Source organism: Chromobacterium rhizoryzae, assembly GCF_020544465.1.
In the GTDB taxonomy this organism is placed as follows: domain Bacteria; phylum Pseudomonadota; class Gammaproteobacteria; order Burkholderiales; family Chromobacteriaceae; genus Chromobacterium.
Genome location: NZ_CP066126.1, coordinates 5,210,959 through 5,266,111, shown reverse-complemented (window position 1 = coordinate 5,266,111; position 55,153 = coordinate 5,210,959). Strand labels below are relative to the sequence as shown.

The following is a 55,153-nucleotide window of genomic DNA, read 5'->3' as shown; positions in this document are numbered from 1 at the left end:
CAATTGTGGATAAAGCGCTGTGGACAACTGAGCGCGAATTTATCCACAATTTGCAATGCCGCAGCGCACCTAAACTATCCAAAGCCCATCAACAGGACAAGTAGCTGAACCCTTTGAAGTTTTTGTCGCTTATCCACAGCAATGGCCGACTATATCAGTTTCATCAATATAAAATTGCGTTAAAGAGTTATCGGTGGCTGTAGCAGCTAGGCAGGCAAATTCACGCCATGCACAAGCAGGTGGGAACAAAGAGGATCGGAGCTGTGGACAAACAGGGACTTCACGGTTCTCTCAGATTTATCCACAAGTCTTCCGTCTGCAAAACGCAGGGTGAACAACAAGATTCCATCTTGCCTAACATGATGAAAATAATGGGAAAAACATGGTTATCCACAGAAATGGGACGCCTTCTACCAGTTTCTTCAAATTACATATGGGAAAACATATAACAAGATGCGTGCGCGAATTAGCGTGGTGCTAATCACCAAGAATGCGGAAACCTCGCTGGAAAAATGTCTGGACAGCGTGGGCTTCGCCGATGAAATCGTGCTTGTGGATTCAGGCAGCACCGACAGGACATTGGCGATAGCTTCCGCCTATAAGGCAAAAGTTATCCACCAAGACTGGCTGGGATTCGGTCCTCAGAAACAATTGGCGGTAAGGGCGGCCAGCCACGACTGGGTGCTGTGCCTGGATGCCGACGAGTGTTTGTCGGAAAATTTAGTCAATGAAATCAAAGAACTGCTGGACAATCCACAGGCCACGGCCTTCCAGTTCCCGCGTTGCAACCGTTTCATGGGTCGTTTTCTGAAACACGGAGAAGGCTATCCGGACTGGTCTTTGCGCTTGTTCCATCGCGCTCACGCGCGTTGGTCCGACGATCTGGTTCACGAGTATGTGATCGCCGACGGCCCTGTGCATAAGCTGCGTCACGAGCTGATGCACGAATCCGGCGAAGACATCGCGCTGTATCTGAGCAAGCAGAACCGCTATACCAGCTTGCAGGCGGAACAACTGTTGCAAAGGGGAAAACGTGTGGGTATTGCCAAACTTATCCTCAGCCCGCTGCTGCGCTTCGTGAAGTTCTATTTTTTTCGCCGCGGTTTTCTCGACGGCGTCCCCGGTTTGGTCCACATCAGCATCGGTTGCTTCAACAGCTACATCAAATACGCCAAATTGATCGAACTGCGACGGCTGAAGAACAAATAACCGGCTTGCCGGCTATCCCTCCTTATGCTGACAATGTCATTTCCTTGAGCAACTAGGCGAAGACAGATGGTGGAGATCAGGACAATGCGGGCGGCGGACGCCGCCGCCGCGGCGCGGCTATGCCTGGATCTGGGCTATGAAGCGACGGAAGCGGACATCAGCGAGCGTTTCGCCAGGTTGACGACACTGCCGGACAACCAGGTTTGGGTGGCGTTATGGGAAGGCGCCGTGGTTGGTTGGATCCATGGGCATGGTGTTCACCTGTTGGAAGCCTCCCCGGCAATGGAAATTGGTGGGCTGGTCGTATCGCCATCCCACCAAGGACGAGGTCTGGGCAAGCAGTTGTTACGTGCTTGCGAAGACTGGGCACGACGGCTGGGCTATCCACGAATGCGACTTCGTTCCGGCGTGCATCGGGACGCTGCTCACGCTTTCTATCGTCATCTTGGTTATGTACAACAAAAAACCAGCCACGGCTTCGTCTTGGATCTGACTGACGGGCAATGATCGACTGCCTTGATGTTTATCCACAGGAGCAATCGCCGATGACGGCTTTTCCCGCGCCCTTGAAGCCAGGCGACCGCATCGCCGTCACCGCTTTTTCCTCCGGCGTGCCTCCGGTCTTGCACGGACAACTGGATCGCGCGCTGCAATGTCTGCGCGATCAGGGCTGGCAAGTGGTGGAGGGGGCTTGCCTGCGCGGCGAATCCCAGGACGCCAGCGCGCCGGCCGCCCAACGTCTGGCGGAGCTCAACCATTTTCTTTTCGATCCGGAGATTCGCGCCATCTTGCCGCCCTGGGGCGGCGAAAGGGCGATGGAATTGCTGGCCGGCATCGATTTCGCCGCCTTGGCGCGTTTGCCGCCCAAATGGCTGGCCGGGTTTTCCGATATTTCCACCGTGCTGACGCCGCTGACCCTGTTGGCGGGGTGGGCGACCTTGCACGGGCCGAACCTCTTCGATCTGGGCAATCCGCAGCGGATGGAAGAGAATTCGGCGCTGCTGCACGCCTTGCGCCACGGTTTGCCGCCTCAGCAAGGCCATTACAAGGCGTTTTGGCGCTGGGACGCTCCGGGAGAGTCTTATTCGTCCACGCTGCGCGTGTTGGGCGCGCAAAGGGCCCGCATGGCCGGCCGGCTGATAGGCGGCTGCCTGGATACGCTGAGCCGGCTGCAGGGCAGCCCTTATTTCGATTTGCGCGCGTTCAAACGGGAACCCGCGCTGCTTTACCTGGAAAACTGCGAGCTGAGGCCTTGCGAGTTGCTGCGCGCGCTGCTGGGCCTGCGCCTGTCCGGCGCGCTGGACGGCTTGAGCGGGCTGGTGTTGGGCCGCAGCAGCGGACCGGACGCCGCGGACGCGAACGCCTTGAGCTACAGCCAGGCTGTGGAAACGGCTTTGGACGGACTGCCGTATCCGGTGGCGGTGGACGCCGATATCGGCCATGTGCCGCCGCAATGGACATTGATGAACGGCGCCTGGGCCGAACTGGAAGTGGACGCGGGCCAGGCTACGCTGCGTTTTGCGAAAGGATGCGCATGAGTTGGCAATATCGTTTGGCCGGGGCGGGGGATGTGGACGCGTTGCGGACGCTGATCACGGAACACGGACCCAATCCGTGGAACTGGCTGCCGGCGGACGGGGTGGAGCGGAGTTTGCGCCAGGTGGCTGCCGGCGAAGCCTGGGCGGCCTTGTTCGAGCGAGACGGCCTGCTGGGGGCCGCCATCCTGTATCGGCTGCACGATGCTTTTCCCCAACACCGGCCGGCCGAGGTGGCGGCGGACGCCGCCGGCTACATCATGGAGGCGGTGGTGCGGCGCGATCAGGCCGGACAGGGCCTGGGCAGCTTGTTGTTGCGGCAGGCTTGCGAGGATCTGGCCGCGCGCGGCGCGCGCTGGGTGACGGCGGACCGCCACGAGGAAAACGCCGCGTCCGGCGGCATGATGCGCAAGGCGGGTTTCGTCGAACTGGCCAGCTTCGACGATTGGGAACGCCGCGCCGGCGGCAGCCGTCGCAGCACGGTGTGCGGACGCATGCTGGGCTGAGCGCTTAAGAACCCGTTGACGGTCTGCGGCGCTGCGGCGGGACTTTAAGCAGGAAGCGTTGAAAACCGCTTAAGAATGCTCGCCTACCGCCTGTGCATTCCGCTTTCTCAGCGCTATTCGTCTTGTCTCGCTCCGGCTCGCGAGATCGTAAACAGGTTCTAAATGCCGTCGTCGGCCGGCAGCGCCGCCGGCGGCGTCGGCAGTCGGGTGAGCAGAATCTTGTCTACCCGGGTCTTGTCCATGTCCACCACTTCGAAGCCGAAGCCGTTCCAGTCGAAACGGTCGGTGACGCTGGGCACCCGGCCCAGCTGGAACATCACCATGCCGCCCAGGGTGTGGATATTGCCGCCGGCTTCGCCCGGCAGCGCCTCGTCTATGTCGAAAAACTCCTTGAAGCGGTCCAGCGACAGCATGCCGTCTATCAGCCAGCTGCCGTCCTCGCGCTGGGCGATATCGTCGTTTTCGGCGCTGATGGCGGGCATGTCGCCGACGATGGCTTCCAGCACGTCGTTCATCGTCACCAGGCCTTCCAGCTCGCCGTACTCGTCCACCACCAGCGCCATGTGATGGCGGGTCTGCTTGAACTGCTCCAGCAGCTGCATCAAGGTGATCTTGGCGGGCACGTAGAGCGGCTGGGACAGTTCGGCGGCGACGTCGGCTTGTTGCCCGGCCAGCATGCGGTCCAGCACGCGTTTGGCGTGCAGCACGCCGACGATCTGCTCGATGCTGCCGCGGCAGACCGGGAAATGGTTGAAATGGTGGTTTTGCAGCAGGCGGTGGTTCAGTTCGGGCGCGTCGTCCAGATCCAGCGCCACGATGTCCTTGCGCGGCGTCATCGCCGCGGCCACCTTGCGGTTGTCCAGCCGGAAGATATTGGTCACCAGCTCCTGTTCGGCGCGGTCGAACACCCCCTCGTCCGCGCCTTGTTCCATCAGCACCCGGATTTCCTCCTCGGTGATGGACGGATCGCTGCTCTTCTTGGCGCCCAAGAGCCGCAACAGGCCGTCGGTGCAGCGGCTCAGGGCCTGGACCAGCGGCGCGCTGAGCCGCGACAGCAGCAGCATAGGCCGCGCCAGCGCGGTGGCCACCGCCTCAGGGTTGAGCAACGCCAGCCGCTTGGGCACCAGCTCGCCGAAGATCAGCGACAGCAAGGTGATGATGAACACCATCAGCGCCACCGACAGCGGCTTGCTGTAGGGCTCCAGCAAGGGATAGTCCTGCATCGCCCGGCGTAGTTGTTCTGACAGCGCGGCCTCGCCGTAAACGCCGGACAGAATGCTGATCGAGGTGATGCCTATCTGCACCGTGGACAGGAAGCGGCTGGGGTCGTTGGCCAGTTTCAGCGCGGCTTGCGCGCCGCGTTGGCCGTCGTCCGCGCGTTGCAGCAGGCGGACTTTGCGGGAAGAGACGATGGCGATTTCCGCCATGGCGAACAGGCCATTGAGCAGAATCAGGAACAGCAGAACGAGAATTTCCACGGCGAGGACTGGGGCTGAGGAGAGGGAGCCCTAGCTTAGGCCATGACGGCGCGCTGGAAAAGAGTCTAAGAGCCAGTTCAAAGTCTGGCGAGCAAGAGCGAGACAAGAAGGGCGGGCAGGGGAGGCCTGCCCGCCATCCTGCTCAGAACAGGCTGTTCTGCGGCGCCGGCGCGCCCCACTGGACGGCGCCGCGGCCGCGCGACAGCAGCCAGGCGTTGACTTGTGAAAAATGGCGGCAGCCGTGGAAGCCGCGGCTGGCGGACAGCGGCGAGGGATGGGCGGCGTCCAGCACCAGGTGGCGGCTGGCGTCGATGCGTTCGGCCTTGGTCTTGGCCCAATTGCCCCACAGCAGAAACACGCAGCCGGCGCTTTGCGCGTTGACGGCGTCGATCAGCGCGTCGCTGACCATTTGCCAGCCCAGCTTGGCGTGGCTGCCGGCCTTGTCCCGCTCCACGGTGAACACGCTGTTGAGCAGCAGCACGCCTTGTTGCGCCCAGTGGGTCAGGTCGCCGCTATTGGGCACGCCGCAGCCCAGATCCGCGGCCAGCTCCTTGTACAGATTGCGCAGGCTGGGCGGCACCCGCACGCCGGGCGGCACGGAAAACGACAAGCCCATCGCCTCGCCGTCGCCGTGGTAGGGATCTTGCCCCAGGATCACCACGCGCACATCGGCCGGCGCGGTGAAGGTCAGCGCGTTGAAAGTCAGCGGCGCAGGGGGAAAGAGGATTTTGCCCTGCGCTTGCTGAGTTTGCAGTTCCCGGTCTATGCCGGCCAATTGCTGTTGAATGACCGGCGTTGACAGCACTTTCTCCCAGTCGGGATGAACGCGGGCCAGGGCGGGAGACAGGTAAGACAATGCTTGCATGGAAAATTACGGCTCTTGCTATCGTGTGGGGGATTGGAATCCGGCAGACCGGTTTCGTTCCATGAAAAAGCCGTTCCCACGGGAACGGCTGGCGACGACGGCGCGCGGCGGCTAAGTCAGTAGCGCGCCATTTGCGGGTCCACTTCCGCGGCCCAGGCTTCCACGCCGCCGGCCAGGCTCAGCACCTGTTCGAAGCCGGCGTCCAGCAGGAAACGCGCCACGTGCGCGCTGCGCACGCCGTGGTGGCAGATCACCACGATGGGCGCGTCCGGCAGCTCGCTCATGCGCAGCGGAATCAGATTCATCGGGATGTGCCGCGAGCCGGGAATCATGCACAGCTGCACTTCCCACGCTTCGCGCACGTCCAGCAGCACCGGCGGCTCCGCGGTGGTGTCGGCCAGCGCCGCCGCCAGATCGCGGGCGCGGATTTCCTGAACCATCAAAACGCGAAGCGTTCCGGCTCTACCGCTTCCGCCTTGGCCAGGCGGGCGATACAGGTTTCGAACAGGCCGGTTTCGCTGAAGCTGGCTTCGGTTTCGCGCTTGATCAGCTTGCAGGTCATCACCGGCAGATCGCCCGCCACCATGATCAGACGGCCGCCCACGGCCAGCTGGTCTTTCAGTTCCTGCGGCACCACCGGCAGCGAGCCGCCGACCACGATCACGTCGAAGGGCGCTTGTTGCGGCAGGCCCAGTACGCCGTCGCCTTCCACCAGGGTCACGTTGGCGATGCCGGCCTGTTTCAGGTTGGCGGCCGCGGCTTCGCGCTGGGCGGGGTCGATTTCCACGCTGTAGACATGCTGGCCCTGCTTGGCCAGCAGCGCGGTCAGGTAGCCGCTGCCGGTGCCGATTTCCAGGATCTTGTCCTTGGCTTGGATGGCGGCGTCCTGAACCAGGCGCGCTTCCATTTTGGGCTGCAGCATGAAGCTGCCGTTGGGCAGCGGCAGTTCGGTGTCGACAAAGGCCAGGCTGCGTTTGTCGGCGGCGACGAACTGCTCGCGTTTCACGTGAAACAGCAGGTCCAGCACGTTCGTGTCAAGTACGTCCCACGGACGAATCTGCTGCTCGACCATGTTGAAACGGGCATTCTCAAAATCCATCAGCTCACTCCGGAGGGGCTTGCCGCCGAGTGAAAAAAGCGGCGGCGTGTCATGACGATAACTTGCGATTATCCCACATTTGCCGTACCTTCACAGCATCGCTAGGGGTCCTGTGCGACGGTCGGCAAGATGATCCATATCCTTGAAAGGATAGGATAATCGTTAAAGATTGTTGCGCGGGTGAGAAACACCCTTGGAACCTGACCCGGATAATACCGGCGTAGGGAAGCGTCAGCTGCCTTCGGCCCGGCATTGTCTTGTCGGACCGGCCCGCAGCCCGCCCAAGCGGCGGTCCGCTCCTTGCGCCATTCATCGACCAGGAGAATCGCCCGATGAACGCGCCCGCAACACCCAATCAAGCCATGGTGGTGGACACCGCCGCCATCCAGCCCTTGCCCAATTCCCGCAAGATCCACGTCGCCGGCAGCCGGCCGGACATCCGCGTGCCCATGCGCGAGATCAGTCAAAGCGACACGCCCACCCAGTTCGGCGGCGAGGCCAACCCGCCCATCACCGTTTACGACACCAGCGGCCCGTATACCGATCCAGACGCCCGCATCGACATCCAGAGTGGCCTGCCGCCGCTGCGCGCCGGCTGGATCGCCGAGCGCGGCGACTGTGAGCAGCTGGCCGGCCTGTCCAGCGAATACGGCCGCGCCCGCGAGGCCGACCCCAAGCTGGCCGAGCTGCGTTTCAACCTGACGCGCCAGCCGCGGCGGGCGCTGCCGGGCCGCAATGTCAGCCAGATGCATTACGCGCGCCGCGGCGTCGTCACGCCGGAAATGGAGTTCGTCGCCATCCGCGAGAACCTGCGTCGCCGCGAATACCTGGACGCGCTGCGCGAAGCCGGCGGCAAGAACAGCCGGCTGGCGGAACTGATGACGCGCCAGCATCCCGGCCAGGCTTACGGCGCGGCGCTGCCGGAGGAGATCACGCCGGAATTCGTGCGCGCCGAGATCGCCGCCGGCCGCGCCATCCTGCCGGCCAACATCAATCACCCCGAATCCGAGCCCATGATTATTGGCCGCAATTTCCTGGTCAAAATCAACGGCAATATCGGCAATAGCGCGGTAACGTCTTCGATCAGCGAAGAAGTCGACAAGATGACTTGGGGCATACGCTGGGGCGCGGACACCATCATGGACTTGTCCACCGGCAAGAACATCCATGAAACCCGCGAATGGATCATCCGCAATTCGCCGGTGCCCATCGGCACCGTGCCCATTTATCAGGCGCTGGAAAAAGTGGGCGGCAAGGCCGAGGACCTGAACTGGGAAATCTTCCGCGATACGCTGATTGAACAGGCCGAGCAGGGCGTCGATTACTTCACCATCCACGCCGGCGTATTGCTGCGCTATGTGCCGATGACCGCCGGCCGCATGACCGGCATCGTGTCGCGCGGTGGCTCCATCATGGCCAAATGGTGTCTGGCCCATCACCGCGAAAACTTCCTCTACACCCATTTCGAGGACATCTGCGAAATCATGAAGGCCTACGACGTGGCCTTCAGCCTGGGCGACGGCCTGCGGCCGGGCAGCGTCTGGGACGCCAACGACGAGGCGCAGCTGTCGGAATTAAAGACTCTGGGCGAGCTGACCGCCATCGCCTGGAAACACGATGTGCAGGTGATGATAGAGGGCCCCGGCCACGTGCCCATGCAGCTGATCAAGGAGAATATGGACAAGGAGCTGGAGTGGTGTCACGAGGCGCCGTTCTACACCCTGGGGCCGCTGACCACCGACATCGCGCCCGGCTACGACCACATCACCTCGGCGATAGGCGCGGCGCAGATAGGCTGGTACGGCACCGCAATGCTGTGCTACGTCACCCAGAAGGAACACCTGGGCCTGCCGGACAAGAACGACGTCAAGGAAGGCATCATCACCTACAAGCTGGCCGCGCACGCGGCCGACCTGGCCAAGGGGCACCCCGGCGCGCAGATCCGCGACAACGCGCTGTCCAAGGCGCGTTTCGAGTTCCGCTGGGAAGACCAGTTCAACCTGGGGCTGGATCCGGACAAGGCGCGCGCCTTCCACGACGAGACCCTGCCCAAGGACAGCGCCAAGGTCGCGCATTTCTGCAGCATGTGCGGTCCGCACTTCTGCAGCATGAAGATCACCCAGGACGTGCGCGAATACGCGGCCAAGCAGGGCATCAGCGATCAGGACGCGCTGGCGCGGGGGATGGAGGTCAAGTCGGTGGAGTTTCTGAAGGGCGGCTCCAAGCTTTACGACAAGGTGTGAGCCCGGAGTCAGGAGAAAACGGCGGCCGCGGCCGCCGTTTTTCATGGCGCAAGGGCCGGCGGCGGCGGCGGCGATTCGGGTCTATCATCAGACATCCCCTCATAGGAGAAGCGTCATGGACACCAGCGAACATTCCCTGTCCGGGCTGTTCCGCCAGTTGGGCCTGGCGGACGAGCCCGCCGCCATCCGCGCCTTCATCGCCAGCCATCCCTTGCCGCGAAACGCGGTGCTGGCCGACGCGCCGTTCTGGACGCCGGCGCAGGCGGATTTTCTGCGCCAGGCTTTGGCCGAGGACGCGGACTGGAGCGAGGAGGTGGATGAGCTGGCGGTGTTGTTGCAGCTGGGCTAGGGTTTCAACGCGCGCAGCAGCCCCCGCACCGTATTGGCGGCATTGTCGGCGGCGATCTGCATGAAGGTGTCCATTTCATTGGCGTGTTCGCTGCCGCCGGCCAGATCGGACAGGCTGCGGAAGGCGATGAAGGGCACGCGGTTGGCGTGCGCCACCTGGGCCACCGCCGCGGTTTCCATATCCACCACTTGGGCCTGATAAGTCTTGGCCAGGTAATCGCGGTAGCCGGCGTTGTCCATGAAGATGGGGCCGGACAGGCCGTTGCCGCCGGCGACGATGCGCGGCGGCGCGGACAGGCAGCGCTGAGCGGCGTCGCAGCCGCGCAGGGTGTCCGCCGGCAAGTTCTTGGCCAGCCGCAGCAGTTCCGGGTCCACCTCGAACCAGAAGCGGGTTTCGCTGCCGCCGTCGGCGGTGGCCAGCTTGACGTCGCGCGGGTGGATCATGCCGTAGTGGGCGCGCGCGGCCGGGTCCGCGTACGGCGGCGGCGCGTAGCGGCCGGGCGCGGTTTCTCGCGCGTAGATGGCTTCGGCGTAATTGCCCCAGCGCCGCGGCACCGCCACGTCGCCGATGCGCAAGCGGTCGTCCACGCCGCCGGCGATGCCGCTGAACACGATGCGGCTCACATTGAAGCGGTCCAGCGCCAGCTGGGCGTTCATCGCCGCATTGCTCATGCTGACCCCGCTCATGAACAGCAGCACCGGCCGGCCTTCCAGTTGCGCGGTGGTGAAACGCACGCCGTTGACGCGGTATTCGCGTTTATCGACGGCCTGGTTCAGCAGCAGGGTTTCCTCCGGACCGAAAGCCGAAACCACGGCGGTGCGCGGCGCCGCGTCCAGAACGGGGGCGCCGTGGACGGCGGCGCTCAGCGCCAGCAGCGCGCCAACTAACTGAACCTTGAATGCTTTCATGACGAAAATCCGGATGGAAATGGAATCGCGCCATGATAAACGGTTTTCGCGTCGAAACCGCGCATCAAGTCAGCAAGAATCGGAATGCCAAACGGGTTGATCGGCCTGAAACTGAAGCTGTCGCCGCGCCGAAGACCGGCGCGGGCCTCATTCACTTTCAGGAGGAAACTCAATGGGCGCATTGATCAATAAAACCGCCATCGTCACCGGCGCCAGTTCCGGCATCGGCATGGCGGCGGCCAGGCTGTTCGCGAGCGAAGGCGCGCGCGTGGTGCTGGTGGCGCGGCGCGCGGCCAAGCTGGATCGGCTGGTGTCGGAAATCGTGGCCGGCGGCGGTCAGGCGGCGGCTCTGGCCGGCGATCTCACGGAGGAAGATTGCGCGCGGGAGGCGGTGGAACTGGCGCTGGATAGATTCGGCGGCCTGGACGTCGCCTTCAACAACGCCGGCAGCCTGGGCGCGCTGGGCAGCCTGGACCAGGTGTCGCTGGACGGCTGGCGCGCGACGCTGGACAGCAATCTGAGCAGCGCCTTTCTGTGCGCCAAGCACCAACTGCCGGCCTTGTTGCGCGGCGGCGGCGGATCGATGATCTTCACCTCGTCCTTTGTCGGCCACGCCATCGGTTTCCCCGGCATGGCCGCTTACGCGGCCAGCAAGGCGGGGCTGGTGGGGCTGGCGCGCACGCTGGCGGCGGAATACGGCGCCCGGGGCCTGCGCGTCAACGCCTTGTTGCCGGGCGGCACCGACACCGAGATGGGCCGCGCCGCGGCGGCGACGCCGGAGCAGCGCGAGGCGGTGGCCGGCCTGCACGCGCTCAAGCGCATGGCCGCGCCGGAGGAGATCGCGCGGGCGGCCTTGTTCCTGGCGTCGGACGCGTCCAGCTTCGTCACCGGGACCACCTTGTTCGTCGACGGCGGCGTGTCCATCGGCAAGCTGTGATCAGAAGCGGGCCACCATCTTGCGCTTCACCGTGTAATCCGGCCGCAGGCTGGCTTCGCTGTCCATGAAGTAACGGTTGCTGTCCAGCAGGAAGTGCGGGTCGTTCAGTTCTTCCGGATCGGCCCAGTCGCACAGCAGGTGATAGAGCGCCTGCGCGCTGTGGCAGCGTTCCAGCGCCTGGCGGAACGGCCGTTCCGCGAACATGCGCGCGCAGCTGGCCAAAATATGCAGATGGGCCTCGCGGCTTTGCCGCGGCAGGAGCAGCACCAGCGCGGTATGCACCGCTTGTTGGTCCGGGGCGTCGAAGGCGATGGGGGTTTGCAGCCGCAGCAGCAGCGCGCGGGCTTCCGTCAGGCCCTCGATGCGGGCGTGCGGCAGCGCGAGGCCGTGGCCGAGCGCGGTGCTGCCGGCCTGTTCGCGCTCATGCAGCGCGGCGGCCAGCGTCGGGCGGTGCAGGGCGTGGCGCTGGGCCAGCTGGGAGGCGGCGTGTTCCAGCAGCGCAGCCTTGTCGGCCAGGGTTTGATTGAGCAGGATGTCTTGCGGGCCGCAGAGGTCGGGCAGGGTCAGCATGGCGGATTTCTCCTTTGGCTAGGGGTGCGACCTCATCCTAGTCAGCAGGGGCTAAAGATCCGCTAAAGAAAACGCGCGGCGGCATAAAAATGCCGCCAACGCGGCCGGGCTTATTTTTGCTCGGATTGCGGCTGCTCGGCCTTTTTCTCCTGGGCCTGCAGCGCGCCCTTCACGGCGGAAGCCTGTTCTTTCAGCTTGTTCACCTGCTCTTTCAGTTCCGGGCTCAGCGCGGCGGCCGCGGCGCCTGCCTGTTTGGCGACGCCGATGGCGGCGCTGGCCTGTTCCTTGAGCTGGCCCAGCGGCGCGCTGCTGTCCTGCAGCGTGTTGTGCACCGTGCCGATGGCGCTGGAGGCGGACTCTTGCAATTGGTTGGTTTGCTTCTCGCTGCAAGCGGCCAGAGCCAGGGCGGAAGCGGCGGCGATCAAAAGCGTGGCGCGCATGTAAACGTCCTCGTTGGGGAAAATGCTGTATTGAGCGCCGGCGAAGGCCGAAGTTCCGGGGTGGCTCCTGGCTGCAAGGCCAAGTGGTTCTTATGACTCCGTCTTGCTTGGGCCACAATGCGCGCATTGGGCGCGTTTGCGCCGCCACTGGAGATCGGCATGAGCGATACGCTTTCCATCCGCCCGTTGCGGGCCGAAGACTACGAGGCCTGGTTGCCGCTATGGCGCGGTTATCAGCGTTTTTACCAAGTGACGATGGACGAGGCCACGGTCATGGGAACCTGGCGGCGCTATCTGCTGCCGGATCACGCGATGCGCGGCTGGCTGGCCTGGGACGGCGAGCGGGCGGTGGGGCTGGTGCACATCGTATTGCACCCCAGCAGCTGGACCTTGGGCGATTATTGCTATTTGCAGGATTTGTTCGTGGCCGAGGATTGCCGCGGCCTGGGCGCCGGGCGGCAACTGATCGAATGGGTGTACCGGTGGGCGCGCGAGCGCGAGTGTTCGCGGGTGTATTGGCTGACCCATGAGACCAACGCCACCGCGCGGCGGCTTTACGATCAATTGGCGGAGAACCTGGGTTATATCCAGTACCGCAAGCAATTGACGCCTCTTTAGGAGCGCCTCCGCTCAGGCGTTCAGAGCGGCCGCCAGCGTCCCCGGCGCGCGTTCCACATGCAGCCGCGGCGCGCCGTGCCAGTCGGCCAGCTTTTGCAGCGCGGTCTTGAGATCGGCGCTCAGCCGCGCGCTGTGGCGAACGCCGGGCTCCAGGTAGAGCGCCTTGACCTCGAACACGCCTTGGGCGCGATGGGCCTTGGCGTCCAGCCGGCCCACCAGCTTGCCGCGGTTGAGTATGGGCAGCACGAAATAGCCGTACTGGCGTTTGGGCGCCGGGGTATAGCATTCGATGCGGTAGTCGAAGTCGAACAGCTCCGACGCGCGCTTGCGGTCCCAGACCAGCGGGTCGAACGGCGACAGGATGGCGGTGGCGGTGGCCTTGAGCTCGCCGGAGACGGCTTGGGGCAGGCGTTCCGCCAGATCGGCGTCGACGAAGACGTCGTGCTGCCAGCCGTCGATGCGGGCCGGAATCAGTTCGCCGGCATCGGCCATCTGGTGCAGCATGGCGTCGTAGCGGCCGCGCTTGAGCCGGTAGTAATCGGCCACCCAGCCGGCCTTGACCACGCCCAGCGCGCGGCAGCTGTTGCGCAGCATCCGCCATTGCGCCTGTTCTTCGGTGGGCAGGTCGCGCGCGTCGTCCCAGCCGGGCTTCACCCGTTCCGCCAGATCGTAGACGCGCTGGAAATTGCGCCTCTCCCTGACCATCAGCCGGCCCAGCGTGAACAACACTTCCAGATGTCGTTTCTCCGGCTTCCAGTCCCACCAGCCGTTGCCCTTGCCGTCCTTGCGTTCGAAGTCCGCCGAACGCGCCGGGCCGTTGACGCGGATGCCGTCTATCAGCGCGTCGATGTCGGCGCGGTGCTGCTCCAGCCAGCGCAGCGAGAATTTCCAGCCCATCGCCTCGGGTTTGAGCATGCGGTGGCGCAGCAGGCCGTAGTCCTCGGCGGGAACGAAGCAGGCTTCGTGCGCCCAGTATTCGAACAACCGGCCTTCGGCCAGCAATTGGTCCAGCCAGGCCGGATCGTAGGATCCCAGCCGGCTGTGCAGCACCAGATAGGGGCTGCGCGCCACCACGTGTATGGTGTCGATCTGCAATAAGGCCATGCGGCGGATGGCAGCCAGCACGTCGGCCTTGCCGGCTTTGCGGCGCGGCGGGCTCAGCAGGCCTTGGGCGGCCAGTTGCAGATGACGGGCTTGCTGCGGCGACAGGTGCAAAATGGACATGGCATGGTCATCGGTAGGACAAGTGGATGACTATAGCAAAAACCGTTTTGCTCAGGGGGGCGCTAAGTCCGGCTTAGGGTTTGGAGGGGGGGCGACCGGAGAAGAACTGCTTCACCAATTGTTGATAACTGCCATCCTGGCGCATTTTCTCCAGCGCCTGGTTGAAGCGCTGCAACAGCGGCAGCTGCGGCGAGGTTTTGTTGATGGCCAGATAAGTGGCTTTGCTGGCCAGGATGGCCGGCGCCACCGCGAGATTGGCGTAGGCGCCGTTTTGCATTCTGGCGTCCATCGCCTCCTGTATCGCCAGCACCGCGTCCAGATTGCCGCGCTGCAGGAGTTGCAGGTTCTGGCGGTCGGAGTCGCCGTCGTAGGCGCTGAACCGCTTGTCGGCGCGGGCGCGGTCGAATTCGTCGCCGTAGCTCCAGCCCGCCATCACGCCGACGCGCTTATTGTCCAGATCCGCCAGGCTGCGAAAATCGATGGGGCGTTGGCGGAGGTAGACCACCACGATGCGTTCCTGATACAGCGGCAGGCTGAAGTCGTAACGCTGTTCGCGGTTGACGGTTTTGTAGATGCCGGCCGCCGCCATGGCGCTGCGGTCCAGTTCGAAGATCGCGCGGCGCCACGTCAGGGCCCGGAACGCATGGGGAATGCCGGCTTTATCGCAGACGGCGCTGACCAGGCGCGGGTAGAGACCGCCGACCCGTTCGTTCTCCTCGTACATGAAGGGCGGCGCGTTGGCGTCCACCGCCACGGTCAGGATGTCCGCGTCTTGCCCGCGGCAGGGCGCGGTCAGGCAGGCGCCGAGCAGCAGCAGGGTCAGGCCGAGGCGGCGGATGCTAGCGATCATCGAGAGGAATCCGGAACGTGCTGATCAGCTAAGCATAGCCGCTGCCGCGGCCGACGACGGGCAAACGAAAACGGAACCCTAAGGTTCCGTTTGCTGTGACGCTCAGCCGGCGTTCAAGGGTAGACGATGCGCAGCAAATTGGTGGTGCCCGGCGTGCCGAAGGGCACCCCGGCGATGATCACCATGGGCTTGCCTTGTTCCGCCAGGCCCAGCTTGGTGGCGGCGAAGGTGGTTTTCACCACCATGTCTTCCAGGTTTTCCGCGTCCGGGCCGTTATAGGCCACCACGCCCCAGACCAGGGTCAGCCGGCGCGCGGTGTTCAGCCGCGGCGAGATGCCGAGTATGGGGGTGTGCGGGCGCTCGCGCGCCAGCCGCAGGCAGGTGGAGCCGCTGGTGGTGAAGGCGGCGGACACGGTGACCGGCAGCAGCGAACCCACTTTGCGCACACAGGCGGCGATGGCGTCGGCGCGGTCCGGCGCGTCGGCGGCGCTGTAATCCAGCGCCATCACCCGGCGGTAGTCCGGCGCGCTTTCCACGCGGCGGATCACCCGGTCCATGATGCGCACCGCTTCCAGCGGGAATTGGCCGGCGGCGGTTTCCGCCGACAGCATCACCGCGTCGGCGCCTTCGTAAACCGCGGTGGCCACGTCGTTGGCCTCGGCGCGGGTGGGCGTGGGCGCGGTGATCATCGATTCCAGCATCTGGGTGGCGACGATGACCGGGCGGCCCAGATGACGGCACTGATGGACGATGCGGCGTTGCACCACCGGCACGTCTTCCGGCGGCAGCTCCACGCCCAGATCGCCGCGCGCCACCATCACCGCGTCGGCCAGTTCGGTGATGGCGTCCAGCTCGTCCACCGCCGACGGTTTTTCGATCTTGACCATGATGCCCAGCTTCTGTCCCACCAGTTCGCGCAGCTCGCGCACGTCGTTGGCGGTTTGCACGAAGGACAGCGCCAGCCAGTCCGCGCCTTCCTTCAGCGCGAATTCGGCGTCCAGCCGGTCTTTGTCGGTGATGGCGGACAGGGGCAGGATGGTTTGCGGCAGATTGAAGCCTTTGCGGCTGGACAACTCCCCGCCCACCTCCACCCGGGTGGCGATGCGGCGCGCTTCCACTTGTTCCACGTGAAACGCCAGCTTGCCGTCGTTGACCAGGATGCGATGGCCGGGCTTGAGCGCGGCGAAGGCTTCCGGATGCGGCAGGCTGGCGCGTTGCGCGTCGCCGTCCACCTCGTCCAGCACGAAGTCGAAGGCGTCGCCGGTGTTCACCATCGTCGGCACGGCGAACTGGCCGATGCGCAGCTTGGGTCCTTGCAGGTCCACCAGCACGCCCAGCGGGCGGCCGAGCGCGGCTTCGGCGGCGCGGATGGAGGCCAGGCGCGCGCGATGATCGTCGTGGCTGCCGTGGCTCATATTGAGGCGGAACACGTTCACGCCGGAGCGCGCCAGTTCCAGGATGATTTCGGGCGTGCTGGAAGCCGGGCCCAGCGTGGCTAGGATTTTGGTATTGCGAAGCATGACAGTCCTTTATGCCCGGTCCGGCCGCGAGGCGTTGCGCGGCCTGGCGTGGGCGGTGTTGTTTTGCCAATCACATCCGTGCGTCTTTCCATCTAGGCTGCGCCGCGTTTGATGGAACTGTCTGTCATGCTGCCACAGTCGGACTGTAGCGGCTTGACTACGTAAGGCCGGCGGCGTTTAAGGCCGGAAAACGCGCGGCCTGTGTGCGAATCCCGCCACTGGATCAGGGTGAATGTTCGTTTTTTGCGCGTTTTACCCTTTTCAGCGGCAAGCGAGAGAAGCCGCCGAAAAGCTGGCCCTAGGGGGATCTTGGGACCAGAGCAGGGTTATTTTATCTCCAGATAAAGACAAAAACTTTGTTGCAACACAGAGTCAGTGGAGAATCATGGCGGCCAATGCGCTGCAACATAGGGCTTTTACTCGATAACTTGCTGAAACGGCACCCTTTGTAGTGGAGCGCTACAGGGAGCAAACCCTTGCTGTTATTGCTTTGCAGCATGAATTGGAGCGGCGCGGAAAGTCGCGATATTAAGATTTTTTTACGAAGAACGATTGACAAGCTTTGGCCGGGGCCTAGAATGGCTCGAAAATAAAACGAACGTCATAAGTACAAAAAGAAACATTATCAATAACTTGAGCGATGGAGCACGGTCCGCAACCGGCATCCGCCGCCGCATGCAACGAACGAACAGACACCAGGCCGCCCACCGGCTGAACAGGAGAAACCCTATGCAGGATCAATTCGTGTTGGCCTTGGATCAAGGCACCACCAGTTCTCGCGCCATTTTGTTTAATCGCAGCGGCGACATCGTGTCGCTGGCGCAAAAGGAATTCCGTCAGATCTACCCGCAGCCGGGCTGGGTGGAGCACGATCCGCAGGAAATCTGGGGCGGCCAGGTGGGCGTGGCGGCCGAGGCCGTGGCCAAGGCCGGCATCGACGGCCGCAGCATCGCCGCCATCGGCATCACCAATCAGCGTGAAACCACGATTGTATGGGACCGCGAAACCGGCCACCCGGTGTACAACGCCATCGTATGGCAGGACCGCCGCACCGCGGAATTCTGCGATGAGCTGAAGGGGCGCGGCCTGGGCGAGTTGATCCGCTCCAAGACCGGCCTGCTGGTGGACGCCTATTTCTCCGGCAGCAAGATCAAGTGGATTCTGGACAATGTGCCGGGCGCGCGGGAACGCGCCCGCGACGGCAAGCTGGCCTTCGGCACCGTGGACAGCTGGCTGATCTGGAATTTCACCCACGGCAAGGTGCACGTCACCGATGTGTCCAACGCCTCGCGCACCATGCTGTACAACATCCATACCCTGGAATGGGACGCCGAGCTGCTGGACATCATGGGCATTCCGGCCAGCATGCTGCCGGAGGTGAAAAGCTCCAGCGAAGTCTACGGCCACACCCACGCCGCCCATCTTGGCGTGGCCATCCCCATCGCCGGCGTGGCCGGCGACCAGCAGGCGGCGCTGTTCGGCCAGCAATGCACCCGCCCCGGCATGGTGAAGAACACCTACGGCACCGGCTGCTTCATGATGCTGAACACCGGCGACGCGCCGATCGAATCCAAGAACAATCTGCTGACCACCATCGCCTGGAAGGTGGACGGCAAGGTGCAGTACGCGCTGGAAGGCTCCATCTTCATCGGCGGCGCGGTGGTCAAGTGGCTGCGCGACGGCCTGGGCATCATCCGCCATTCCGCCGACGTGGGCCCGCTGGCCCAGGAAGTGGCCGACAGCGACGGCGTCTACCTGGTGCCGGCCTTCGCCGGCCTGGGCGCGCCGCATTGGAATCCGAACGCGCGCGGCACCATCGTCGGCGCCACCCTGGGCACCAAGGCCGCCCACATCGCCCGCGCGGCGCTGGACAGCATCGCCTATCAGACCATGGACGTGCTCAAGGCGATGGAGGCCGACGCCGGCTTCGACATCGCCGAATTGCGCGTGGACGGCGGCGCCACCGTCAACGAACTGCTGATGCAGTTCCAGTCCGACATCCTGAGCGTGGACGTGGTGCGCCCCAAGATCACCGAAACCACCGCGCTGGGCGCCGCCTATCTGGCCGGCCTCGCCGTGGGCTACTGGAAGAACGTCGACGACGTCCAGGGCCAATGGCAGCTGGACCACCGCTTCAAGCCGCGGCTGGAAGCCGCGCACGTGGCCGGCAAGGTCAAGGGCTGGCGGCGCGCGGTGAACGCCGCCAAGGTCTGGGCCGACGACGAACAGGCTTGATGAACGCGGCCTGTCTCGGACGCGACGACTGATAGGTTCCGCCGCCCGGGCGCGGCGGACGCACTCCTTATCCGGAAGAAACAATCATGAATCCTTTAATGGGCGAATTCATCGGCACCGCCTTGCTGGTGTTGCTGGGCAACGGCGTGGTGGCCAATGTGCTGTTGAAAAACACCAAGGGCCACAATAGCGGCCTCATCGTCATCGCCTTCGGCTGGGCGATGGCGGTCTTCGTCGGCGTGTTCAGCGTGGCGGCGATCAGCGGCGCCCACCTGAACCCGGCGGTGTCCGTGGCGTTGGCGGTGGCCGGCAAGTTTGCCTGGGCCAAGGTGCCCGGCTACGTGCTGGCGCAGATGCTGGGCGGCATGAGCGGCGCCGGCCTGATGTGGCTGATCTACCGCAAGCATTTTGACAGCACCGATTGCGCCGACACCAAGCTGGCCACCTTCTGCACCGGCCCGGCCATCCGCAGCCTGCCGGGCAATCTGGTGTCCGAAATCGTCGCCACCTTCGTGCTGGTGTTCGCCATCCTCAGCATGGTGGCGCCCAAGATGTCGCTGGGCGCCATCGACGCGCTGCCGGTGGCGCTGCTGGTGTTGGGCATCGGGGTGTCGCTGGGCGGCACCACCGGCTATGCGATGAGCCCGGCCCGCGATCTGGCGCCGCGCATCATGCACGCCATCCTGCCGATTCCCGGCAAGCGCGACAGCGACTGGGGCTATGCCTGGGTGCCGGTGGTCGGCTCCCTGATCGGCGGCGCGCTGGCGGCCTTGGCCTATACCCTGTGATGCCTGGCCGGTTCCTTGGAACCGGCCGCAGTTTTCGCGCGGCGGCGTTTTAGCCGCCGCGCTTGTAATCCGGAGCCGGCGCAGATCGGACCGTAGTTGCCACACTAAAAAATGAGGTGTTCCCATGATCAGCATGTTCCGTCCGGCGGCGCATCAGCCGCTATTGCCCTCCTCTGAGCAAGACAGCTTGTACCGGAGACTGCGCTGGCAGATCTTCCTCGGCATCTTCATCGGCTACGCCGGTTATTACCTGGTGCGCAAGAATTTCTCGCTAGCCATGCCCTACCTGGTGGAGCAAGGCTATTCGCGCGGCGACCTGGGCTTCGCCATGTCCGGCGTCGCCATCGCCTACGGCATTTCCAAATTCCTGATGGGCGCGGTGTCCGACCGCTCCAACCCCCGCGTCTTCCTCAGCGTCGGCCTGATTTTGTCCGCCGCCATCTTCCTGCTGATGGGCTTCGCCCCCTGGGCCACGTCCAGCGTGGGCATCATGTTCGTGCTGCTCTTCCTCAACGGCTGGTTCCAGGGCATGGGTTGGCCGGCCAGCGGCCGCACCATGGTGCACTGGTGGTCGCAGAAGGAGCGCGGCGGCATCGTGTCGATCTGGAACTGCGCGCATAACGTGGGCGGCGGCCTGATCGGCCCGCTGTTCATCCTGGGCATGGGCTGGTTCAACGACTGGCGCGCCGCCTTCTACGTGCCGGCCGCCGCCGCCATCGGCGTGGCCATCTTCGCCTATCTGACCATGCGCGACACCCCGCAGTCTTGCGGCCTGCCGCCGGTGGAAGCCTATAAGAACGACTACCCGGAAGACTACGACGCCAGCCACGAGCAAGAGCTGAGCGCGCGCGACATCTTCAAGAAATACATCCTGCCCAACAAATTGTTGTGGTACATCGCCTTCGCCAACGTGTTCATCTACCTGCTGCGCTACGGCGTGCTGGACTGGGCGCCCACCTATCTGAAAGAGGTCAAGCACTTCTCGGTGGACAAATCGTCGTGGGCCTACTTCTTGTACGAATGGGCCGGCATTCCCGGCACCCTGCTGTGCGGCTGGATGTCCGACAAGCTGTTCAAGGGCAACCGCGGCGCCACCGGCATGCTGTTCATGGCCCTGGTGACCGTGGCCACCGTGGTGTACTGGCTGAACCCGGCTGGCAATCCCACCGTGGACATGCTGGCGCTGATCGCCATCGGCTTCCTGATTTACGGCCCGGTGATGCTGGTGGGCCTGCACGCGCTGGAGTTGGCGCCGAAGAAAGCCGCCGGCACCGCCGCCGGCTTCACCGGCCTGTTCGGCTATCTGGGCGGCTCGGTGGCCGCCAATGCGGTGGTCGGCTACACCGTCGACCACTTTGGCTGGGACGGCGGCTTCATGCTGATGGTGGGCTCTTGCGTCGCCGCCATCGTGCTGCTGGCTTTGACCACCTGGCATGGGCGCGATCAGGACGCCGCCTTGAACCGGGTGTAGATCCCGCAGGGCCCGGCGCTGCCGGGCGCTTTACGAGGCGGCGACTCAGGTTGCCGCCTGTTTTTTTGCGTATTTCCGCGTTTAGTCGGTTAAAAAGACAAAACCGCGTGCTAACAACGTATAAACGAAAGCAAAATGTTGTATTTTTGTTCGTTTATAATTATTCTGGGTAGGATGGCATTGCTGGGGCGTTGACGCGCGCCGGCGAGGGAATAACGGCGCTAAGAAGCTGTTCAAAGTCTCGCGAGCAAGAGCGAGACAAGGCCTTGCGGCTGAGAAAGCGGAATGCACACGTGGTACAAGCTGTACTCACCGTGTGATGCTCCACGACGCGCAGCAGACTTTGAACAGCCTCTAAGCAGGCCCCTGGAAAGAAAGAGGTAGGGAAGATGGCAGTGGAGATTTACGACCTGATGGTGATCGGCGGCGGCATCAACGGCGCCGGCATCGCGCGCGACGCGGCCGGACGCGGCTTGTCGGTGATGCTGTGCGAAAAGGACGATCTGGCCGCGCACACCTCCTCCGCCAGCACCAAGCTGATTCACGGCGGCCTGCGCTATCTCGAATACTATGAATTCGGCCTGGTGCGCAAGGCGCTGCAAGAGCGCGAAGTGCTGCTCAAGGCCGCGCCGCACATCATCTGGCCGCTGCGCTTCGTGATGCCGCACGACAAGAACCAGCGCCCGGAATGGATGATACGCTGCGGCCTGTTCCTCTACGATCACCTGGCGCGCCGCGAAGTGCTGCCCGGCTCCGAAACCGTCAGCTTCGCCAGCCACCCGGCCGGCCAGCCGATCAAGCCGGCGTTCAAGCGCGGCTTCGTCTACTCCGACGGCTGGGTGCAGGACGCGCGCCTGGTGGTGCTCAACGCCAAGGACGCAGCCGAGCGCGGCGCGCGGGTGCAGACCCGCACCGCCTGCGTCGGCGCCCGCCGCGACGGCGAACACTGGCTGTGCGAACTGCAGGCCGAAGACGGCAGCCGCAGCCAGGCGCGCGCTCGCGCGCTGGTCAACGCCGCCGGCCCGTGGGTGGAAAGCCTGATCAAGGACACGCTGGCCTTGCCGTCCGGCAAGTCCATCCGTCTGGTCAAGGGCAGCCACATCGTGGTCAAGAAGCTGTTCGACCACCCTTATGCCTACATCTTCCAGAACCCGGACAAGCGCATCATTTTCGCGATTCCCTACGAGCAGGATTTCACCCTGATCGGCACCACCGACGTGGAATACCGCGGCGATCCGGCCAAGGTGGCGATAGACGATCAGGAAGTGGCGTATCTGTGCCAGATGAGCAACCGCTACTTCCAGACCCAGATCAGCCCGGCCGACGTGCTGTCCACTTATTCCGGCGTGCGCCCGCTGTTGGACGACGAAGCCAGCAACGCCGCCAGCGTCACCCGCGATTACTCGCTGGAAATGGATCTGGACGGCGCGCCGCTGCTGTCGGTGTTCGGCGGCAAGATCACCACCTTCCGCAAACTGGCGGAAGAGGCGGTGGACAAGCTGGCGCCGTTGCTGGGCAACAACAAGACCACCTGGACCGCCGACGCGCCGCTGCCGGGCGGCGATATGCCGGGCGCGGATTTCGAGCGCTTCCTGCAAAGCCTGCGCCAGCAATATCCGTGGCTGCCGGAAGCGTTGGCGCGACGCTGGGCGCGCGCCTACGGCACCCGTGTGGCTAGATTGATAGGCGAGGCCGCCGGCCTGGAGCAATTGGGCGTGGAACTCCTGCCCGGCCTGTACGAAGCCGAGTTGCGTTATCTGGTGAACGAGGAATGGGCGACGCGCAGCGAGGACATTCTGTGGCGCCGTTCCAAGCTCAAGCTGCACCTGCCGGCGCACGCCGCCCAGGTGATCGACGCCTGGTTATTGGGCCAGGCCGCCGCGCGTGAGCAGCGGCTGACTGCCTGATTCAAGGCGGTTTCAAGCCAGAACAGCCCGGCCTTGCGCCGGGCTTTTTCTTTGCCGGTTCTTTGGCGGGCGGCGCGATGCGGGCTTTAGCGGATTTATCCACAGGCAAGCCTGAAACCCGGATTCATCCACAGCGCAGGCAAGCGGCCGGTTTGATCGCTCGCCGCCCGCCTTCGGCGGGGCTGGGACGGCATGCGCGGGCCTTGGCGCGCCAAAGCTGCTACTCTTTGTTTTCCTAGCCTGAAGCCAGGCATGCAGTGGGAGCCTGATCTATTTGAGCGAGGCAAGGCGCCGCGGCTGAAGAATACGGTAGTGGGCGTTCTGAAGCGGCGTTCGCCGCGAAAAGCTTCGCGCAGCGCAGGCATTGAACAGGTTCTACGACCAATGGGAGGCTTTATGTCCGTAAAACGTCCATTTCGTCATGATGAGCATTCCGTCGTCCAGACGGAGTCCTTGCAGGAGCCCTCTTTCGCCGTGTGTCTGCCGGCGCGTTTGCGTTTGTACTGCCAGTTGGTGCCAGCCACGGCAAGCAATCAAGAGGCTTACCGGATGGGCCGCGCGTTTGCCGGCCATTACATGGCCTACGTGGCGGAGCACCCCTGCCATGCGGAAGATTCGCTGTTGGCGCGCATGGCGGAGCACGCCGATTTCACTGCGGAAGGGCTGGAAGGCGAATATTGGGCCGGCTTTTTTTCGCTGATAGAAGAGGCGGTGCTCAACGCGGTTGAACTCCTGGACGCGGATGGCAAGATGGGCGGCTCTATCCACTGAGCTCGCGCCAATGCGGTTTCTGCCCGGCCATGGCGCCGGGCTTGCTATTTGTGCCCGGCTTGCTTGGTTTGCAGCATGCTGCTTTAGAAGCTGACGCCGCTTAGCTGCGGGCTGTTCTTATCCACAGCATCCAAGCCCGCATGTCTAGCGGTGGGCATCGACCACTCGGTTCATTCCACAATACCGAATACTTCATTCCATTTCTTCAATTCAGCTACGACTTCAGGGTTTGCTTTGTATTTTATTAGTAATCGTTTTTGTTGTTTCATTGCTCGATTACAGTATTTATTTAAATCACGGATAACTTCGCGTTGACGAGCATCATTATCGCCGGATATTTCACCTGACAAATGTTCACAGGTTTCAGCATTATCTATAAAGTTTTTTACATCCTTATTGCTGAGGTTGCTGGCATAGAGGTTGCTGGAGAGTAGTGCCAAAATAGTGAGAAACTTTTTCATATTAATAAATAAAAATACTTTTCTCCCATTTAAATTTTACAATATCGTAGATGATAACGGCGATATGCTGTTCTTTATTCGCAACTTGCCATTGTTTGATGGTCATGATATCAGTGTTTGTTAATTGTCGTTAAAACAATCGCAATTATCAATCCTTATAATCCAATACTTCATCAAACTGTCTTATGGCTTTAATGACCTTATGATCATTTTTGTATTTCACTAACAATTGCCTTCTCAATTTATCTGCCCTTTCGCAATGCTTGTTAGCATCCTTAATAACGTCCATCTGGCGGGCATCACCATCCCCTGATACTTCACCTAACAGATGCTCACAAATCTCTGCATTATCCATAAAGCTTTTTACATCCTTATTGCTGAGGTTGCCGGCATAGAGATTGCTGGAGAGCATTACCAAAATAGTGAGTAAATTTTTCATATTGTTAAATAAGATAGAAATTACATTGTGGCTAAAGATTTTTAATTACTCATAAACGGATATTTTTATTATTCTTCAATATTTTGGGTCAAGTGTTTCATCAAACTCCCTAATTGCTTTTATTACTTCTTCATCATTTTTATATTTTTCCAACAATTTTTTCCTTTGCCGCTTGGCTGTTCCACAATATTTATTAGCATTTTTGATATCAATAGCTTTTGCCTTATACCCTCCACTGACCTCCCCGGATAAATGTTCACAAATCTGAGCATTTTTAAAAAATACCTGTATCTCTTTTTTTTCGAGATTACTGGCGTAACTATTGTTTAAAGTTAGCATTAATATTAATATCGTGACTGATTGTTTCATATTATCTTCCATCTACGGACCAATGAGGCTTGTCTTTTGAGCCAAGTTTGAATTTTACGACATTATAAGTGGCCCCGACCGCGTGTAACTCCTTGTTCATGCCAGTACGAGGTGTTGCCTTGATTGTTATGATCGAGCTATCGTTATTGGTGATTATCAAATCGCCTGACCAAGTGATACTCATATCAATAGCTTGGCGCATAGTATGTCGTGTTCTAAGTGCTGGAATAGTGCCTAAGTGAAGAATTTCAAAGTACTGAGCCATGGCTCTTGCAGCAGAAATGGATTTCTCATCATTACCATGATCCCATAGGATATGGATATCAGGGCGTAGAACAGCTTTATTTGGTTTCACTTTTTTCTTAGCAATTAGATAGCTCCAATGAAAAAGGTAAGCCCGTTTTTCCGGTCTATAAGTTGACGCTACTCGCACAGTTGCTCCTGCCGCTTTCAATGCCTCAACAAAAGCCCGGACATTGGCCTGGAAAGTCGGCTCCAGTTCAGAAATGCTAGCACTTGCTGGATAGCGCTCCACCCAGGCCATGCCGCTGAGTTCGGGTTCAGGAATCGTCACTACAACAGGCGTCGCTTCCGATCTCGCCATCAAAGGTCTGTGTATTGTCGTCATGGTAGGGGGCCGTCAAGGTTGAGTTCATGCACAGGGTGCTGACGATGAGTTGGGTCATGCCCAGCGAATCCGTCAGTCCGGTTCTGAAGGTCTTGTCTTGCAGGTCTATGCGATAAGGCATGCCCACATGCGGTTTGCCTGTTGTCTCGCTGACCAGTTGGTACTGGATTTCGAAGCGGTAGGGCGAGACATAGTCCTGTGTTGCCGCATGTCCAGGCGGCGGAGGCGGAGGTTCGCCTTCATCGGTCGAATTGCTTTTCAGCTTTTGATTGGCGATCAGTTTGGGCGGCGGTTCGCACTGGCAGATGCACAGATCGCCCTCCAGCGCGGCTTGTTTGCCATGCCAGATTTCCGATGTCCGCGGCGGCACGCAGAGGATGCGGCCTAGGCGGTTGCAGGCCGGACAATGAATGGGGTCGCCTTCAACGGCCAGTTCCCTGCCCTCGATGCGTCCTTGCCCGCTGGCGGCTACGATGACGCCGCCGGCGGTGGTGCTTGCTCCAAGGCAGCAGTTATATCTCTTTGACAAGGTCCGGGCTCCAGTCAGGGTCCAAGAAGCCGGGGATGGGTTTCCCTTCGTATTCATCAAGGAAGCGCAAGCCACTGGGCGGGCCCGAATGGATCTTGTCGCCGTTGCTGAGCGGGCTGCCTATCAGCGCCAGCGATTTACCGGTTTCCCTGTTATAGAAAGCGTGGCCGCAGCCAGCGCTGACGATGGCGGTGCTGCCGTCCGGATATTCGACAATATCGCCGGTCTGACCCACTTTTATATTGTCGCAGGTGATTTTGCTGGTGGCTTTCAATACTCCGCCTTTTTGGCTCACACTCCCATCCAGTGCAACTTGATGCCAAGTTCCCATGATTGCACCCCTGATTATTTAAAAATAATGATGATTTATTTAATGGTAGGTGCCGGCAACTGGCTTAAAGACTAGTATTTCTATTTGCATTCCATTGCGTTTATATAAAAAAATAAATACATTAAAAATGATTGATGCTTTGCTTGTTTTTAATGATGGGTTATTTGTTGGCAGTAATGGTTTTTATTGAATGGGCAGCCAGAAATCATAATGGATTCAGTTTCACTAATACCCCAGCAAAAAAACGCGTTTCCCCTTTGTCCGCGGCGGGCCTATGCTGAGGCGGATTCAACCGTGGAAAGTCCGAGATGCAGATTGCCCTGAGCCCCGCCTTATTGTCCCGTCTACCGCAGATCCAGGTCAGCGGCCTGATCGCGCTGGAGATAGACGCCGCCGCCTTGCCCGCGCGCTTGCCGACGCTGCCGGAGCCGGAGCGCGATCTGGATGCGTTGCTGCAAGCCTGGAAGCAGTTGTACAAGGACTTGCCTGGCGACAAGAAGGCGCGCTGTTCGCTGGAATACCTGGTCAAGGCGGCGCAAAAGGACAAGCTGCGCAGCATTCTGCCGCTGGTGGACTTGTACAATCAGGCGTCCTTGTCGAGCCTGAGCCCGTTTGGCGGCGAGGACATCGCCAAGCTGGGCGGCGTATTGCAATTGGATCTGGCGGCGGGCGACGAGTCCTTCCTGCCGCTGGGACGGGATCAGGCGGAAACGCCGCAGCCGGGCGAGGCGGTGTGGCTGAACGGCGAGCGGCGGGTGGTGTGCCGCTGTCTGAACTGGTTGGAGTCGGACCTGTTCAAGCTGGACGCCGGCAGCCGCGACGTGGTCTTCGTCAGCGAGCGCCCAGATCAGGGGTTTCCTTCCGGCGCGGCGGGCATGGACTGGCTGGCCGAGCAACTGCGGCCGCATGCCGGAAGGCTGCTGCGTTTCGAACTGGACGCGGCGCGGGCGAGCTTTGAACTGGCCGCTGTGGATAAAGCGGCGTGAAGACGCCGGCTTGTGGGTAAGTGGCGCAGGCCTGCTTTGAGCCGAGCATCGTCGCGCGGCGATGGCGGCTTGTGGATAAAACGGCAGGATAAGGTTTTCTGTGGATAAATGAAAAAGGACGCGATCGCGTCCTTTTTGCGTATGCGCTGCCGTTGTTCACACCGTCTCGGTCTGGGCCTGCGCTTGAGTCGTCAGCCGGGGCAAGGCCTGGTCCCGGGCGTCGAACAGATGACAGTGCTCGGCGTCCAGCGCCAGGCGGCAGGCGCTGCCGGCCGGTGGGGCGGCGTCCTGGCCGCCCAGCTTGACCGCGATGGGCTCGGCCACGCCGTCGGCCTGGACGTAGACGATCTGCACATCGCCCAGGTGTTCGACCAGTTGCACCGTCGCCGGCACGCCGGCGTCGGCGAAGCGCAGGTGTTCGGCGCGCACGCCCAGGGTGGCGGCGTCGCCGGCGCGGCCCTGGAAGGGCAGGCTCAGCCGGTGGCCGCCGGGCAGTTCCAGCGCCAGGCCGGCCGGGCCGTCTGCGGCGATGGCCGCCGGCAGGAAGTTCATCTTGGGCGAGCCGATGAAGCCGGCGACGAAGCGGTTGGCCGGGCGCTGGTAGAGTTCCAGCGGCGTGCCCACTTGTTCGATGCGGCCGGTGTTGAACACGGCGATGCGGTCGCCCATGGTCATCGCTTCCACCTGGTCGTGGGTGACGTAAATCATGGTGCTGCCCAGTTCCTTGTGCAGACGCGCCAGTTCGATGCGCATCTGCACCCTGAGCGCGGCGTCCAGATTGGACAGCGGCTCGTCGAACAGGAACACCTCCGGCTTGCGCACGATGGCGCGGCCTATGGCCACGCGCTGGCGCTGGCCGCCGGACAGGGCCTTGGGTTTGCGGTCCAGCAGGTGTTCGATCTGCAGGGTCAGCGCCGCGCGGTGCACGGCGGCGGCGATTTCCTGCTTGCTTTTGCCGGCCAGCTTGAGGCCGAAGGCCATGTTTTCCCGCACCGTCATGTGCGGATAGAGCGCGTAGCTCTGGAACACCATGGCCACGCCGCGCTTGGACGGCTGGATGTCGTTGGCGAGCTGGCCGCCTATCCACAGTTCGCCGGCGCTGATGTCTTCCAGGCCGGCGATCATGCGCATCATCGTGGATTTGCCGCAGCCGGACGGGCCGACGAAGACCATGAATTCGCCGTCGCGGACGGCGAGATCGACGCCGTGGATGACCGCGTTGCCGTCGTCGTAGACTTTTCTAATATTGCTGAGCTTGAGGTGGGCCATATCGAATCCTTTTAGTGCAGGCGCGCCGGCAGCGCGCCCGCGGCGTCTATCTCGCCGGCCAGCCATTGGGCGACGGCGTCCAGCGCCGCGTCGGCGAAACCGTAGCTGATCAGCGCCGGCGCGTCGAGATCGGCGGCGGCGTAGGGGTTCCACAAGGCCAGGTGCAGGTCCGGCCGCCATTCGGCGCGCTCGCGCGCGCCGTAGCGTTCGCGGGTGGTGGAGGCGACCACGGTGTAGCGGCCGTCCTGAGGCAGCCGGCGCCAGTCCAGTTCCTCGCGCCGCTGGTAGCGGATCACTTCCAGGCTGAAGCGGCGCGACAGCTGGGCGATCAGCCGAGCGATCAGCGCGTCGGCGGACAGGCCGGCCTCGGACACGCCGTCGGACGGCGCCTGGTCCTGCACCACCAGGCGCAGCGTGGCGCCGGCCGGCGGCCGTTGCGGCTGGCCGTGGGCGGTCAACGCGCGGCGCCAGGCGTCGGCGAACAATTCGGCGTCGGCGGCGCGCTGCGCCGCGTCGTAATCGCGCTGACGGCTGGGGTAGCGCCGGATCAGCGCGTCCACGCGCGCGGCCGCTTCTTGCAGCCGCGCCTCGCTCAGCCGGCCGGCGGAGACGGCGGCTATCAAGGCCTGCTTGCTCTCCTCCATTTCGTCCGGGAATTGCAGCACCAGGCTGAGGTCGGCGCCGGCGGCCAGCGCCTGCGCGCTGCCCTGGGCCTGGCCCCAGCGTTCGCGGATGGCCTTCATATTCATGCCGTCGGTGATCACCACGCCCTGGTAGCCCAGCTGCTCGCGCAGCAGTTGCTGCAAGATGGCCGGCGACAGCGTGGCCGGCCAGTCCGCGTCCAGCGTGGGAAAGCGGATGTGGGCGCTCATCATGCCGGGGGCGAGGTCGGCCAGCGCGGCGAACGGCGACAGTTCGTAATCGCGCAGCTCGGCCTTGGGCTTGTCCACCACCGGCAGGTCCAGGTGGGAGTCGGTATGGGTGTCGCCGTGGCCGGGGAAGTGCTTGACGCAGCAGGCCACGCCTTCGGACAGATGGCCGTTGATCCAGGCGCGCGCCAGCCGCGTCGCCTTGAGCGGGTCCTCGCCGAAGGAGCGTTCCGAGATCACCGGATTGGCCGGGTTGTTGTTGAGGTCCAGCACCGGGGCGAAGTTCCAGTTCACGCCCAGGCTGGCCAGGCCGCGCGCCACCGCGGCGCCCACTTTCTCGGCCAGCTCGGCGTCGTCCACCGCGCCCAGCGCCATCGCCGACGGCGCCGCCGGCAGGAACAGGGTGCGCATCACCGCGCCGCCTTCCTGGTCCATGCCGATCAGGATGTCCTCGCCCAGCGCGCATTGCAGATCGGCGATCAGCCGGCGGATGCTGGCCTCGTCCGGCACATTGCGGCGGAACAGGCAGATGGCGCGCGCGCCCAGCTGTTGCAGGAAGGCGGCTTCCTCATCGCCCAGGCGCGGGCCGGCCACGTCCACCATCAGCGCCTGGCCGGCCAGTTGTTGCAGGGTATCGCTCATTTGACGGCTCCATCGAATCCGCGCAGAAAGTAGCGCTGGGTGAACAGGAAGACCAGCAGGATGGGCAGCACGGTCAGCACCGCGCCGGCGGCCACCACCCGGGTCTTGAAGCTGAAGGCGCCGGACAGGTAGAGCACGCCCACCGACAGCGGGAATTTGTCCGGGCTGGACATCACGATGGACGGCCAGATGTATTGGTTCCACGCCGACACCATGGTGAGTATGGTCAGCGCCGCCAAGGCCGGGCGCGACAGCGGCAGCATGATTTTCCAGAAGATCTGCCAGTCGCCGGCGCCGTCGACGCGGGCGGCGTCGATCAGATCCTGCGGCACGGCTTCGAAGGCCTGCTTCATCAGGAAGATGCCCACCGCGCCCGCCAGCGTGGGCAGCACCACGCCGCTGTAGCTGTCTGTGAGCTGCAGCTTGGACACGGTGATGAAGTTGACCAGGAAATTGACTTCGCTGGGCAGGATCATGGTGGCGAGGATGGCGCCGAACACCAGCTTGCGGCCGGGAAAACGCATCCGCGCCAGCGGGTAGGCGGCCAGCGCGCTGACCAGCAGGGTGCCGGCCACGGTGGCCAGCGCGATGACGACGGAGTTCTTGTAGAAGGCCAGCAGATCGATGCTGGACACCGCTTCCTTGAAGTTGTCCAGGCCGGGGGCGCTGGGCAGCAAGGGCGGCGGGAAGGCGAACACGTCGCCCTCGGTGGACAGCGCGGTGACCAGCGTCCACCAGAACGGATAGACGGTGACGACGGCGATCAGGCTCAGCACCAGATAGTGCAGGCCGCGGCCGGCCAGCTTGCTCAGCCGGGCGCTGTGGCGGCGGGCGGCGGGCGCGGCGAGGGTGGCGGTGTTGTGCATGGCGTTTCCTTAAGCGTCGCGCGGCTGCAGATAGCGGAAGTTCAACCAGGCCAGCGCCACGCAGAACACCGACATCACCAGGCTGGCGGCCAGCGCGCGGCCGAAGTTCAGCGATTTGATGCCGAACTCGTAGGCGTAGAACAGCGCGGTGTAGGTGGATTGCATCGGTCCGCCCTTGGTCATGATCTGCACCTCTTCGAAGGCTTTGACCGCGGCCAGCACCGACATCACCGAGCACAGCAGGATGGTGGGCGCCAGCAGGGGCACGGTGATGCGCCAGAAGCGCTGCCAGGCGTTGGCGCCGTCCAGCTGCGCGGCTTCGTAGATGTCGGCCGGCACCGCTTGCAGGCCGGCCAGGTAGAGCACCATATACCAGCCCAGGCCGCGCCAGACGGTGATGAACATCACCGCGAACAGCGCGATGCGGTCGTCGTTGAGCCAGCCCACCGGTTCGTTGATCACCCGCAGCCAGTGCAGCGCGGCGTTGAGCACGCCGTCCTCGGTGTACATGAAGTTCCAGATGATGCCGATCACCGATACCGAGGTGACCACGGGCAGGTAGTAGGCGGCGCGGAACCACTTGATCGCCGGCAGTTGGTTGTTGACCAGTACTGCCAGCAGCATGGCGACGATCTGGATCACCGGCACCACCAGCAGGTAGACGGCGGAATTTTTCAGCGAGGCCAGGAACAGTTCGTCGCCGAACAAATCGCGGAAATTGTCCAGGCCCACCCAGCGCGGACTGTCGATCAGATTGTACTGGGTGAAGGCGATGAAGCTGCCGAAGCCCACCGGCCAGAAGGAGAACGCCAGCATCAGCAGCAGCGCCGGGGCCAGGAACAGATAGGCTTGCAGCGTGGTCTTGGTGCGCATGGGCAGAACCTTGTGACGTAGCGGCAGGCCGGCGCCGGGATGCGGCGTCGGCCTGCGGGTTGCGGGGGGGCGGGGTCTGGGACGCCGCCGCGTTCAAGCGCGTATCAGAACCTGTTTACGATCTGCTGCGCGTCGTGAGACGTCACACGGTGAGTACCGCTTCGAAATGCTGATGTAGCACGCGTACATCCCGTTTTCTCAGCCGCAACGCCTTGTCTCGTCTTCGCTCGCGAGATCGTAAACACGTTCTCAGAGCTTGCCGCTCCAGAACGCCGCCGCCTCGTCCAGCGCGGCCTTGGGGTCCTGGCGGCCGGTGACGGCTTTTTCCACCGCGGCGGCCAGGCGGGCGGACAGCACGTCCGGATCCTTGACGCCGGCCAGGTAGATGGTGCGGGTCTTGTCCAGACTGGCGGCGGCCACGCCTACGGCTTTTTCCGCCGCGCCGGCGTCATTGGCCACTTTCTGGAAGTAGGGGTCCTGCGCCGCCTTGCGCGCGGTGGGCAGGGTGCCGGCCAGTTTGGCGAAGGCGAGCTGGTTGTCGGCGTTGGTCAGGTAGTTGCCGAACTTGCCTATTTCCGGCAGCAGCGCCTTGTTGACGTTGCGCGCCACGCCGAAGTTGAACATCCAGCCGCCGGCGGCGATGCCGGTGGGGCCTATGGGCGCCGGAGCCACCTGGGTGGACTGGTAGAGCTTGGGCGCTTCGTCGCGCACCCGGGTCAGCGAGGCCGGGGTGGTGACCAGCATGGCCATGCGGCCGCTGTTGTAGGCGGCGATGGACACCTGGAAGTTGTCCTGGGCGAACAGATTGTCCTTCAGCAGCGCGCCGGACTTGTAGGCGTCGCCCAGTTTTTTCAGCATGGCCACGTGGGCCGGGCTGTTGAACACCGGTTTGCCGTCCTTGAGCAAGGGCAGGCCGTTCTGGATCAGAAAGCCTTCGATCTTGGTGGGGCCCAGCGCCGGCGCGAAGCCGGCGACGCCGGTCTTGGCCTTGATGGTTTTGGCGTAAGCCAGCTGCTCGTCCAGCGATTTGGGCGGCTTGGCCGGGTTGAGGCCGGCTTTCTTGAACAGTTCGGCGTTATAGGCGATGACGTTGGCGCCGTTGTAGTGCGGGAAGGCGTAGACCTTGCCGTCGAAGGTCACGTCCTTGATCGCGCCGTCCACGTACTGGCCCTTGTTGATTACGCCGTCCAGCGGCTGCAGCAGGCCGCTTTGCTTGTAGTCGTAAGCCCAGGGCACGTTCAGGTTGACCAGGGCCGGCGGTTTGCCGGCGCCGACGGCGGCGGTGAACTTGGACTGGATCACGTCCCAGGGGTAGTCGGTCCATTTGATTTCGACATTGGGGTTCTGGGCGTTGTATTTGCCGACCAGGTCCTTGAAGTAGCCGTCGAATTTGGGCGACAGGCTCATGGTCCACACTTCCAGCACCGGTTTGTCGGCGGCCAGCGCGGGCAGGGCGACGGCGCAGCCGGCGATGAGCAGGGCGGCGCGAGCGAAGGCGTTGAGTTTCATGATGGTTTCTCCTTGGAGGCCGGCGCTGGCGGGCGGCCAGTCTGACGGCGGACTTGCTGTGTTGTTATGCCATTTGATTGGCGTTTTTCCGCATTGTGGCATTGAAGTGGTGTCAATGAAAGCGAGACCAGTTCAATGCCAGTGAGCCGACGGCCGGACGGGGGAGGAAGGGCCCCGGCCGGCCGCGCGGATCAGAAGGTCTTGCTGTAGGAAGCGATCACCTTGACGTCGTTGCGGTCGGATTTGCCGTAGAAGCCGTCGGTGCGCAGCCAGGCCGGGTAGACGCCGATGCTGGCGCCCTTGAACATGCCGCTTTGCACGCTGTAGCCGATGCTGAAGTCCACCTCGTGCGCCTTGGTATCCGCCTTGCCCGGGTTTTTCATTCCGGTGGCGTAGTTGCCGGACAGGCCCACGGTCAGGCCAGGCACGCCCACCTTGGCCAGGTCGTAGTTGACGCCCAGCTTGTAGACGGTGGTGCCGTCCCAGACGAAGTCGTCCAGCTGGCCCCAGGTCTGGATGAAGTTGCGGTTGTCGCTATTGCCCCACGGCGTCATGCGGAAGTTCAGTTCGCCGGAGTCCGGGGCCTTGGTGTAGCCCAGGCCGCCCATCAGCGTCCAGCCGTTGGTGGCGTAGCTGACGCTGCCGCTGGCGTGGTATTCGTTCTTGGGGTTCTGGATGCCGGAGAGCTGGGTCTGGTACTTGCCGGTGAAGTAGTAGCCGGTGGCGGTCAGCTTGTCGTCGCCGTTGAGCTGCCAGGAGTAGGAGCCGGCGATCTGGGCGTTGCGGCGGTAGTCCTTGCCTTCGCCTACGCCGACGTCGACGAAGCCGTTCTTGGGCGCGTAGCGGAAGCCCAGGCTGTTGACGTAGTCGACGCGCTTGGCGGCGCTGCCGTTGCTGCGGCCCTGTTCCCAGGAGTTGCTCATGTCGCGGAAGCGGGTGTCCCATTCGTTGCGGAACTGGTCGGCCCAGCCGTAGCCCACTTCGAAGTCGCCGAACTTGTATTTCATTTCCACGCCGCGGTAGGCGTGGGATTGCAGGCCGCCGGAGGTGCCCAGGGTGCCGATGCCTATCGGGGTGTAGCCGGCGCGGGCGGAGAAGCCCTGGCCGTCCTCGTGCTGGCGGAATTTCAGCGCCGCCTGGCTCAAGACCGCGGCGCTCTTGTCCACGCCGCCGGGCTGGGAGCTGTCGTTGACGTCGTGATTCAGCACTTCCGACCAGCCTTTGCCGCTGTCCAGGCGGATGGCGGCGTGGGCGGCGGCGTCGAAGCCCAGCTTGTTCCAGGCGTAGCCGGAACGGAAGTTCAGGCCCAGGTTGAGCGCGTTGACGGTGATGTCGTCGCGGTTCTTGCCATTGGGCGGGGCCGGCCAGTCCGCCTGGCGGTTGCGGCCGTAATAGATGGCGCTGACGGTGGTTTCGGACTTGGTGATCAAGTCGTAGACGTCCACCGGTTCGAAGGTGGACGGCGCGCCCTGGGTGGGCGAGGTGTCGTTGGTCGGAATCGAGTCTTCCGCCGCCATGACGACACAGGGCAAGGCGGTCAACAGCAGTAGGGCAAGCTTGGTCGGCTTAGGCATTTCAGTCACTCCAATCACGTGGCGACACCTCTGGCGGATGTCCTGCGCTAAAACTATCTGGTCTTTTACTGGTTCTCAATTGGTATCTCATTGGTATTGCAAAATAATTCGTCATATTGTTGCAATGCTGCCATGCACATGGGTTTGCTGGAAGTAGCCGTTATTTGACGTCAGATGGACGCTGAATGCGAATGAAAGGCATCTGCTTTTTGTTTTTACGAACGAAATTTGGAGCGCCAACGAATGATTGGCCGTGGAGACTATGCGTTTTCAGTCGCGATAGCGTGTGTGGGCGCGGAGAATGTTCGCTTGTCGACATTGCTGCTATGCAGCATGACCTTGAGGCCAAGTCCGGCTCCGGCTGACCCATAGGCCACCGGCCATTGCCAGACTAAAAAAAAGCCTGGCAAGCGCCAGGCCAAGTGCGGAGAGGAGGTAAGCGGCGCTTCAGCCGGCGGCCGCCAGCGAATGGCCGGTCTGCAGCGGCGTTTCGCCGCCCTGGCTTTGACCGGCCTGAGGCAGGGTGAAGTAGTTGATGCTGGATTGCAGCTCGTGCGACATCTGTTCCATCTGGCTGGCGGAGTCCGCGGTCTGGCTGGCGGCGGCGCTGGTTTCCTCGGACATCTGCGCCACTTTCTCCACATTGGCGGCGATGCCGGTGCCGGCGGCCTGCTGTTCGTGCAGGGACACCGAGATCGCGCTCAGCGATTGCTTGACCCTGGCCACCTTGTCGTTGATGCCGGTGATGGCGGCGCGCGCGTCGCTGGCCTGTTGCAGCCCCACTTCCATATGGTCCACGGTGTGGTGGATGTTCTGCACCACGTGGGCGCTGCTATCCAGCATTTCGCGGATGCTGGCGCCGATTTCGGAGGTGGATTGGGCGGTGCGCTCGGACAGTTTGCGCACTTCGTCGGCCACCACGGCGAAGCCGCGGCCCTGTTCGCCGGCGCGCGCGGCCTCAATGGCGGCGTTCAGCGCCAGCAGATTGGTCTGGTCCGCCACGTCGCGTATCACCTGGATCACGTTGGCGATCTGCTGCGAGCGGCTGCTCATCAGGTCGGCCTGGTCTTGCGAGGCGCGCGCCATGTCGGCCACCGATTCTATGGTGTGCAGGGTCTGGTCGATGATGGATTCGCCGCGGGTGGCCAGTTCGCCGGTGGAGACGGATTCGGTGGCCACGTCCGTGGTGTTGTCGTCCACCGAGCAGATGCTGACCGACAACTGTTCCACCGACGCCGACATCGACGAGGCGGCGCGAGTCTGTTCCTCCGCGCTGGCGGCCACCTGCTCCGCCGCCGCCGCCAGCTCGGTGGCGTTGGCGCTCAGCTGGCTGATGATCTGCTGCATGGCGCGCACCATGCGGATCAAGCCGCTCTGCATCCGCGCCATGGAGGCGATCACGCTGTGCTGATCGCCCGCCTTGACCTGCAGTCTTTGGCTGAGGTCGCCGTTGGCGATGCGTTCGGTCAGCGCCACCACGTCGCGCGGCTCGCCGCCCAGCTCGGCCATCAGCGAGCGGATGATGATCAGCGACAGCACGGCGCCCAGCGCCACGCCGCAGATCAAGAGCGCGATGGCGACGGCGCGGCTGGCGGCGGCGCGTTCCTGCGCCTTGGCGAACTCTTCCGCCGCCACCCGCAGCTGCAAGTCGATCAGCGCGGCGATGCGGTTGGCGATGGGATCGATGGCCGGGTACATTTCCTTGTCCAGGAAGAGTTGCATCGCGGCGCGGTCCCCGGACTGGGCCAGGCTTTTGAGCCGCGCCACGCTGGCGTCGGCCTGACGCATCGCCGCCTCGGCCTGGTCGGCCAGGGTTTTTTCCTCGGCGGTCAGATAGGTGGCGCGGTAATCGCCCCATTGTTTTTTCAGCGCCGCCTGCGCGGCGTCGATGCCGCCTAGAAAACCGGCGGCGTCGATGGCGCCGGCATGCAGCTTGTGCGCGCCGTCCACAATGCCCACCGCGTAGCTGTCGGCCACGGTTTTCAGCTGCTTCAGGCAGACCACCCGGTCGTTGTAGGTGGTGGCGAAGTCGTCGAGTATGCCTTTTTGCGCATGTTGGCCAAACAGGCTGATCAGGATGGTGATGGCCAGCAGGGCCGCGACGAGCGCGCTTAGGCGCTGGGCGATGGTCAGGCGGTTGAACATGACGCTCTCCGAATTGGTTTTTACATGCATAAAACCGATTTTGACTATTTGGAGGTGTAGTCGCGGCATGTGACGGCGGCATGGCAAGGCCGTGAACCTGGGGGTTTAACTTAAAAGCCGCTGCTGCAAAATTCTACCTATAACTCCATGATTCCGTTATAATTCCGCCCCTTTGCGGCCGCCATCGCCCGACGCGGCCACCTATACTAAATGTCAGGAAACGCCATGAGCCTGTTGTCGCACCAGATCGAGTTGCTATCGCCCGCCAAGACCGCCGAAATCGGCCGCGAGGCCATCTTGCACGGCGCCGACGCGGTGTACATCGGCGGGCCCAGCTTCGGCGCGCGCCACAACGCCTGTAATAGCGTGGAGGACATCGCCGGCCTGACCGCGTTTGCCCACCGCTACCACGCGCGCATCTTCGCCACGCTCAACACCATCTTGCACGACGCCGAGCTGGAGCCGGCGCGCAAGCTGATCTGGCAGTTGTACGACGCCGGCGTGGACGCGCTGATCATCCAGGATATGGGCATCCTGGAACTGGATCTGCCGCCTATCCAGCTGCACGCGTCCACCCAATGCGACATCCGCACGCCGGAAAAAGCGCGTTTCCTGTCCGACGCCGGCTTCTCCCAGGTGGTGCTGGCCCGCGAGCTGACCATTCCGCAAATCCGCAAGGCGGCGGATGCGGTGGGCGAAGACGCCACCATCGAATACTTCATCCACGGCGCGCTGTGCGTGGCCTTCTCCGGCCAGTGCTATATCAGCCACGCCGACAACGGCCGCAGCGCCAACCGCGGCGACTGTTCGCAAGCCTGTAGGCTGCCGTACACGCTGACCGACAAGGACGGCGGCGTGGTGGCTTTCGACAAGCATTTGCTGTCGATGAAGGACAACAACCAGAGCGCCAATCTGGAGGCCTTGCTGGACGCCGGCGTGCGTTCCTTGAAGATCGAGGGCCGCTACAAGGACGTGTCCTATGTGAAGAACATCACCGCCCATTACCGGCTGCTGCTGGACGAGATCATCGAGCGGCGGCCGGAGCTGGCGCGCGCCTCCAGCGGCGACAGCGAGATCTTCTTTGCGCCGGACCCGGACAAGACCTTCCACCGCGGCGGCACCGACTACTTCGCCACCGGCCGCAAGATCGACATCGGCGCCTTCGATTCGCCCAAATTCGTCGGCGTCGGCCTGGGCGTGGTCAGCAAGGTGGGCCCGGACTGGCTGGAGATCGCCACCGGCGAAACCATGAGCAACGGCGACGGCATCAACTTCATGAAGAAGCGCGAAGTGGTGGGCGTGCAGGCCAACACCGTGCAGCAAGTGGGCAAGACCGCGGACGGCGAGCTGTTGTGGCGGGTGTTTCCCAACGACGTTTCGGTGCTGGCCGGCCTCAAGCCGGGCGTGGACATCAGCCGCAACCGCGACCACGCCTGGGAACTGGCGCTGCTGAAGAAGTCCGCCGAACGCAAGGTGGGCGTGTGGATGACGCTGAGCGAAAACGCCGAGGGCCTGGAACTGAGCGTTACCGACGAGGACGGCGTCAGCACCTCCGCCTGTAGCCCGCTGGCGCTGGAGCCGGCCAAGGACGCCGACAAGGCGCTGGCCGGCCTGCGTGACAATCTGGGCAAGCTGGGCAACACCATGTTCATCGTCCACGAGGTGACGCTGCAGCTGTCCCAGCCGTGGTTCGCGCCGGCCTCGGCGATCAACGCGCTGCGCCGCGACGCCATCGCCCGGCTGGAGGCCGCGCGCTTGCAGGCCTGGCCGCGCCAGCCGCGCAAGGCGGCGCTGGAGCCGCCGGCGCCGTATCCGGAAAAGACGCTGAGCTATCTGGCCAATGTCTACAACAACCTGGCCTGGCAGTTCTACCGCAAGCACGGGGTGGAGCTCATCGACGCCGCCTACGAAGCGCACGAGGAAGAGGGCGAGGTCAGCCTGATGATCACCAAGCACTGCCTGCGCTTCTCCTTCAATCTGTGTCCGAAGCAGGCCAAGGGCGTGAAGGGCGTGATGGGCCAGGTGCGCGCCGATCCGATGACGCTGAAGTCCGGCAACGAGACCTATACGCTGAAGTTCGAATGCCGGCCCTGCGAGATGCATGTGATGGGCAAGATGAAAAAGCACATCCTGAAGGCGGCGCCGCCGAGCGAGGTGCCCTACACCGCGCCCCTGACCTTCTTCAAGCAGCGACCACAGTCTTGAGCGCTGGATTGCCGGTCTGAAACGGCCGGCGCGCCGATTGCGGCGGCGGCGGGGAGGCGCGTAAAATGCGCCTCTTTCCTTTTTTCCTATTTGGAACAATCCTTTAATAAACGATCGCCGGCCACGCCGGCAGCACGGGGAATCAAACGTGGCCGACATCGAGCGCCTGGACACCTGGGTCAAATACAAGAACGGTTTATGCGAGGACTGCATGGGCAGCTGCTGTTCCATGCCGGTGGAAGTGCGGCTGCCCGATCTGGTGCGCATGGGGGTGGTGGACGAGTTCGAGTTGGAAGAGCCGATCAAGAACATCGCCAAGCGCCTGGAAAAGCAGCGGCTGATCCAGCATTTCAATTTCAAGCGCGAGCTGTTCACGCTGGCGCGGCGCGCCAACGGCGATTGCATGCACCTGGATCAGAAGACCCGTTTGTGCACTATCTACGAGCGGCGGCCCAATACCTGCCGCAACCATCCCAAGGTGGGCCCCAAGCCGGGCTTTTGCGCGTATACCCACAATCCGCAGAAGATCGCCTTCCATCGCAACACCGCGGCGTGAACGCTGTTTCACGTGAAACCCTCCGTTGATTCGACTGGATCGTCATGAACCCCATTTATCCTTTATTCGCTTTCCTCATCGGCGTCGTGGTGCCGCTGCAGGCCGCCATCAACAACCAGCTCAAGGGCGTGCTGGGCAATAGCACGCTGCTGGCGGCGCTGGTGTCGTTCTCCGTGGGCAGCCTGTGTCTGGCCGGCCTGGCCGTCGCCACCGGTCAGAAATGGCAGGATCTGGCGCAGTTGGGCCGGGTAGAGTGGTGGATGCTGCTGGGCGGCGCGATGGGGGCGATGTTCGTGTTCGGCACCACCTTGCTGGCGCCGCGGCTGGGCGTGGCGGCCATGCTGTCCCTGGTGATTGCCGGCCAGGTGTGCGTATCCCTGATGTTCGACCGTTTCGGTTGGCTGGCGATGCCGCTGCGCGAGGTGAACGCGCCTCGGCTGCTGGGCGCGGCGCTGGTGGTGGGCGGGGTGTTGTTGGTTAACTTCGGCGACAAGTGGTTTGGACGCGCTTGAGTGATGGGCGCGGAGTCAACATGCTAAAAACGGCAGCCGGAGGCTGCCGTTTTTCTTGGCCGGCGCGCGGCGCTTACTTGGGTTGCGGCTTGGCCATCGGACTCATGCGGCGGCCCATCTGGCCGTGCCATTGGTCCATCACCTTCTGTTGCTCCGGCGTCAGTTGGGCGTAGAAGGTTTTCAGCGCGTCCAGGCGCTTCTGCATCGCGTCCTGATGTTGTTTCATCATGTCCAGCATGCGCTCCATGCGCTGCGGCGCGGTGTCGCCGGCCTGGGGCTTGGGCGGCATCGTCCGTTCGCCCGGCTTCATCGAGGCGGCGAAGGTTTTCCAGGCGGCTTCCTGGTTCGCCTGCAGCTTCAGTTGATCGTGCAGCCCTTGCAGGTGGCGCGCGGCCATGGCTTCGCGCTGGGCCGGGTCCATGTGGCGGCCTTTTTCCATCATCGGCATCGGGCTTTGCGTCGGGGCCTCGCCGGCGGCCAGCGCGGAACCGGCAACGCCGGCGGCCAGCAGCGTGGCGATCAGCATGGGCTTGAACAGCTTGGTCATGATTGAAGACTCCTACCGAGGTTGATCATGCAGCCAGTATTGACCACGGATGTCTGGCAAGTGTTGCGGCTAGGGCGGTGCTTGTTATCGAGTGTTAACCGGGCCGGCCGGCTTAGCAGTTTGCAACAATGCGCGGAGGGATGTCGTCGGGGGCCGGCTGCTTAAGGTTCTGTCCTGCCGGCGAGGCGATTAAGCGATGCTTAGAGTCTGTTCAAAGCCTGCTGTGCTTGGTGAGACGCGACCTGCCCATCTGCCGTGGGTGCCTTCCGCTTTCTCAGCCGCAAGGTCTTGCCCCGATCTTGCTCGCGAGGCTTTGAACCGCTTCTTAGTTGTGGGGCTCGTTGCCTTGGCCGGCCTGCAGTTTGCGCATCGGCCCCTGGCCTCGGCCGCCCATCAGCGGCGGGCTGTCCTGGTCCATGATTTTTTGCTGCTCGGGCGTGAGCTGGCCGTAGAAGGATTTGAGCGCTTCCAGCCGTTTTTGCAGGTTCAGCAGGTGGCGCTGCGCCATCAGCACGCGCTGCTCCATGCGCTCGGGCGCGGTGGACGCGTTTTCGCAAGGCGGCGGCGGGCCGGGGCGGGTGGCGCTGGCGAAGGCCAGCCAGGCGGCTTCCTGCGCCGGCTGTATCTTGAGCTTGTCGTGCAGCGCTTTCTGGTGCTGGGCGATGAAGGCGTCGCGCTTGGCCGGGTCTATCTTCCACGACCGGCCGGCGAAGTTGCCCATCGGCGGGCATGCGGGCTCCGGCGGCGCGGCCAGAGCGGCGCCGGCGACGAGGCTGGCGAGTATAAAGGGTATCTGCGGTTTCATAGGCGGGCCATTCCATTGATGGCTGCGACGCGGGCGGACGGCATCGGCAGGATCACTCCATTATTCTGGATGGCGACTGTCAATTAAGTATGAGTTGGCCGGGGTCAATTGTTACCAAATGTAAAGCCCGTCCGCAAGCGTTTTGCCTACGGGCTTTTTCCCGACCGGCGCGGGGATTTGAACTAGAGTGAATTGCGGCATTCCCTTATCGTCGCCGGAGCGTTTTCGCATGAGCCTGCCTGACTCTTCATTTCCTTGGTTCTCCGCGCTGGGCGCGGGCGGTTTGAACGGCGCCTTGGTGGAATATTGGATCGATGCCTGGCAGCGTTCCGTGCTGTATTGCGATATTTTGCGCCAGCGCGGCGACACCTATCTGGAGCATGCCGCCTCCGGCCACCCGCCGGTGCTGGTGTTCGACTACGACATCATCGTCGACGGCCGCGAACTGGAACAGCCGGTCAATTACGCCTTGTCGGCCATCCGTCCGCCGGACGGCTGCCCGAAACCGGACCCGGCCAAACGGCCTTTCGTGGTGATAGACCCGCGCGCCGGCCACGGGCCCGGCATAGGCGGTTTCAAGATGGACAGCGAGATCGGCATCGCGTTGCGCCAAGGCCATCCTTGTTATTTCGTGATGTTCTTCCCGGTGCCGGAGCCCAAGCAGACGATTGAATGCGTGTGGCGGGCCGAGAAGATCTTTCTGCAAAAGGTCAATCAACTGCATCCGCACAGTTCCGGCAAGCCCTTCGTCATCGGCAATTGCCAGGGCGGCTGGGCCTTGGCGATGCTGGCGGCCACCGCGCCGGAGCTGGTGGGCCCCATCCTGCTGGCCGGTTCGCCCTTGTCCTACTGGGCCGGCGTGGCCGGCAAGAATCCGATGCGTTATTCCGGCGGCCTCTACGGCGGCACCTGGATGGCCTCCCTGGCCGGAGACCTGGGCCACGGCCAGTTCGACGGCGCCCACCTGGTCAGCAATTTCGAGCAGCTGGACCCGGCCAACACCTACTGGAAAAAGCCTTACACCCTGTACGCCAAGGTGGACAGCGAGCGCGAACGCTTTCTGGAGTTCGAACGCTGGTGGGGCGGCCACTATCTGCTGAACAAGGCGGAAATGGAGTGGATTGTGCAGAACCTGTTCGTCGGCAACCGGCTGAGCCACGGCGAGGTGACGCTGGAGCAGGGGCGGCAGGCGGTGGATTTGCGCAATATCCGTTCGCCCATCGTGGTGTTCGCCTCCTGGGGCGACAATATCACGCCGCCGCAACAGGCCTTGTTCTGGATCGCGGATCTGTACCACAGCGTGGAGGACATCCGCGTCAATGAGCAGACCATCGTCTATTGCCTGCACGAGCAGGTGGGCCATCTGGGCATTTTCGTGTCCGCCGGCGTGGCCAACAAGGAGCACAGCGAACTGGCCAGCGCGCTGGACCTGATCGACGTGCTGCCGCCCGGCCTGTACGAGGCCATCATCACCGATACCCACCCGGAAATGGCCGGGCTGGAATATCTGCAAGGGCGCTATGTGATCCGCTTCGAGCCGCGCGACATCGACGACATCCTGGCCTTGGGCGACGGCCGCCAGGGCGAGGCCGCCTTCGAAGTGGTGCGTCGGGTGGGCGAGGTCAACCAGCAGTTGTACGACACCTTCGTCTCGCCCTGGCTGCGTTTGTACGGCAATGAGCACACCGCGCGCTGGTGGCGCGAAATGCATCCGTCGCGCCTGGAGCGGCGCTGGTTCTCCAGCCGCAACCCCTGGCTGGCCGGGCTGAGGCAATGGGCGGAGCAAGTGCGCGACGAGCGGCGGCCGGCGGCGGAGGACAATCCCTTCTGGCAATGGCAGCAAAGCTACGCGCGCTTGATGGAGACCGCGCTGGACGGCTGGCGCGACGGCCGCGACGCTTGGCAGGAACTGAGTTTCCGTAGCCTGTTCGAATCGCCGTGGAGCGCGGCGCTGACCGGCTTGAAGCCGCAGCGCGAATACGGAGTGCGCAAGGCGGACGGCAGCTGGGAGCGCAGCGAGATGCTGCGGCTCAAGCGCCAGGAGCTGGAGGCCCATTACGCCGAGGGCGGGCCGGTGGACGGCTTTTTGCGGCTGCTGATCTATGTCGCCATCGGCAACGGCGTGGTGGACGTGAGGCCGTTCAACGCCATCCGCCGGGTGATGCAGGAAACCGCCCTGGGCGAGGATTTGACGCTGGAGCAGTTCAAGCAGGCGGTGCGGCGGCAAACCTGGCTGGTGCGCAACGACGAGAAACGCGCGCTGGCGACGCTGGAGCATTTGCTGCCCACTGAGGAGCAGCGCCAGTTCTCGTTGGAATTGGCCATCCTGTTGTTGCAGGCGGCCGGGCCCATCAGCGGCGAAAAACAACAGCGGCTGGGCCGGCTGGCGCTGGCGATGGGCTTGGCGCAGCGGCACGCCGCTCCCGCCGCGGCCCCGGCGCCCGTCAAGCCCGCGCCCCAGCGCGCGCCGCGGCAACGCAAGCCCAAGCCGGCCGCGTGAGGGTGGCTTTGCGGCGCGGCGGGCGCAAGGTACACTGCGCCCGCCCAAGCCAGAAAACACGATCATGAACGCATCGCAAGCCAAGAACCCCACCCACGGCGTCACGCTGGAACAGATGCTGAACCAGCTGGTCGGCCACTACGGCTGGCCGGAGCTGGGCCGGCGCATCCAGATCCGCTGCTTCAATCACGATCCCAGCGTCAAATCCAGCCTGGCTTTCTTGCGCCGCACCCCGTGGGCGCGCCAGCAGGTGGAAGACTTGTTCGTGGCGCTGAAGACCCGGCCGCAGGCGGCCGCCGGTTCTGGAACGGACTCCCGTCCGCGGCTGTTTTCCAAAAAATCGTCCTGACGATCCATTGTCCCTGTCCACGGTTTGACGCTGTATTGCGTTATGGCGATGGGAACCCCCTATCGTCAGCCGGGAGCGTGAGATGGAACTGGAAATCAGCGTGGAAGCGGAGAAGAAGTACTTGAACAGCCTGGTGGCGCTGACCGTGGTGCTGCTGTCGGTGTTCATGGGACTGGGCAAGCTGAAGGACGACAATATCGTGCAGGCGCGCCAGCTCTTGAAGGCGGACGCCGTGGACGGCTGGTCCGAATACCAATCCAAGAAGATCAAACAGCATCTGGCGGAAAGCAGCCTGCGCCAGGCGCGTTTGCTGGCGCTGGCCAATCCGGCGGCGGCGGCGGCCTTGCGGCCGGAGCAAGCGGCGATTCAAGGCGATATCGCCCGCTACGCGGCGGAGGCGCAGGCTTTGCAGCAGAAAGCCAAGGCCAAGGAGCAGGGCTTCGAGGAGTTGAACGCTCGCCATGAGCTGTTCGACGTCAGCGACGCCGGCCTGTCCATCGCCGTGGCCTGCGCCGCGGTGGCGGCGCTGGCCGCCAATTTCATCCCGCTCTTGTGCGCCTGGGCTTTTGGCGCGCTGGGCGTGTTTTTCTGGCTGGCGGGCTTTGCCGGCTGGAACATCCATCCGGGCTGGATCGTTTCCTTGCTGGGCTGAGCCGCCGAGGCTGCGGCCCTATCGGCGGCAGGGTTGCAACTGTCATCGATTTGGCTCAGGCTGTCCGGGTTTTCCGCAATCCTGCGTTTTGTCCCGAGACATTCTGAACTGGAGAAAAGCGATGAAACTGTATTTTTCCCCCGGCGCCTGCTCGCTGTCCCCGCATATCGTGTTGTTCGCCAGCGGCCTGCCCTTCGATACCGAGAAGGTCAATCTCAAGGTTCAGCCGCATCTGACCGAGGGCGGGGTGGACTTCTCCACCATCAATCCGCGCGGCTATGTGCCGGCCTTGCAGCTGGACAACGGCGAACTGCTGGCCGAGGGCGTGGCCATCGTGCAATACCTGGCGGATCAGGTGCCGGCCAAGCAGTTGGCGCCGGCCAACGGCACGCTGGAGCGCTACCGGCTGCAAGAGTGGCTGAACTATATCTCCACCGAGGTGCACAAGGGCTTCTCGCCGCTGTTCTATCCCAATAGCGACGAACTCAAGCAGCAGGCCTGGGACAAGCTGACCCGCCGCCTGGGACTGGTGGAACAGCAGCTGGCGAAAACGCCCTATCTGCTGGGCGAACGTTTCAGCGTGGCCGACGCCTATCTGTTCACCTGCCTGAACTGGGCGCAGTTCGTCCAGCGCTCGCTGGGCGATTTCCCGGCGCTGATCGATTTCCAGAAACGCGTGGCGGCGCTGCCCTTCGTGCAGCAGGCCTTGAAGGCGGAAGGCTTGCTGGAATAATTCCAACTGGAACGGGAATAAGTTCGCTGTTCCAGACAAGATCATGCCCGGCTCCGGCCGGGCATTTTTCATGGCGAGTGGATTTATACCGCCTCGGCCTGCAGGTGCTGCAGATACGCGTCCGCGCTGGCCTCGATCTCGGCGTCGCTCAGATCGTGCTCGGCGCCGTGCAGCGTGAAGCCGGGCAGCCATTCGGCGCGGAGGTAGCGGCAGGTCAGCTCGAACGGCCGCAGCACTTCCTCCATCCGGTACAGATAGCGGCCGTCGGGCGCGAAGTCCCGCTCGCGTATGCCGGTGGACACCGCCACGCTGATGCGCTTGTCCCGCATGCGCCAGTCTTCCGGCCATGCGCCGATGGCGAAGCCCTCGTCCAGCACCTGGTCCTGCCAGGTTTTCAACAGCGGCGGCGAACTGAACCAGTACAGCGGGAATTGCAGCACGATGCGTTGGTGGCGGTTCAGCAGCGCCTGTTCGCGCGCCACGTCGATATTGCCGTCCGGATAAGCCTGATATAACGAGTGCACGGTGTAGCGCTCCGGGTGCCGGCATAACGCGGCCATCCAGCGGCGGTTGATTCGGGATTGTTCCAGATCGGGGTGGGCAACGATGATCAGGGTTTTCATGGCGCTTCCTGTAAAATGGGAAAGGGCATGCTAACAACGGATCAAATTGTTGATAAGTATGCACTTTTTTGTTTCATAAGCACCAAGAGGTAACTGTGCCCGCATGAGCGAACTGAATTTCCCCATCGATGCCACCGTGCGGTTGGTGGGCGGCAAATGGAAATGCGCGATCCTCTGCCATTTGTCCGAAGACAGCCGGCGCACCGGCGAACTGCGCCGCTTGCTGGGCGGGGTGTCGCAGAAAGTGTTGACCGAGCAACTGCGCGAACTGGAGCGCGACGGCCTGATCGCGCGCACGGTTTACGCGGAAGTGCCGCCGCGGGTGGATTACCGGCTGACCGAGCTGGGCGACACGCTGCGGCCGGTGATAGACGCGATGTGCGCCTGGGGCGCTTTCTATCTGGAGCGGCCGACGGCGGGCGTATAATGCGGGCGCGATAAAACCAGAAAAAGGCTGTCCCGTGAAACTTGCGCCTCTCCTCCTCACCTCCCTGTTGGCCGCGACGGCCGTGAACGCTTGGGCCGCCCCGCTGAAGCTGCGGGTGCTGGAAACCTCCGACGTGCACATGAACCTGCTGGATTACGATTACTACCAGGACAAGCCGACGCAGGACTTCGGCCTGGCGCGCGCGGCGACGCTGATCCGCGCGGCGCGGCAAGAGGCGCGCAACAGCCTGCTGATAGACAACGGCGATCTGTTGCAGGGCAATCCCTTGGGCGATCTGGTGGCCAAGGTTCAGCCGCTGCGCGCCGGCGAGGTTCATCCCGCCTACAAAGTGCTCAACTGGCTGGGTTACGACGCCGGCAATATCGGCAACCACGAGTTCAATTACGGCTTGCCCTTTCTGGGTCAGGCGCTGAAGACGGCGGCCTTTCCCTACGTCAACGCCAATGTGGTGGACGCCAAGACCGGCCGGCCGTATTTCCAGCCCTATGTGTTGCTCAAGCGGGAGTTCAAGGACGAGGACGGCCAGCCGCAGACGCTGAACATCGGCGTGATCGGCTTTGTGCCGCCGCAGATCATGCAGTGGGACAAAACCAATCTGCAGGGCAAGGTGGAGGTGAGGGACATCCTCGACACCGCGCGCCTTTATCTGCCCGAACTCAAGCAGAAGGGCGCCGACATCGTGATTGCGGTGCCGCATTCCGGTTTCGAAAAAGGCGAGAGCGCGCGCTTCGCCGAGAACTCGGTGGCCGGCCTGGCCGAGGTGGCCGGCATCGACGCCATCTTGTTCGGCCACGCCCACGCGGAATTCCCGTCTTCCGCCTTCGCCGGCTATCCCAAGGTGGACCTGACCGCCGGCACCATCAACGGCGTGCCGGCGGTGATGCCGGGACGTTGGGGCGACCATATCGGCGTGGTGGACCTGGTGCTGGAGCGCGGCGACGGCGGCTGGAAGGTGAGCGGCAAACAGGCCGGCTTGCGCGCCGTCTACGACAAGCAGGCCAAGCGATCGCTGGCGGCCGCCGAGCCCAAGGTGGCCGAGCTGATCGCCGCCGAACACCGCCGGACGCTGGACTATGTGCGCGGCAAGGTGGCGGAAACCCGCGCGCCGATTTACAGCTACTTCGCCCAGGCGGCGGACGATCCCTCGGTGCAGATCGTGGCCGAGGCCCAGGCCTGGTATGTGAAGAACGCGATCAAGGGCACCGAGTACGAAGGCTTGCCGGTGCTGTCCGCCGCCGCGCCGTTCAAGGCCGGCGGCCGCCAGGGCTGGAATTACTACACCGAAATCCCGGCCGGTCCGCTGGCGATCCGCAATCTGGCCGATCTCTACATCTATCCCAATACGCTGAAGGCGGTGAAGGTCAGCGGCCGCGAAGTGCGCGAGTGGCTGGAGATGTCGGCCGGGCAGTTCCTGCGCATCGATCCCAAGGGCCCCAAGACCCAGCCGCTGCTGAACCCGGAATTCCGCTCTTACAACTTCGACAGCATCGCCGGCGTCAGCTATGAGATCGACGTCAGCCGGCCGGCGCGCTACGACGCCGACGGCAAGCTGGTTGCACCGGACAGCCATCGCATCGTCAAGCTGAGCTATCAGGGCAAGCCGATAGACGAGAACGCCGGTTTCCTGGTGGCCACCAACAACTACCGCGCCTCCGGCGGCGGCCACTTCCCCGGCATAGACTCCAGCCGCGTGGTGGTGGATTCTCCGGATGAAAACCGCGCGGCGGTGGCCGCCTATCTGGCCGAGCGCAAGGTGGTGGACCCGGCGGCCAAGCCGGCCTGGCGCATCCTGCCGGTGGCCGGCGTCGCCATGCGCTTCGACACCGGCGCCGGCGCGTTGCGCTATCTGGCGCGCCAGCCGCAGTTCCGCCTGGCGGCGGAGCATGGCGACGGTTCGGTGAGCCTGGAATTGGCGGAATAAGAGAAAGGTTTAAGAACCTGTTCAAAGTCTGCTGAGACGTGGCACGGTTGAGTACAACTTCGAAATACTCATGTACCGTATGTACACTCTGCTTTCTCAGCCGCAACGCCCTGTCTCGCTCGCGAGCTTTTGAACAGGCTCTGAGGCGGCAAGCGCCTGATGTTCCATGTGAAACCCGGATTGAACGATGACCGAAGCCCTGATTGCTACTGAAAAACTCACCGCCGCATTGCAGCGTTTTGCCGATGAACGCGACTGGAACCGCTACCACACGCCGCGCGCCCTGATGCTGGCGCTGGTGGGCGAGGTGGGCGAACTGGCGGAAATCTTCCAATGGCTGAGCGACGAGGAAGCCGCCGCGCTGCGCGACGATCCGGCGCGCTTCACCCATCTGCAGGAGGAAATCGCCGATGTGCTGCTCTACCTGACGCGGCTGGCGATGGTGACGGGAGTGGACCTGGACGCGGCGGTACGCGACAAAATGGCCAAGAACGCCGTCAAATACCCTGTGCCAACGGCCGGCTGAGCGTATGGCATGAAAACGGCTAAGCTGAGGCCACGGTACGCGAGTGCATGACGCGGCCAGCTTCTATAGTGGATTCAATCAATAGCTGGAATGCATAGATGTCCGAGCAAATCCACCGCCTGCGCCAGATGCTGGAGCAGGCGGAAACCATTGTGGCGCTGACCGGCGCCGGCATGAGCACCGAATCCGGCATCCCGGACTTCCGCTCCGCCAACGGCCTGTGGTCGCGCAGCATGAGCCTGGCCGAAGTGGTGTCCATCGATTATTTTCGTCGCGATCCGGAGGCGTTCTGGCAGGCGTTTCGCGAGATCTTCCGCATCAAGTTGATTGGCGATTACCGGCCCAACGCCGGCCATCAGTTTCTGGCGGAATTGGAGCAGCAGGGCAAGCGGGTGACGGTGCTGACCCAGAACATAGACGGCCTGCACGCGCGCGCCGGCAGCGGCCAGGTGTTGGAATTGCACGGCAGCTTGCTGACCGCCAGCTGCCCCAGCTGCGACACCACTCACGCGCTGGACTACGTGCTGCATCACCCGCTGCCGGTCTGCCGGCTGTGTCACGACGTGCTCAAGCCCGACGTGGTGCTGTACGGGGAGGCGGTGCCCTTGATCGAGCTGGCCTTCGACGCCGCCTTGCAGGCGGACCTGCTGCTGGTGATGGGCTCGTCGTTGGAGGTGTCGCCGGTCAATCTGATCCCGCTGGAGGCGGCGCAGGCCGGCGTGGCCACCGCCTTGATCAATTACACGCCCACGCGCATGGACCACGCTTTCGACCTGCGCATTCTGGGCGGCATCGGGGAGACCTGCCGCGCCTTGTCCGACGCTTGAGAGGCGGCGTAGGGCCCGCCGCGCGTCGGCTCGCGGGACTTTGAACCGGTGCTAAAAAACGACGAGGCGGTTTCGCATTTAAAATTCATTTGGTATTTCTGTGGCAAACTCCTATCTTTAAACATGTTGCAAAACCGTTCAAAAGGGGAATTTACAAATGGATGCCATTAACTGGACTCACTGGACCGATCTGGCGGTGAAGATCGGCCTCAATATATTGTCGGCCATCTTGCTGTGGCTGGTGGGCCGCTGGCTGATCAGTTTCGCCACCCGGCTGCTGGACGCCAAGCTGGCCAGCAAGTCGCTGGACCACACCATCCGCCAGTACGTGAAGTCCTTCCTGGACGTGACGCTGACCATTGTGCTGGTGATCGGCATCCTCGGTTTCTTCGGGGTGCAGACCACCACCTTCGCCGCGGTGATCGCCGCCGCCGGCGTGGCGGTGGGCATGGCCTGGAGCGGACTGCTGGCCAATTTCGCCGCCGGCATCTTCCTGGTGGTGTTGCGGCCGTTCAAAGTGGGCGATCTGGTGGGCGTGGCCGGCGTGATCGGCACGGTCAAGCACATCGGCTTGTTCGCCACCGCGGTGGACACGCCGGACGGGGTGCTGACCCTGATCGGCAACAACAAGATCTTCTCCGACACCATCCAGAACTTCAGTGTTAACGAACAGCGGCGGGTGGATTTGAAAGCCCAGTTGGCCGCCAGCGCCGATCACGCCGCGGCGATGAGCTTGCTGCGGGAGACGGTGGCCAAGGTGCCCAATGTGCTGGCCAGCCCGGCGCCGGACATCGGCCTGCTGGAGTTCACGCCCTTGGGACCGGTGTTGGCGGTGCGGCCTTATTGCAAGCCGCAGGATTACTGGCAGGTGTATTTCGACAGCAACCGCGTGATTCGCGAGACCCTGGCCGCCGGCGGCTTCCCGGCACCGGAGCAGGCGATGGTGGTGCGTCAGAGCTGAGCGCCGCGGGCGCTGGACAACAATAACGGGGCCGCTGGCCCCGTTTTGCTGCGTGTTGGCCGGTTTAGCGGACGTCGTTCCGCCGCGCGAATTCGTCCATCTGCTGCTTGAGCTCGGGCATCAAGCGCTGGCCGATGTCCTTCATCAGCACCGGACCGATTTCCGCCGTGATCTTGGGCATCAGCCGCAGCATCTTGCTGCCGGTGGGGGTCTGATAGAAAGCGCTCATCTCGCGGATCTCGGCGACGCTGAAATTCTTGCTCAGCGCCTGGACCTGCACTTCGTTCATCAATTTGCGGGTTTCGGGGGATTGGAAATAGGCTTGCTGGGTTTTCATCACCTGCTGCAGAAAAGCGCCGACCTTGCTTTTGCAGTCCGGCGTTTCCGCGCAGTTTGGCAGGTTTTGCCACAGCTGCTGCTCCATTTGCTGCTGCATGGAGGCTTCCATCTGTTGCATCGTTTGCGCGATGATCTCGTCGTAACGCATCGCCCGCAGCAGGGCTTTGGCGGCGGCGACGCTGTCTTCGGCGGCGAACGCCGGGCCGGCGTGGAACAGCGCGGCGCACAGGCCGGCGGCGAGAAGGGGCTTAAGGCGCATGGTCGTTTCTCTTGTTGGAATAAACGACCATGCTGATGGCTTAGGCGGGAGGCGTCAACATGCCGCCTCCCAGCGTTCCCAACGGCCGTAAACAGGTGTTCATGAATCAGAGTGCTATGCCTCTTCATGAGTTGAGAATATTGCAGCCTTCGACGCCTATGGCTTCAGGATGGTGAATGTAGTGAAGAGCACTCTTGTCACCGCTTGTTCCTCCTCGGCCTCCATCAACTCATTGATGAGTTGCTTGGCCTGCGCTTGCAACTGCTCTTTGCTGTCAGGCGTGGCCAGTTCAGTCGCGGTATAGGACGACAGCATCATGATCATTGCGCTGCGGAATTTGGGCGCGTAGTCGGTGAATCTCTTTTTGGCTTCTTCGCTTGCCAGTTCAGCTTGCATGTCCACGTGCAGCAAGAAACCATAATCGCCGGACAAGCTCGCCACGAAAGCATCCAATTTTCCAATAATTGGCAGACCTTCTTCTTTCTTCATTAGCACAGAGCGGGTTTCTTCGATGGCCTTGGGCAGCGCCTGCAGCCGCTCAGCGGCGGCGATGCTGTCGTTGTCGGAGAGCGTGGGGGTGGAAGGCAGCAGCAGGGCGCTTAGACTGGTCGCGAGAAGGAGGATAAGGTGCATGGCCGATTCCTCGTTTGGGATGAAACGGCCATGCTGGCGGCTTAGAGGGGTGGGGTCAATCGAGCGTAGTCTCGCTCAAGAGGCCGGCGGGAAATCTCCCAGATCCTCGCAGCGCTCCACCAGCAGGCTGTCCGGGCTGGCGTTGGGGATGTAGACCTGGTTGACCGGCGAGGGCGGATAGTTGGCGTCCGGCGCGCAATCGGCGCTTTGGCCCGGACCCACCGCCACCTGGGCGCCCACTTTCAATTGGCAGCGCACCATGCGGTTGAGCTGGCTCCAGCTTGGGCAGATGGCGTTGGCGGCGCGGTAGGCGGCCACCGGCCCTTGCGGCTGGCTGAACGACCACCAGCGGCCCAGCCGCGAATTGGCCTTGGCGCTGTCGTACACGCGGTAGACCGTCACGGTTTGATCCGCCGGCTCCTGGCGCCGTACCTGGCCGGCGCACAGGCCGCCTTTGCCGGGCTGGCCCAATGCGCTGTTCAGCAGATCGGGATTGTCCACCGCGGCCATGCCGGGCAGGGCTGGCTGGGTCAGGTCGGCGCAGCGGTCGCTGCCGGGCGTGGACGCGCAGCCCAATAGCAGCGCGCAGGCGGAGGCGAGCAGCCAGTGGCGAGGGGTCAGGAGCATGGGCGAGTTTCCTTATTGGGTTGTTTGAGTTTTGAGGTGGCAGCTATGCGCCACCTACAATACTAGAAAATGATATTGGCATTTTCAATTCAAAGAAGGTGTCTCTGGCAGAAAGAATGGGTAAAAAAAGGGCGTCGACCTTGGTCGACGCCCGCAAGCTGTAGGAACACTCGGGTACTACGTTTACAGCAACTTCAATCTGTTCAACTTAGAACCTATTTACGATCTCGCGAGCCAGGGCGAGACAAGGCGAAAACGAGTGAAAAAGCGGAATGTACACGTGGTACACGAGCATTTTGAGCTTGTACTCACCGTGCAACGCTCCACGAAGCGCAGCAGATCCTAAACAGGTTCTTAGGCCACCTGGCGGTTTTTGCCCCCCGGCTTCAGCTCGCTCAGCAGCTGCGTTTGCTTGCTCTTGGCCTGCTGGTAGTTGCGCTCCTTGATGTGGCCGAAGCCGCGCACGCCTTCCCAGGTTTTCACCAGCTCTACCGCGCGCGGCAGCGCGTCCAGCGTCAGACTGCCCAGCAAGGCGTCCACCTGTTGTTCGAACTCGCCGATCAGCCGGCGCTCCAGCTTGCGGTCGGCCTGCCAAGCGAACGGGTCCAGCAGGGTGCCGCGCAGGAAGCGCAGCTTGGCCAGCCACTTCATGCCGGTCAGCAGCCAGGGGCCGAAAGCCACTTTGCGCGGCTGGCCGCCGGTGATCCAGCCGGCGCCGATGTGGAAGCGCAGCTGGTAATCGCCGTCGAACTGTTGCGCCAGCTCGCGCTGGAAGCCGCCGTCGGTGTAGAGCCGGGCCACTTCGAACTCGTCCTTGTAGGCCAGCACATGGTAGTAGTTCTTGGCCACCGCCAGCGTCAGCGCGCTGCTGGCCGGGTTCAGCGCTTCCTCGGCCTGGCGCACGCGGCCGACCAGCGCCTTGTAGCGTTCGGCCAGCGCCGCGTTCTGGTAGGCGGTCAGCGCGCTGGAGCGGTGGTGCAGCACCGCGTCCGGGGTTTCACGTGGAACGAAGGCCACCACCGCCGACGGGCTGACCAGCGCTTCGATGCGCGCCGGATCATGGGCGGCGTGGCGGCCCCAGCTGAAGGCGTCCTGATTGAACTTGACCGCGGCGCCGTTCAGGCGCACCGCTTCCATGATGGCTTCCAGCGTCACCGGCACCAAACCCTTTTGCCAGGCGTAGCCCAGCATGAACATATTGCTGGCGATGGCGTCGCCCAGCAGCGAGGTGGCCAGCCGGGTGGCGTTGACCTCGCTGTAGCGGCCGGCGCCCACCGATTCGACGACGGCGTCCTTCATCGCCTTGCTGGGGAAGCGCACGTCCGGGTTTTTCAGGAAGGCGCTGGTCGGCGATTCGTAGTTGTTGACGATGGCGTGGCTGAAGCCGTCGCGCATCTTGGCCAGCGCCTCCTCGGCGGCGGTGACCACCAGATCGCAGCCCAGCACCAGGTTGGCGTCGCCGGCGGCGATGCGCACCGCGTGCAGCTTGTCCTGGCTGTCGGCGATGCGCACATGCGACCACACCGAACCGCCTTTCTGCGCCAGGCCGGCCATGTCCAGCACGGTGACGCCCTTGCGGTCCAGATAGGCGGCCATGCCCAGCACCTGGCCTATGGTGACCACGCCGGTGCCGCCGACGCCGGTGACCATGATGCTGAACGGTTCGTGGAGCTGCGGAATCGTCGGCTCCGGCAGCGCCGGCATCGCACCCAGGCTGGCGCTGCTGCCGGCGGATTTCTTCAGCTGGCCGCCTTCCACGGTGACGAAGCTGGGGCAGAAGCCCTCTACGCAGGAGTAATCCTTATTGCAGCTGGACTGGTCGATCTTGCGTTTGCGGCCCAGCGGGGTTTCCACCGGCAACACCGACAGACAGCCGGATTTCTGGCCGCAATCGCCGCAGCCTTCGCAGACCTGCTGGTTGATGAAGGCGCGCTTGGCCGGGTCGGGGTAGTCGCCGCGTTTGCGGCGGCGGCGCTTCTCGGCGGCGCAGGTCTGATCGTGGATCAGAATGGTGGTGCCTTCGACTTCGCGCAGTTCTTTTTGCAGCCGGTCCAGTTCGCGGCGGTGGAAGACTTCCACGCCGGCCGCCAGGCCCTGGACGTTCTGGTATTTGTCCG

Annotated in this window: 56 protein-coding genes and 1 riboswitch (1 of these 57 cut by a window edge); of the genes, 26 read left to right on the top strand and 30 right to left on the bottom strand. The window is 63.1% G+C overall.

The features are described from left to right. Positions 1-453 precede the first annotated feature (453 nt). The 4 genes from JC616_RS24170 (at position 454) to JC616_RS24155 (ending at position 3,250) form a co-directional block, all read left to right on the top strand. Positions 454-1,209 carry a glycosyltransferase family 2 protein gene (locus JC616_RS24170; protein ID WP_227105929.1) on the top strand — a complete coding sequence of 252 codons (756 nt, stop codon included), beginning with the start codon at positions 454-456 and terminating at the stop codon, positions 1,207-1,209. A 66-nt stretch (positions 1,210-1,275) separates the two neighbouring features. Continuing rightward, a complete protein-coding gene (locus JC616_RS24165) occupies positions 1,276-1,716 on the top strand; it encodes a GNAT family N-acetyltransferase (RefSeq protein WP_107801357.1) in 441 nt (146 codons plus the stop codon). Positions 1,717-1,754: 38 nt separating this feature from the next. Next, positions 1,755-2,747: a S66 family peptidase gene (locus JC616_RS24160; protein WP_227105928.1), complete on the top strand. Its 993-nt coding sequence runs from the start codon at positions 1,755-1,757 to the stop codon at positions 2,745-2,747. After that, positions 2,744-3,250: a GNAT family N-acetyltransferase gene (locus JC616_RS24155; RefSeq protein ID WP_227105926.1), complete on the top strand. Its 507-nt coding sequence runs from the start codon at positions 2,744-2,746 to the stop codon at positions 3,248-3,250. The genes JC616_RS24160 and JC616_RS24155 overlap by 4 nt, the downstream gene beginning before the upstream one ends. Before the next feature lie 158 nt (positions 3,251-3,408). Here JC616_RS24155 and JC616_RS24150 read toward each other — a convergent pair whose 3' ends face one another. From JC616_RS24150 to JC616_RS24135, 4 genes are all read right to left on the bottom strand, one after another. Beyond that, positions 3,409-4,728: a hemolysin family protein gene (locus JC616_RS24150; protein WP_107801355.1), complete on the bottom strand. Its 1,320-nt coding sequence runs from the start codon at positions 4,726-4,728 to the stop codon at positions 3,409-3,411. 142 nt (positions 4,729-4,870) lie between these two features. Continuing rightward, positions 4,871-5,593 (bottom strand): uracil-DNA glycosylase, encoded by a 723-nt coding sequence (locus JC616_RS24145; RefSeq protein ID WP_227105924.1) that lies wholly within the window; start codon positions 5,591-5,593, stop codon positions 4,871-4,873. 116 nt (positions 5,594-5,709) lie between these two features. Next, complete coding sequence (locus JC616_RS24140) at positions 5,710-6,033, bottom strand: rhodanese-like domain-containing protein (RefSeq protein ID WP_227105922.1); 324 nt, start codon at positions 6,031-6,033, stop codon at positions 5,710-5,712. Next, positions 6,033-6,692, bottom strand: a complete 660-nt coding sequence (locus tag JC616_RS24135; protein WP_107801352.1) for a protein-L-isoaspartate O-methyltransferase family protein — start codon at positions 6,690-6,692, stop codon at positions 6,033-6,035. Before JC616_RS24135 ends, JC616_RS24140 begins: the two co-directional genes overlap by 1 nt. Before the next feature lie 93 nt (positions 6,693-6,785). Further along, a riboswitch (TPP riboswitch) is annotated at positions 6,786-6,936 on the top strand. 118 nt (positions 6,937-7,054) lie between these two features. Here JC616_RS24135 and thiC point away from each other — a divergent pair. Together thiC and JC616_RS24125 are read left to right on the top strand one after the other, a co-directional pair. Then, a complete protein-coding gene (gene thiC / locus JC616_RS24130) occupies positions 7,055-8,935 on the top strand; it encodes a phosphomethylpyrimidine synthase ThiC (RefSeq protein ID WP_227108623.1) in 1,881 nt (626 codons plus the stop codon). Between the two features lie 115 nt (positions 8,936-9,050). Then, positions 9,051-9,284, top strand: coding sequence for a DUF2789 domain-containing protein (locus JC616_RS24125; RefSeq protein ID WP_107801350.1), 234 nt, complete (start codon positions 9,051-9,053; stop codon positions 9,282-9,284). On the opposite strand, the gene JC616_RS24120 is transcribed toward JC616_RS24125, so the two are convergent. Then, positions 9,281-10,192, bottom strand: a complete 912-nt coding sequence (locus JC616_RS24120; RefSeq protein ID WP_227105919.1) for a 5'-methylthioadenosine/S-adenosylhomocysteine nucleosidase — start codon at positions 10,190-10,192, stop codon at positions 9,281-9,283. The genes JC616_RS24125 and JC616_RS24120 overlap by 4 nt on opposite strands. Before the next feature lie 172 nt (positions 10,193-10,364). Here JC616_RS24120 and JC616_RS24115 point away from each other — a divergent pair, with 172 nt between their 5' ends. Continuing rightward, a complete protein-coding gene (locus JC616_RS24115; protein ID WP_227105917.1) occupies positions 10,365-11,129 on the top strand; it encodes an SDR family oxidoreductase in 765 nt (254 codons plus the stop codon). On the opposite strand, the gene JC616_RS24110 is transcribed toward JC616_RS24115, so the two are convergent. After that, positions 11,130-11,699, bottom strand: coding sequence for a PTS sugar transporter subunit IIA (locus tag JC616_RS24110; protein ID WP_107801347.1), 570 nt, complete (start codon positions 11,697-11,699; stop codon positions 11,130-11,132). 110 nt (positions 11,700-11,809) lie between these two features. Further along, positions 11,810-12,139, bottom strand: a complete 330-nt coding sequence (locus JC616_RS24105; RefSeq protein WP_227105915.1) for a hypothetical protein — start codon at positions 12,137-12,139, stop codon at positions 11,810-11,812. Positions 12,140-12,298: 159 nt separating this feature from the next. Here JC616_RS24105 and JC616_RS24100 point away from each other — a divergent pair, with 159 nt between their 5' ends. Then, the gene (locus tag JC616_RS24100) at positions 12,299-12,757 is read left to right on the top strand and encodes a GNAT family N-acetyltransferase (RefSeq protein WP_227105913.1); all 459 of its coding nucleotides are present in this window, start codon (positions 12,299-12,301) and stop codon (positions 12,755-12,757) included. A gap of 12 nt (positions 12,758-12,769) precedes the next feature. On the opposite strand, the gene JC616_RS24095 is transcribed toward JC616_RS24100, so the two are convergent. The 3 genes from JC616_RS24095 to pyk form a co-directional block, all read right to left on the bottom strand. Then, positions 12,770-13,981, bottom strand: a complete 1,212-nt coding sequence (locus tag JC616_RS24095; protein ID WP_227105911.1) for a winged helix-turn-helix domain-containing protein — start codon at positions 13,979-13,981, stop codon at positions 12,770-12,772. 73 nt (positions 13,982-14,054) lie between these two features. Beyond that, complete coding sequence (locus tag JC616_RS24090; RefSeq protein WP_107801342.1) at positions 14,055-14,831, bottom strand: substrate-binding periplasmic protein; 777 nt, start codon at positions 14,829-14,831, stop codon at positions 14,055-14,057. A 113-nt stretch (positions 14,832-14,944) separates the two neighbouring features. Then, a complete protein-coding gene (gene pyk, locus JC616_RS24085) occupies positions 14,945-16,351 on the bottom strand; it encodes a pyruvate kinase (RefSeq protein WP_107801341.1) in 1,407 nt (468 codons plus the stop codon). 729 nt (positions 16,352-17,080) lie between these two features. Between pyk and glpK the strand changes: the two genes are divergently transcribed. The 5 genes from glpK (at position 17,081) to JC616_RS24060 (ending at position 23,523) form a co-directional block, all read left to right on the top strand. Beyond that, positions 17,081-18,586: a glycerol kinase GlpK gene (glpK, locus tag JC616_RS24080; RefSeq protein WP_107801340.1), complete on the top strand. Its 1,506-nt coding sequence runs from the start codon at positions 17,081-17,083 to the stop codon at positions 18,584-18,586. Positions 18,587-18,672: 86 nt separating this feature from the next. Then, complete coding sequence (locus JC616_RS24075; RefSeq protein ID WP_107801339.1) at positions 18,673-19,374, top strand: MIP/aquaporin family protein; 702 nt, start codon at positions 18,673-18,675, stop codon at positions 19,372-19,374. Between the two features lie 124 nt (positions 19,375-19,498). Beyond that, positions 19,499-20,845 carry a glycerol-3-phosphate transporter gene (glpT, locus tag JC616_RS24070; RefSeq protein ID WP_227105909.1) on the top strand — a complete coding sequence of 449 codons (1,347 nt, stop codon included), beginning with the start codon at positions 19,499-19,501 and terminating at the stop codon, positions 20,843-20,845. A gap of 389 nt (positions 20,846-21,234) precedes the next feature. Beyond that, positions 21,235-22,752 carry a glycerol-3-phosphate dehydrogenase gene (glpD, locus tag JC616_RS24065; RefSeq protein WP_227105907.1) on the top strand — a complete coding sequence of 506 codons (1,518 nt, stop codon included), beginning with the start codon at positions 21,235-21,237 and terminating at the stop codon, positions 22,750-22,752. A 252-nt stretch (positions 22,753-23,004) separates the two neighbouring features. Continuing rightward, positions 23,005-23,523, top strand: a complete 519-nt coding sequence (locus JC616_RS24060; RefSeq protein WP_227105905.1) for a hypothetical protein — start codon at positions 23,005-23,007, stop codon at positions 23,521-23,523. A gap of 170 nt (positions 23,524-23,693) precedes the next feature. On the opposite strand, the gene JC616_RS24055 is transcribed toward JC616_RS24060, so the two are convergent. The 6 genes from JC616_RS24055 to JC616_RS24030 all read right to left on the bottom strand — a co-directional run bounded on the left by JC616_RS24055 (position 23,694) and on the right by JC616_RS24030 (position 26,280). Then, the gene (locus JC616_RS24055; RefSeq protein ID WP_227105903.1) at positions 23,694-23,984 is read right to left on the bottom strand and encodes a hypothetical protein; all 291 of its coding nucleotides are present in this window, start codon (positions 23,982-23,984) and stop codon (positions 23,694-23,696) included. 148 nt (positions 23,985-24,132) lie between these two features. Then, a complete protein-coding gene (locus JC616_RS24050; protein ID WP_227105901.1) occupies positions 24,133-24,423 on the bottom strand; it encodes a hypothetical protein in 291 nt (96 codons plus the stop codon). A 75-nt stretch (positions 24,424-24,498) separates the two neighbouring features. Then, positions 24,499-24,792: a hypothetical protein gene (locus JC616_RS24045; RefSeq protein WP_227105899.1), complete on the bottom strand. Its 294-nt coding sequence runs from the start codon at positions 24,790-24,792 to the stop codon at positions 24,499-24,501. Between the two features lies 1 nt (position 24,793). Further along, positions 24,794-25,396 (bottom strand): M15 family metallopeptidase domain-containing protein, encoded by a 603-nt coding sequence (locus tag JC616_RS24040; RefSeq protein WP_227105897.1) that lies wholly within the window; start codon positions 25,394-25,396, stop codon positions 24,794-24,796. Beyond that, the gene (locus tag JC616_RS24035) at positions 25,353-25,949 is read right to left on the bottom strand and encodes a PAAR domain-containing protein (protein WP_227105895.1); all 597 of its coding nucleotides are present in this window, start codon (positions 25,947-25,949) and stop codon (positions 25,353-25,355) included. The genes JC616_RS24040 and JC616_RS24035 overlap by 44 nt, the downstream gene beginning before the upstream one ends. Then, positions 25,933-26,280, bottom strand: a complete 348-nt coding sequence (locus JC616_RS24030; RefSeq protein WP_227105893.1) for a hypothetical protein — start codon at positions 26,278-26,280, stop codon at positions 25,933-25,935. Before JC616_RS24030 ends, JC616_RS24035 begins: the two co-directional genes overlap by 17 nt. A gap of 308 nt (positions 26,281-26,588) precedes the next feature. Between JC616_RS24030 and JC616_RS24025 the strand changes: the two genes are divergently transcribed. After that, entirely contained in the window at positions 26,589-27,266 is a 678-nt protein-coding gene (locus JC616_RS24025) for a B3/B4 domain-containing protein (RefSeq protein WP_227105891.1), read from the top strand. Positions 27,267-27,422: 156 nt separating this feature from the next. On the opposite strand, the gene JC616_RS24020 is transcribed toward JC616_RS24025, so the two are convergent. The 7 genes from JC616_RS24020 to JC616_RS23990 all read right to left on the bottom strand — a co-directional run bounded on the left by JC616_RS24020 (position 27,423) and on the right by JC616_RS23990 (position 37,013). Beyond that, complete coding sequence (locus JC616_RS24020) at positions 27,423-28,535, bottom strand: ABC transporter ATP-binding protein (protein WP_227105889.1); 1,113 nt, start codon at positions 28,533-28,535, stop codon at positions 27,423-27,425. A gap of 11 nt (positions 28,536-28,546) precedes the next feature. Continuing rightward, positions 28,547-30,046 carry a beta-N-acetylhexosaminidase gene (gene nagZ / locus JC616_RS24015; RefSeq protein ID WP_227105887.1) on the bottom strand — a complete coding sequence of 500 codons (1,500 nt, stop codon included), beginning with the start codon at positions 30,044-30,046 and terminating at the stop codon, positions 28,547-28,549. Continuing rightward, positions 30,043-30,912 (bottom strand): carbohydrate ABC transporter permease, encoded by an 870-nt coding sequence (locus tag JC616_RS24010; protein ID WP_107801329.1) that lies wholly within the window; start codon positions 30,910-30,912, stop codon positions 30,043-30,045. The genes nagZ and JC616_RS24010 overlap by 4 nt, the downstream gene beginning before the upstream one ends. 9 nt (positions 30,913-30,921) lie before the next feature. Then, positions 30,922-31,785, bottom strand: a complete 864-nt coding sequence (locus JC616_RS24005) for a carbohydrate ABC transporter permease (RefSeq protein ID WP_107801328.1) — start codon at positions 31,783-31,785, stop codon at positions 30,922-30,924. A gap of 249 nt (positions 31,786-32,034) precedes the next feature. Then, positions 32,035-33,294, bottom strand: a complete 1,260-nt coding sequence (locus JC616_RS24000; protein WP_227105885.1) for an ABC transporter substrate-binding protein — start codon at positions 33,292-33,294, stop codon at positions 32,035-32,037. A gap of 191 nt (positions 33,295-33,485) precedes the next feature. Continuing rightward, complete coding sequence (locus JC616_RS23995) at positions 33,486-34,868, bottom strand: OprD family outer membrane porin (RefSeq protein WP_107801326.1); 1,383 nt, start codon at positions 34,866-34,868, stop codon at positions 33,486-33,488. A gap of 447 nt (positions 34,869-35,315) precedes the next feature. After that, entirely contained in the window at positions 35,316-37,013 is a 1,698-nt protein-coding gene (locus JC616_RS23990; RefSeq protein ID WP_107801325.1) for a methyl-accepting chemotaxis protein, read from the bottom strand. A 225-nt stretch (positions 37,014-37,238) separates the two neighbouring features. Here JC616_RS23990 and JC616_RS23985 point away from each other — a divergent pair, with 225 nt between their 5' ends. The 3 genes from JC616_RS23985 (at position 37,239) to JC616_RS23975 (ending at position 40,286) form a co-directional block, all read left to right on the top strand. Further along, positions 37,239-39,218 (top strand): peptidase U32 family protein, encoded by a 1,980-nt coding sequence (locus tag JC616_RS23985; protein ID WP_227105883.1) that lies wholly within the window; start codon positions 37,239-37,241, stop codon positions 39,216-39,218. 148 nt (positions 39,219-39,366) lie between these two features. Next, the gene (locus tag JC616_RS23980) at positions 39,367-39,774 is read left to right on the top strand and encodes a YkgJ family cysteine cluster protein (protein ID WP_227105881.1); all 408 of its coding nucleotides are present in this window, start codon (positions 39,367-39,369) and stop codon (positions 39,772-39,774) included. 44 nt (positions 39,775-39,818) lie between these two features. After that, complete coding sequence (locus JC616_RS23975) at positions 39,819-40,286, top strand: DMT family transporter (protein WP_107801322.1); 468 nt, start codon at positions 39,819-39,821, stop codon at positions 40,284-40,286. Between the two features lie 73 nt (positions 40,287-40,359). On the opposite strand, the gene JC616_RS23970 is transcribed toward JC616_RS23975, so the two are convergent. Both JC616_RS23970 and JC616_RS23965 read right to left on the bottom strand, forming a co-directional pair. After that, entirely contained in the window at positions 40,360-40,833 is a 474-nt protein-coding gene (locus JC616_RS23970) for a Spy/CpxP family protein refolding chaperone (protein WP_227105879.1), read from the bottom strand. Between the two features lie 325 nt (positions 40,834-41,158). After that, on the bottom strand, positions 41,159-41,638 hold the full coding sequence (locus JC616_RS23965; RefSeq protein WP_107801321.1) for a Spy/CpxP family protein refolding chaperone: 480 nt from the start codon (positions 41,636-41,638) through the stop codon (positions 41,159-41,161). 229 nt (positions 41,639-41,867) lie between these two features. On the opposite strand from JC616_RS23965, the gene JC616_RS23960 reads away from it, so the two are divergent. From JC616_RS23960 to gstA, 4 genes are all read left to right on the top strand, one after another. Further along, positions 41,868-44,138, top strand: coding sequence for a TerB family tellurite resistance protein (locus JC616_RS23960; RefSeq protein WP_227105877.1), 2,271 nt, complete (start codon positions 41,868-41,870; stop codon positions 44,136-44,138). Positions 44,139-44,202: 64 nt separating this feature from the next. Continuing rightward, on the top strand, positions 44,203-44,487 hold the full coding sequence (locus tag JC616_RS23955; protein ID WP_107801319.1) for a VF530 family protein: 285 nt from the start codon (positions 44,203-44,205) through the stop codon (positions 44,485-44,487). A gap of 82 nt (positions 44,488-44,569) precedes the next feature. Next, positions 44,570-45,139, top strand: coding sequence for a DUF4337 domain-containing protein (locus JC616_RS23950; protein WP_227105875.1), 570 nt, complete (start codon positions 44,570-44,572; stop codon positions 45,137-45,139). 121 nt (positions 45,140-45,260) lie between these two features. Beyond that, positions 45,261-45,872 carry a glutathione transferase GstA gene (gene gstA, locus JC616_RS23945; protein ID WP_227105874.1) on the top strand — a complete coding sequence of 204 codons (612 nt, stop codon included), beginning with the start codon at positions 45,261-45,263 and terminating at the stop codon, positions 45,870-45,872. Between the two features lie 83 nt (positions 45,873-45,955). Here gstA and JC616_RS23940 read toward each other — a convergent pair whose 3' ends face one another. Beyond that, positions 45,956-46,495: an NAD(P)H-dependent oxidoreductase gene (locus JC616_RS23940; protein ID WP_227105873.1), complete on the bottom strand. Its 540-nt coding sequence runs from the start codon at positions 46,493-46,495 to the stop codon at positions 45,956-45,958. A gap of 103 nt (positions 46,496-46,598) precedes the next feature. Here JC616_RS23940 and JC616_RS23935 point away from each other — a divergent pair, with 103 nt between their 5' ends. The 5 genes from JC616_RS23935 to JC616_RS23915 all read left to right on the top strand — a co-directional run bounded on the left by JC616_RS23935 (position 46,599) and on the right by JC616_RS23915 (position 51,178). Continuing rightward, the gene (locus JC616_RS23935) at positions 46,599-46,922 is read left to right on the top strand and encodes a winged helix-turn-helix transcriptional regulator (RefSeq protein ID WP_107801315.1); all 324 of its coding nucleotides are present in this window, start codon (positions 46,599-46,601) and stop codon (positions 46,920-46,922) included. A 34-nt stretch (positions 46,923-46,956) separates the two neighbouring features. Beyond that, positions 46,957-48,864, top strand: coding sequence for a bifunctional 2',3'-cyclic-nucleotide 2'-phosphodiesterase/3'-nucleotidase (locus JC616_RS23930; RefSeq protein WP_227105872.1), 1,908 nt, complete (start codon positions 46,957-46,959; stop codon positions 48,862-48,864). Between the two features lie 187 nt (positions 48,865-49,051). Further along, the gene (locus JC616_RS23925) at positions 49,052-49,390 is read left to right on the top strand and encodes a nucleotide pyrophosphohydrolase (protein WP_227105871.1); all 339 of its coding nucleotides are present in this window, start codon (positions 49,052-49,054) and stop codon (positions 49,388-49,390) included. Between the two features lie 98 nt (positions 49,391-49,488). Beyond that, complete coding sequence (locus JC616_RS23920) at positions 49,489-50,217, top strand: NAD-dependent protein deacylase (protein ID WP_107801312.1); 729 nt, start codon at positions 49,489-49,491, stop codon at positions 50,215-50,217. Positions 50,218-50,374: 157 nt separating this feature from the next. Then, a complete protein-coding gene (locus JC616_RS23915; protein WP_227105870.1) occupies positions 50,375-51,178 on the top strand; it encodes a mechanosensitive ion channel family protein in 804 nt (267 codons plus the stop codon). A 64-nt stretch (positions 51,179-51,242) separates the two neighbouring features. On the opposite strand, the gene JC616_RS23910 is transcribed toward JC616_RS23915, so the two are convergent. From JC616_RS23910 to JC616_RS23895, 4 genes are all read right to left on the bottom strand, one after another. Next, a complete protein-coding gene (locus JC616_RS23910) occupies positions 51,243-51,776 on the bottom strand; it encodes a DUF2059 domain-containing protein (protein WP_227105869.1) in 534 nt (177 codons plus the stop codon). A gap of 156 nt (positions 51,777-51,932) precedes the next feature. Next, a complete protein-coding gene (locus tag JC616_RS23905) occupies positions 51,933-52,409 on the bottom strand; it encodes a flagellar basal body-associated FliL family protein (protein ID WP_227105868.1) in 477 nt (158 codons plus the stop codon). 75 nt (positions 52,410-52,484) lie between these two features. Further along, positions 52,485-53,036: a hypothetical protein gene (locus tag JC616_RS23900; protein WP_227105867.1), complete on the bottom strand. Its 552-nt coding sequence runs from the start codon at positions 53,034-53,036 to the stop codon at positions 52,485-52,487. Between the two features lie 354 nt (positions 53,037-53,390). Continuing rightward, positions 53,391-55,153: the 3' portion of an indolepyruvate ferredoxin oxidoreductase family protein gene (locus tag JC616_RS23895; protein WP_227105865.1), read on the bottom strand. Its footprint extends 1,714 nt past the window's final position; the window shows 1,763 of its 3,477 coding nt (coding positions 1,715-3,477); its start codon lies beyond the right edge, outside the window — the gene reads right to left on this strand; its stop codon occupies positions 53,391-53,393.

Coding starts and splice junctions, on each gene's coding strand:
- JC616_RS24170 (WP_227105929.1), top strand. CDS start 454: ATGCGTGCGCGAATTAGCGTGGTGCTAATCACCAAGAATGCGGAAACC.
- JC616_RS24165 (WP_107801357.1), top strand. CDS start 1,276: ATGGTGGAGATCAGGACAATGCGGGCGGCGGACGCCGCCGCCGCGGCG.
- JC616_RS24160 (WP_227105928.1), top strand. CDS start 1,755: ATGACGGCTTTTCCCGCGCCCTTGAAGCCAGGCGACCGCATCGCCGTC.
- JC616_RS24155 (WP_227105926.1), top strand. CDS start 2,744: ATGAGTTGGCAATATCGTTTGGCCGGGGCGGGGGATGTGGACGCGTTG.
- JC616_RS24145 (WP_227105924.1), bottom strand. CDS start 5,593: ATGCAAGCATTGTCTTACCTGTCTCCCGCCCTGGCCCGCGTTCATCCC.
- JC616_RS24140 (WP_227105922.1), bottom strand. CDS start 6,033: ATGGTTCAGGAAATCCGCGCCCGCGATCTGGCGGCGGCGCTGGCCGAC.
- JC616_RS24135 (WP_107801352.1), bottom strand. CDS start 6,692: ATGGATTTTGAGAATGCCCGTTTCAACATGGTCGAGCAGCAGATTCGT.
- thiC (WP_227108623.1), top strand. CDS start 7,055: ATGGTGGTGGACACCGCCGCCATCCAGCCCTTGCCCAATTCCCGCAAG.
- JC616_RS24125 (WP_107801350.1), top strand. CDS start 9,051: ATGGACACCAGCGAACATTCCCTGTCCGGGCTGTTCCGCCAGTTGGGC.
- JC616_RS24120 (WP_227105919.1), bottom strand. CDS start 10,192: ATGAAAGCATTCAAGGTTCAGTTAGTTGGCGCGCTGCTGGCGCTGAGC.
- JC616_RS24115 (WP_227105917.1), top strand. CDS start 10,365: ATGGGCGCATTGATCAATAAAACCGCCATCGTCACCGGCGCCAGTTCC.
- JC616_RS24110 (WP_107801347.1), bottom strand. CDS start 11,699: ATGCTGACCCTGCCCGACCTCTGCGGCCCGCAAGACATCCTGCTCAAT.
- JC616_RS24105 (WP_227105915.1), bottom strand. CDS start 12,139: ATGCGCGCCACGCTTTTGATCGCCGCCGCTTCCGCCCTGGCTCTGGCC.
- JC616_RS24100 (WP_227105913.1), top strand. CDS start 12,299: ATGAGCGATACGCTTTCCATCCGCCCGTTGCGGGCCGAAGACTACGAG.
- JC616_RS24095 (WP_227105911.1), bottom strand. CDS start 13,981: ATGTCCATTTTGCACCTGTCGCCGCAGCAAGCCCGTCATCTGCAACTG.
- JC616_RS24090 (WP_107801342.1), bottom strand. CDS start 14,831: ATGATCGCTAGCATCCGCCGCCTCGGCCTGACCCTGCTGCTGCTCGGC.
- pyk (WP_107801341.1), bottom strand. CDS start 16,351: ATGCTTCGCAATACCAAAATCCTAGCCACGCTGGGCCCGGCTTCCAGC.
- glpK (WP_107801340.1), top strand. CDS start 17,081: ATGCAGGATCAATTCGTGTTGGCCTTGGATCAAGGCACCACCAGTTCT.
- JC616_RS24075 (WP_107801339.1), top strand. CDS start 18,673: ATGAATCCTTTAATGGGCGAATTCATCGGCACCGCCTTGCTGGTGTTG.
- glpT (WP_227105909.1), top strand. CDS start 19,499: ATGATCAGCATGTTCCGTCCGGCGGCGCATCAGCCGCTATTGCCCTCC.
- glpD (WP_227105907.1), top strand. CDS start 21,235: ATGGCAGTGGAGATTTACGACCTGATGGTGATCGGCGGCGGCATCAAC.
- JC616_RS24060 (WP_227105905.1), top strand. CDS start 23,005: ATGCAGTGGGAGCCTGATCTATTTGAGCGAGGCAAGGCGCCGCGGCTG.
- JC616_RS24055 (WP_227105903.1), bottom strand. CDS start 23,984: ATGAAAAAGTTTCTCACTATTTTGGCACTACTCTCCAGCAACCTCTAT.
- JC616_RS24050 (WP_227105901.1), bottom strand. CDS start 24,423: ATGAAAAATTTACTCACTATTTTGGTAATGCTCTCCAGCAATCTCTAT.
- JC616_RS24045 (WP_227105899.1), bottom strand. CDS start 24,792: ATGAAACAATCAGTCACGATATTAATATTAATGCTAACTTTAAACAAT.
- JC616_RS24040 (WP_227105897.1), bottom strand. CDS start 25,396: ATGGCGAGATCGGAAGCGACGCCTGTTGTAGTGACGATTCCTGAACCC.
- JC616_RS24030 (WP_227105893.1), bottom strand. CDS start 26,280: ATGGGAACTTGGCATCAAGTTGCACTGGATGGGAGTGTGAGCCAAAAA.
- JC616_RS24025 (WP_227105891.1), top strand. CDS start 26,589: ATGCAGATTGCCCTGAGCCCCGCCTTATTGTCCCGTCTACCGCAGATC.
- JC616_RS24020 (WP_227105889.1), bottom strand. CDS start 28,535: ATGGCCCACCTCAAGCTCAGCAATATTAGAAAAGTCTACGACGACGGC.
- nagZ (WP_227105887.1), bottom strand. CDS start 30,046: ATGAGCGATACCCTGCAACAACTGGCCGGCCAGGCGCTGATGGTGGAC.
- JC616_RS24010 (WP_107801329.1), bottom strand. CDS start 30,912: ATGCACAACACCGCCACCCTCGCCGCGCCCGCCGCCCGCCGCCACAGC.
- JC616_RS24005 (WP_107801328.1), bottom strand. CDS start 31,785: ATGCGCACCAAGACCACGCTGCAAGCCTATCTGTTCCTGGCCCCGGCG.
- JC616_RS24000 (WP_227105885.1), bottom strand. CDS start 33,294: ATGAAACTCAACGCCTTCGCTCGCGCCGCCCTGCTCATCGCCGGCTGC.
- JC616_RS23995 (WP_107801326.1), bottom strand. CDS start 34,868: ATGCCTAAGCCGACCAAGCTTGCCCTACTGCTGTTGACCGCCTTGCCC.
- JC616_RS23990 (WP_107801325.1), bottom strand. CDS start 37,013: ATGTTCAACCGCCTGACCATCGCCCAGCGCCTAAGCGCGCTCGTCGCG.
- JC616_RS23985 (WP_227105883.1), top strand. CDS start 37,239: ATGAGCCTGTTGTCGCACCAGATCGAGTTGCTATCGCCCGCCAAGACC.
- JC616_RS23975 (WP_107801322.1), top strand. CDS start 39,819: ATGAACCCCATTTATCCTTTATTCGCTTTCCTCATCGGCGTCGTGGTG.
- JC616_RS23970 (WP_227105879.1), bottom strand. CDS start 40,833: ATGACCAAGCTGTTCAAGCCCATGCTGATCGCCACGCTGCTGGCCGCC.
- JC616_RS23965 (WP_107801321.1), bottom strand. CDS start 41,638: ATGAAACCGCAGATACCCTTTATACTCGCCAGCCTCGTCGCCGGCGCC.
- JC616_RS23960 (WP_227105877.1), top strand. CDS start 41,868: ATGAGCCTGCCTGACTCTTCATTTCCTTGGTTCTCCGCGCTGGGCGCG.
- JC616_RS23955 (WP_107801319.1), top strand. CDS start 44,203: ATGAACGCATCGCAAGCCAAGAACCCCACCCACGGCGTCACGCTGGAA.
- JC616_RS23950 (WP_227105875.1), top strand. CDS start 44,570: ATGGAACTGGAAATCAGCGTGGAAGCGGAGAAGAAGTACTTGAACAGC.
- gstA (WP_227105874.1), top strand. CDS start 45,261: ATGAAACTGTATTTTTCCCCCGGCGCCTGCTCGCTGTCCCCGCATATC.
- JC616_RS23940 (WP_227105873.1), bottom strand. CDS start 46,495: ATGAAAACCCTGATCATCGTTGCCCACCCCGATCTGGAACAATCCCGA.
- JC616_RS23935 (WP_107801315.1), top strand. CDS start 46,599: ATGAGCGAACTGAATTTCCCCATCGATGCCACCGTGCGGTTGGTGGGC.
- JC616_RS23925 (WP_227105871.1), top strand. CDS start 49,052: ATGACCGAAGCCCTGATTGCTACTGAAAAACTCACCGCCGCATTGCAG.
- JC616_RS23920 (WP_107801312.1), top strand. CDS start 49,489: ATGTCCGAGCAAATCCACCGCCTGCGCCAGATGCTGGAGCAGGCGGAA.
- JC616_RS23915 (WP_227105870.1), top strand. CDS start 50,375: ATGGATGCCATTAACTGGACTCACTGGACCGATCTGGCGGTGAAGATC.
- JC616_RS23910 (WP_227105869.1), bottom strand. CDS start 51,776: ATGCGCCTTAAGCCCCTTCTCGCCGCCGGCCTGTGCGCCGCGCTGTTC.
- JC616_RS23905 (WP_227105868.1), bottom strand. CDS start 52,409: ATGCACCTTATCCTCCTTCTCGCGACCAGTCTAAGCGCCCTGCTGCTG.
- JC616_RS23900 (WP_227105867.1), bottom strand. CDS start 53,036: ATGCTCCTGACCCCTCGCCACTGGCTGCTCGCCTCCGCCTGCGCGCTG.